The following is a 57671-nucleotide window of genomic DNA, read 5'->3' on the forward strand; positions in this document are numbered from 1 at the left end:
TGCCAAACAGATAAATATCTTATTTTCAACAGCTTGATTCCAGTCTAAAGTGTCCGAAAACGAACACTCTGCCCGATTTTGTGAGTATCGGGAACTATTCGTCACGCAAAGCATCGGCAGGCAATATATGTGAAGCGCGCTTCACCGGTATATAGGTACCTACCAAGGCGATAACAAGCAATATGATATAAGTTATCAGTGTAACGATGCAAAAATGGGCCACAGGTTGGTTTTGCCATAAACTCATATTACATCCTGCCATTCCGCCTCCCGAAGAGAAAGTGGCAAACCCTGTTTCGTGCACCAGATGGACAACCGCCGGAAGAGCCGCCACAAAAGCAACCGTTACCAATAAAAAAGCTTCCGTCAGGAACTGATTACGGACTGAATTTTCTGATGCTCCCATGCTACGCATGATACCTATCTCCTGACGGCGTGCATTGCAGCGAATCCAGAAAGTACCTACCATCCCCAAGAAAATACAGAGTAGCGCAAATCCGGCTAACGAATATTTCAGGCGAAGCTGATTGATGACACCGCTTCGTTGTGCATACAGATAACTGACCTCCTCGAAAGACTGAAGCCCGGCACAATAAAAGTTACCCGCTTTAAGTTGGAGCATCACTTCTTTATTGAAACGTTGCTCAAATACATCGGCATCTACTCCCTCTTTCAGCGAAAAAGTGATGCTATATCTCCAATGCATATAAGTGTTACCTTCTATCTCACTATACGCCCATACCAACAAAGGGTAAGGCTGCTCATACTTGCGGTGCTTATAATCTTTAAACACACCGGCAATCTCAAAACTATTCTTATTCCTAAAATATATCTTCTGCCCCACCGCATCCGTTTTTCCATAAAGAGCCCGTGCCAAAGACTCCGATACAAACACTTTATGACGCGTTGCCACATCTGCCGGTATATGTATCTCCTCTCCCGTAAAAGCATCTTTCATGCCGTAAGTGCGAAACATATTACTGCCGTCCTGCATATACATTTCATAATACTGCGTATGCACGTATTTATCATTTTCAATGTTTGCCGTGTCACTAAATATCTGTGCTCCGTTCCACGAACCACAATTGGGGAAACTGGCAGTGGAAGCGACAGAGAAATCTTTCACCTCAGGAAGCTCACGCACCACACGGATAATGCGACTATAAGCCTCTTTGTTGAGAGAATCTGTAGCCATTTCCTGCTGATAGTTCGTATTGGAAGCATCATAAGCATCTATCTTTACTACATATTTTTCATGCGCATCATACCCCGGATCAATAAGCCCGGTAGCGGTCAGCACATAAATAGGGTCGACCACCGTCCAAAGGAAAAAGCTGACAATAACCAGTTCTATAAATATCCAGCCATTCATTCTTCGCTGGTTCCACAACTGACATATAATTTTCTTTATCATAATCGTATCTCCATTTTAGCGTTTTGAATTAAGTGACTGAATGATAGTGCGGCGCAAAGACCATACGGCAGGTACAAATGCCGAAATAAGGTTAAGCAGCACACAAAGCCCGAAAGCAAAGCCAAACACTGCCGGATTGAACAACATCTCGAAGGTGAGGAACGGAGTCTTTGTCGGATCATCGACATAATTATCAAACAAGGTAAGTATCCAGTCACTTGCGCTCAGTACAATCAAGTAGGATATGAAGATACCGACCAACCCGCCCAGGCAAGTCAACAGCAGATTTTCCCACAACACCTGTCCCAACAATATTTTATTGGTGGCTCCATACGCCCGGCGTACACCCAACTCACACAAACGATGATCCATACGCGATGAAATCATGCCGCTCAAATTCATGGCGGGAATGAAAAGCAGGGCCAACAATATATATACTATTCCCATCACCTCCCCTTTTATATCGGGTGCACCACAAGAATTCTTTCGGAACGTGCTTTTCCAAAAATCATCAGGCTGCTCCATCAAATCATTTTCATATTCGGAAGTCTGAAGATTGTATTTGCGAAAAACATCCTGTACTTCGGCACGCAAAGCTTCTTTATCAGCCGATGTCGGAGCAAGCATATAAATATGGGCATTACCTATCAGTTTCTCACCCTCAGACGTTCGGGACACCCATGATTGTAAAAACAAAGGTATCCATAAGTCACCTGCCGTATCAGGAGTGGCATTCGACACATCTTGCACAACTCCACACACACGAAACTCCTTACCATTGAGGGTGAAATATTTCCCTACTACATCTGTCGAAGCAAAAATGCGTTTAGCAAGGCTTTCCGACAAAACAGCTACAGGCAAACTGGCATCTACATCAGCCTGAGTAAAAGGTTTCCCGGTCAAAAAGCGAAAAGAGAACACAGACCAGAACCCGGAATCAGCATAGTATGGATTTACCGTCATTACCTCTTTCTTATCAGGCAAAGCTATCGTATTATTACCCATAAAATCCTGTGTACCGGCACCGATAGCTTCCAAATGAGGTAAATCTTTCAGCATCTTATCCACCAGATAGTAGGAAGCACCGCTATTACAATTCCAACTTTCCTTATTTGTCCTAGGATAACATTTCATTGCCTTAATTATCAATATCCTATCACGGTTGTACTCCGGATAAATCGGAGCAAACTTCACATAAAAGATAATGAATATAGTCATGGTCAAGGCAATGGAAAGCCCTGTACCCACCACATAGATAGAAGTAAAAAGCTTGTTTTGCTTTATCAGTGTCCATGCTTGTCTTAAATATTGTTTTATCATTTCTTAGATAGATTAAAATGTTTATTTTATTCATCGCGAAGCGCATCTACCGGTCTGATGCGACTGATATTACGTGCGGTATAAACAACAGCCATAATCATGGTAGTGGCAATGGCAAGGGCTGTGCCAGCTACATAAATGGAGGTGAACAATTTGTTTTGTTTCACCATTTCCCACGCCTGTTTTACATAAAGTATAATCATATCGAGAACGAATATAGATTGAAGGTTGATTAAAACCAAGAACCCGGCAAAGGACCCGGGTTCTCCGTCAATCCCCCTATGAAATACTTATTATTAAAGAGAGAGTTTTATTTCTTCGTTTATGTTGTAACTGTCCCTACTTGACTTTCAACTTGTTCTTGTTCTTATAGTTGCTCATATCGCTGACCACCACTTTATCACCGGGTTGCAGTCCGCTCACCACCTCCACATATTCAAAGTTGCTGTCGCCAAGCTGTACCTTACGCTTTATAATCTCATTATCACTGTCCTGCACGAACAATTCATATTCGCCACGGCCTACATAATAAGAAGCATTTGCTATTCTCATCACATCCTCTTTCACAGCATTCATCACATATACATCCGTTTTCAGTCCTGAACGGAGACGCTTGTTATTGTCTTCCACCAACTGAACGGTAAACGAAATTACACCATTCTTTGACAGCGGTGTGACACTGCTCACGGTACCTTCGAGTTTTTCATTACCGATTTTAACAATGGCTCGTCCTCCTGCCGCTACACGGTCGCCATACGTATCGGCTATTTCACCTTCCACCTTAAAATGGCTCAAATCTGAGATGACAGCCACCTGTGTACCTTGCGGGACCTGTGCACCGACCTGATTATTAATATAAGTAAGAATGGCTTTGCGCGGCGAACGAATTTGGGCGTCATCCAATGTCCGCTTCATTTCGGCCAGGCTCTTTGTAAAGATATTAAATTCCAATTCCTTCACTTTGAGGTCGGCTGCCTTGACTTCTTTTTCATTCGCATACTGCTGGCGGAGCTGTTCCAGCTCCAACTTTCCCGTATTAAAGTTCAATTCAGCCTGACGCACTTTATCCGTAGTTCCTGACCCCAGACTATCCAAATATCTTTCATTACGAAGTTCCACTTCCATACGGTTCAATTTCATGGCAGAAATCTTCACCTGCATTGCCAAATCACTCAGATAAGTATTGTTGTTCACCTTCAACTGCTCCAACTGATAACGCTTCATCTGCTCCTCATCCAGCAATTTCTTATATTCCGTCTCCGTACTCTGAAGATCCAGCTTAAGAATCGGTGTTCCCACATCCACACTGTCCCCCCCCTTCCGGTAGATTTCTACAATACGGGTATTGATAGGCGAATTGATAATTTCCTCAAAAGCCGGAACCACCTTACCGGAAGCACTCACACTTACTTCTATTATCCCGCTATCCACTTCCGAGAATACCAGATCCTTCCGGTTCACACTGCTCCGCATAAAAGAAATCAGCAAAGCTATGCATACAACGCCAGCAATGCCTATCGCACCATATTTAACCAACATTTTCTTACGCTCTTTATCACGTACCTCTTTTGGAATTTCTCTGTCCATAATTCTATTGTTGTTTTATTATTTTTTTCCGTATCAAATATGAAGCAACATTCATGCCAAAGGAACAATAGTTTGATTATCAACACCAAACAAAAAAGAAAGGGTGTCCGATATCGAACACCCTGTACGTTTTTAAACTTCTGCAAACGGACATCCTCCCGGTTCCGTTTCATCGCAGACGCAATATTTCCCCCACCTTCGGCGCTGCATCCTCAGGCTTCATTTTATTCATTTTATATAGATTCTTCAGACGGATTCCATATTTCTGTGCGATGGAATACATGGAGTCTCCACGGCGTACCACATGGACAATATGCTCTTTGTCGGCACGACGGTGTTTCTTATCCAAATAGATAATATCTCCCGGTTTCAATACATATCCTTTATACAAGTCATTATACTTTCTAAGTTTACGCTGGCTGATACCAAACTCTTTCGACAGGCTTTTAAAAGTATCCCCGCTACGCACCACAATATATAGCAAATCATTTGCCAAATAAGGCTGGTGTGGGTTTGGAAATTCTTTCATCCACTTGATACCGTCACGAGTATCGAATTTATGCAAATCATACAATTCGATAATGTCAATCAAACGATAGGCATAGCGGGGATCTGTTGCATATCCGGCTTTTTTCAGTCCATGCGCCCAACCTTTATAATCCGTTATCTTCAACTTAAACAAAGAAGCATAACGCGAACGCCCTTTCAAAAATTTGGAATGGTCTTCGTATGACTCACGCGGATGCTTGTAAGCACGGAAACATTCATTACGGGCATCATCATCATAACGCACCGTACGTCCCGTCCAATCTCCCCCGCACTTAATACCAAAATGATTGTTCGACTTACGGGATAAAGTACTTTTTCCGGCCCCCGATTCCAACAGCCCCTGTGCCAGTGTGATACTGGCAGGGATGCGATAACGTTTCATTTCCTCAATAGCTATATCCTTATACTTATGAATGTATTCTTCGTATTGGCGGTTACGCGTCTGAGCCTGTGCCGTAAAGAAACAGCATCCGCACAGCACCATAAGAATAATATATCCAAACGTCGTTTTCATCTTTTAGAATTGTTCCAATATTTGTATTCGTTTTTCGATAGGAGGATGTGTCGCAAACAGTCCGCTCAGCCCACTCAATGCACTCTCCGCCTGCTTTCCCGGATGCTGAATAAAGAGCTGGGCCACATCTTCACGCTTCACCGCTTCTATATCAGGATCGGCCGATATCTTACGCAAAGCACTTGCCAAAGCCAAAGGATTCTTCGTCATCTCCGCCGAACCTGCATCTGCCAAATACTCGCGTTTGCGCGAAATGGCAAAGCGCATCAATATGGCAAAGAAATATCCGACAGCCGCAACCAGCATAGTCAACAGAATAATCAAGGCCGCCCCTCCTTTGTCATCACGTTTACGTGTAAAAGAAGAATAATAAGCGGAGCGCAATGCTATCTGTGCCAACATCGAGAAAATTCCCACAAACACGATGGAAATGATAAGCAAACGTACATCATGATTACGGATATGGGACAATTCATGGGCGATAACAGCTTCCAGTTCTTCATCATTCAGTTTCTCAATGATGCCTTTAGACAATGTTACGGTGTAGCTTTTCTTATTTATACCACTGGCATAGGCATTCAGTGAATCATCATTTATAATGTTGATTTTAGGCATCAGCATCCCCTGACTCATACAAAGATTTTCCACCAGATTATAAACACGTTTATTTTCTTTCCGCTCCAAAGGACGAGCGCCCGTAGCAGCATTGATGATGGAAGTATTGGCAAAGTAGGCTATCAGAAACCAAATGAATACGCCTCCCAATACATAAGGAGCCATTTCTATAAATAAAGCCATTGACCGGTCGGTGACACTCACCTGATAATAATGGGGGGCATCACCTTGTGTCAAATAAACCAGCAAATAACAAAACACAAACAAAAGCCCCACTACCAGGCAGGGAAACAAACAGAGCAGAAGCAGCGAACGAAGGTTATTCCTGCTCTGCTGTGTGTGTATGCCAACATATTGCATCGTCCTTAAAATTTAATTTTAGGAGCTTCCTCCAAAGTAGCGCGTTGCTCTCCCAAGTCAAACATCACTTCTTTACGGAAACCGAACATACCTGCCAAAATATTGGAAGGGAATGTCTCTACTGCATTATTATATTCTTTTGTAGCAGAATTAAAATAACGGCGCACGGAAGAAAGCTTATTTTCCAAATCGGCTATTTCTTCCTGCAACTGAAGAAAGTTTTGGTTTGCTTTCAGGTCCGGATAGGCTTCCAATGTTATTTTCAATCCACTCAAAGCAGAAGACAAGGCATTCTCTGCTACAATTTTCTCATCAATGGTTTTGGCACCGATAGCCCCGTTGCGAGCATTGATAACCCGTTCCAACGTATCTTTTTCGTGAGCCGCATATCCTTTTACAGTTTCCACCAACTGAGGGACCAAGTCATGGCGCTGCTTTAGCTGAACATCGATGTCTGCAAACGCATTCTCGCGGTTATTACGCATTTTAACCAATGAATTATACATGGAAACCAACCAGGCCACCAAGATAACGACTAGTACAATCACGATAATTGCTGTCATAATTTTCTCATTTTAAATTGTTACTCGCAAACATACTGATTTTATCCGGCAGTATGTATTCTTTTTCAAATAATTCACGTTTTTACTCAAATTCCAAGGAACCAAAGAAATCGGGTCTGTGGAAATCCGGTTTTTCTATATTAATGGGGTTCCACGACAAGAAATGTGGAGTTTGCAATTCATCACCGCATTTGTAAAAGTTAGCCTTCACCGTATGTCCGTCCAATGAAGTAATCCGGTGCTTAAAGAATACGGCATAAGGAATGACCAAAGCCACTTCCCACGTACATTCCCCTATCCGTTCTTCAAAAGGTGTACGGCCCAAGCTCGACCAACGGGACACTTTTTCCATCACTTCACGCGGTGCATGTTCCCGATTATTCCGCCCTGCTCCTGCCCCAACCAGAAATGTACCGATACAGCTACACTCCATATTGTAATACACACCATCGTCTGCAGGAATAGAAAAAAACTCCATGCATGAATCAGTCCAGACCGCTCCGTTATCTTCGCCATATTTGGCACGAACACTGCCTTCGGTCACTTTATAATGTATTAAAATGGAATCAGCCGTATGCGCAATGCGAAAAGCAGCTTCAGGGTGATAAGGATATTCTTTCCAATTTACAGTATCTATCTTTTGAAATGATACGCCTTCATTGTCCAGCACTTGGGGCACAGCTTGTGCATCATTAACAGATGTAGTTATTTTCTTGACTTTCATGGTTTTCTTTTTAGATTATTGAATTCATTTTGGTTTTGTTCTCGCAAACATACAAAAAAGAGTCGACACTCGGAAAGAATCTTTCTTTTTTTCAAGAATGATGAAAGGATTATTCATTCTCTTTACGGCGGATAAAAAACTTTTTTGTATCTGTCCGGTTGGACAGCATACAGCAGAGCCCATACGTCCGCACAGGCTTATGCGTACGCATGTCTTTTATGAAAAATGCTAATACAAAAAAATATATTGGCGGACAGGTATCTAATCCGTTGTTAAATAATCTCCGTCGAAGGACAAAGGCAACAAAGCACTTACCCCTTTCATGATATAAATGTCTGATTTGCTGTAAAGTAAGATGCGCATTGGGTATCCAAACCGCTTTTCAGTTTCCAGTAACACTTGCCGGCAGGCACCGCAAGGAGGAATAGGAGTGTCAAGGAAGTCATGTTCGGTACGTGCGGCAATGGCAAGCACTTTTACCGCTTGGTCGGGGTATTGGGAATTGGCATAAAATAGAGTAGTGCGTTCGGCACATAGTCCGGAAGGATAGGCCGCATTTTCCTGATTGGTTCCCGTTACCACAACGCCGTTTTCCAGCAGGGCGGCGGCTCCTACCGAAAAATGCGAATAAGGTGCATAACTCCTTTGTGTTGCTTCGCACGCTGCATCCACCAATTTACGGTCTTCTTCCGTTAATTCGTCATAATTACGTGCTTCGATATTGATTTCCAGTTTGATTTCTTTCATGGTGTTTAAGCCTTGGTTTATATGCAAATGTAATCTTTTGTTTTTGATTTCCAATTTCTTTCTTTTCATTAATTTCCAATTTCTTGCAAATGCTGTTCATTGCACTTCTTCTTTTCGTAAAATAATCACCGTATATGATTAAAAGTCATTAAAAAAGCTGTATATTTGTGCTTCGTGATAGAAAACGAAGAACGGAAAATGATAAATCAAGCAGTAATTGACAGAATAAATAAAGGCGATGTAAAGGCTTTCGAGCGTCTTTATAATGACTATTTCGTTTATTTATGTGCTTGTGCTAATTCTTATATCTTCAATTCTCAGGAGGCTCAGGATATAGTGAATGAAGTCTTTATGAAATTGTGGTATAAACGTGGTGATTTATTATTTCCTATTCATTCTTATTTAGTGCGCAGTGTGCAAAACGGATGTTTGAATTATTTGCGTTCACTCCATAGCCGTGAGCGCGTGGTGGATGAATATCGTGAAACGTTACTTGAATATCAGGAAGAATATTGCATGAGTGAATGTAGTCCTTTAAAAGAAATGGAACAGGCCGACTTGGAGCGTCAGGTACAAGCTGTAATTACTTCCCTTCCCGATAAGTGCAAAACTATTTTTGAACAATATCTTTATTCTGAACTTACTCCGCAGGAGATTGCTGAAAAGAATGGAATCTCTGTCAACACTGTGCGCGTACATATTAAAAATGCGATGGACAAGCTGAAGGAGAAGTTGGGTTCACGGGTCGGAATTCTCTTATTTTTTCTTTTTTAAATAGATAATAAAAAAAAGTCCGTATTTTATTAAATGCTTTTAAGGTGGCGCGTGTATTATTAATAGTTAGTAATACAAAACCAACAGAATGAGCAATTCAATACATGAGTTTGATGGCTTGATGCTGGATTATCTGAAAGGGGATATAACGCCTGAAGATATGCAGAAGATGACCGAATTATTACATACAGATGCTTCCTGCCGGGAGAAGTATCGTGAAATGTCACGTGCTTATGCCATTGCTTCTGTGCCTTGGTTTGAACGGAGGAAGGAGCAGAACCTTGAATCTTTGCGTGAAAAGTTAGGTCTTCGTTCCTCTCCACAGCGTACTTTATTTAGAAGGATGAGAGTTGGTAGCTTTGCTGCAATGGTCACATTACTGATTGGCTTTAGCATTAGTTTCATTTATTTGAATAATCATTCGGCAGAAGTGGTTGCCCCGCCTGTTTCCTACTGCCAAATAGAAATACCTCAGGGTGCGCAATCTAAACTGATATTGCCGGACAGCACATTGGTTTACCTCAACGGAGGTACAATCATAAAGTATGATGCATCATTTCAGAATAAGACTGAACGTGAGGTTTATCTGAATGGGGAAGCGTACTTTGAAGTGGCAAAAGATGCGGAAAAGCCCTTTATCGTTCATGCGGCGGATTTGAATATCAAGGTACTTGGCACCAAATTTAATGTATCGTCTTACCTGGACGAGCCCAACATAAAAGTCAGTCTTTTGGAAGGAAGGGTCAAGGTGTCCGTGGCTTCGGATGAGACTGATAAGTTTTACCTCTTGCCCAATGAACAAGCTGTGTATGACAAGGCAAAAAATATCTTGTCTGTAAGGGGTGTAGATGCCGGTTCTCAAGTGATGTGGAAAACAGGACGTCTTGTCTTTGTAAACGAAACCTTATATCATATCTTGAAAACTGTCGGAAAAAAATATGATGTTCAGATTCTAATCCAATCCCAAAAGATGAATACGGAATATTTTTCCGGTAGTATAGATGCAGACCTGACTTTGGATGAGGTTCTTTCTTATCTGGATGTAGATAATAAATTTGTCTGGAGAAGGAAGGGGAAAACCGTGGTTATTGCTGATAGATAGTATGTAAAACCGTACCTATAGGTACACCTTAAATATTGTTGTTAACTAATAATTCTAAGTATGAAAAAAACTTTTTGCAAGACTCGCAGGGGGCATTGGGTCCCTCTGGCATGGGCAGCTTCATTCCTTTTATGGGGAAATGTCGCTTTTGCTGCATTGCCTATTCAAGAGGCAAGATTTTCCATGCAACATCGTTCTGTATCCTTGAATCAAGTATTCAATGAAATTGAAAGACAAACGGGTTATTCTTTTTTGATTCGTAACAATGATGTCAATACGAATCAGAAGGTTTCCATCGATGTGAAGAACAAAAGTGTCAAGGAAGTCCTGGAGATTTTATTTGCCGGTAAGAATATACGTTATGAAGTAGAAGGAGAACGTATTTCTGTTTATAAACCACAACAGGCTAAACAGACTACTGTTTCCGGAATTGTTGTAGATGCCGCTCAGGAACCGATTATCGGAGCTTCTGTTGTGGTGGTAAACACAACCAATGGTTGTATTACAGACCTTGACGGAAAATTCTCTTTGGAGGTGTCGCAATTACCGGTGAAAGTACAAATCACTTATATCGGTTATAAACCGCAAGTGGTGACAATCAGTGATTCCAAAACGGCTCAGATTGTTCTTCATGAAGACACGGAGACATTGGATGAAGTGGTGGTTGTCGGTTATGGCTCTCAGAAAAAAGCTAATCTGACCGGTGCTGTCGCTTCTGTAAAGATGGACGAAGTGATGGGAAGCCGTCCGTTGACACAAGCTGCCGATGCGTTACAAGGTACCGTTCCCGGTCTGCTTGTTTCTAGCAGCGGAAATGCCCCCGGTCAAGGCAAATCTTTCCAAATTCGTGGTGCTTATTCAGTAGGTGTGAAAAATAGCGATGGTTCGTATGGTAATACCATCACCCCTTTGGTTTTGATTGATAATGTAGAAGGCGACCTGGATATGGTTAATCCTGAGGATATTGAAACCATTACCGTATTGAAGGATGCCGCTTCGGGAGCCATATATGGTGCACGTGCAGCCGGTGGTGTAATTTTGGTAACAACCAAACGTCCGAAAGGGGAAACCACTTTCCAACTTAATTATAATAATAACTTTGCGTTTGCTTCAGCTATGAATCTGCCCGAACAGGCACCCCTGATGGAGTATTTGCAAGCGTATCAGGATGCTGCCGGTGACCAGTTCTGGACAATGGGCTCGCCGAGTGTAAGCAAATGGATGGGCTATCTGGAACAATATCGCAACAATCCTTCTTCCATTCCTACGGTAGGTGATGGTATTTTTAAAGATGCAGATGGTGCCGTATATTATATGAATGAAAAGGATTTGACAAAGAATATGCTTGAAACCAGTTTCCAGCAGAGTCATAATATATCGATGACCGGTGGTACGGAGAAACTTCGTTTTCGTCTTTCTGCAGGTTATATTGACAATAACGGTGTGTTGATTACGGACAAAGACCAGTATAGACGAATGAATGTAAGCGGATTTATCTCAGCCAATATCACGAAATGGTTTACTCAGGAAGCTACTCTTAGTTATGCCCATAGCAAAAAAACATTGCCAAGCTCAGCCTTGGGTGCTATCTATTCTACCCGTCTGGCTTCTTTCTATCCTGAAGGAAATATGCCGGCCGGAATTTCGGATGAGGCAGAAGGCTTGCCTTTCTTTACTCCTGCCAACCAGATACGTTGGTCCAACCCCTCAAAGACATTGAATGACAACCCTCGTATCTTCTTAAAGTCCATATTGAAACCGCTTAAAGGACTTGAAGTGGCATTTGAATATACCTTTGATAAGAAAATATATGATTATAATTGGTACACGGGAAGTGTAGCTTATACCACTGTTCAGGGAGGTAAAGACACTACTCCGACAAACGACTATTTACAAAAGACAAAAAGATATACCGATTATAATTCAATAAACTTATATGCCACTTATGATTTTAATTTAGGTGACCATAAGTTTAAGGTGATGGGTGGTTTTAACCAGGAGTCAAGTTATCGAGAGACGATGGAAGCTTATTCATACGGACAAGCGGTAATTGAAGTTCCTTCGTTGGGTTCGGGTACTTCTACGCTGAAGGCTACTGATAGCTACAATGAGTATTCGGTACGTGGCGGCTTCTTCCGTGTGAACTACAATTATCTGGACCGATATTTATTGGAAGTGAACGGACGTTATGACGGTTCTTCCAAATTCCCCAAAGATTCTCGTTATGGCTTCTTCCCATCAGTTTCTGTGGGTTGGAATATTGCTCAGGAAAAGTTTATGGAACCTACACAAAACTGGTTGGGCTCATTGAAGTTGCGTGCTTCTTATGGTATGATTGGTAATCAGAATGTGCCGGCTTATTCCTTCATTCCTACCATGACAGTGAATAATAAATACAATGGATGGTTGTCTGGTGGTAATTATGTGACAGCTATAACTTCTCTTCCTTCTTTGGTAAGTAGTAATTTTACTTGGGAAAAGGTGGGTACTTTTGATATAGGTCTTGATTTTTCTATGTTCAGTAATCGTTTCACCGGTACATTCGACTGGTATCAACGTAATACAAACGGAATGTTGGCTCCGGGTATGCAGTTGCCGGCTGTAGTGGGTGCGAGCGCTCCTTATCAGAATACAGCAGATATGCGTACACGTGGTTGGGAATTGAGCATGAATTGGCGTGACCAAATCGGAAAGGTGGGTTACCGTGTAGGTTTCAACCTGTCAGACAGTCAATCAAAAATTGTGAAGTATAATTCTAATGAATCCGGCATATTAACCAGTACTTTGAGCAATGGCTCTACTTTCTGGAACTATTATGAAGGAAAAGATTTAGGAGAAATTTGGGGATATGAATACGATGGTTTCTATACAGTAGATGATTTTACCGATACATCCTCATGGAAGTTGAAAGATGGTGTACCTAGTATTGATGGTTATAATCCTCGTCCGGGCGACGTGAAGTTTAAGAATCTGATGGATGACGACCGTGGAACCAATATGATTTCTAGTGGTGATAATACGGTTAGTAATCCGGGTGACCGCAAAGTGATTGGTAATAATACGCCGCGTTATCTTTATGGTATTACACTGGGAGCAAATTTTAAAGGATTTGATTTGAATGTATTTATGCAGGGTACAGGCAAACGTGACACATGGATTGCTAATAACCTGAAGTTCCCCTTGTATTCAGACTTCAAGTTTATCGCTTTGTACAAAGACTTGAGTAATTATTGGAAACCGGTAGATGCTGCGAACGGAGATTATACGGCTGCTAATCCTAATGCCGAGTTCCCGCGCATTTATGGTAACTATGGTAATCAAGGCTCTAACTACCGTCAATCAGATAAATATTTGTCAGATGCTTCCTATTTCCGTATCAAGAATGTTACATTGTCCTATACTTTCCCGAAAGCATGGATAGCAAAAGCATCTTTGTCACAGTTGAAGGCCTTTGTCAGCATTGAAAATCTGGCTACATTCTCATCATTGCCGAAAGGTATTGACCCGGAAACATTGTCATGGAACTATCCGGCATTCCGTACCGTATCTTTCGGGCTTAATGTTACATTATAAACCTAAAATTAGTACGAGTATATGAAGAAACTATTTATAAGTTTGGCTATCATCGCAGGAATCAGCCTCTCCGGTTGTAATGATAGCTTTCTGGAAAAATCTCCTGTTACGGACTTGACAGAAGAAAACGCATTTAATTCCTACGATAACTTCAAGGCTTTTATGTGGCCTTGCTATGAAATGTTTACGAATAATACCATCCGTACTTCTTTGAACGGATGGGCACAAAACGGTCCCTATAGAGGTGATATGGATGCCGGTTATTTTGAACAGAAATACGAAAGCGGGTATAATGATTTCGCTTACCAGACTGTTGCCAGCGTAGCATCGGGCAATGGTTGGAATTTCAGTTCATTTATTCGACGGATTAATATCATGCTTTCCCATATCGATGATTCCAGTATGACTGAAGCACAGAAAAACCATTGGCGTGCGGTAGGTTACTTCTTTCATTCCTTCTGGTATATGGAGTTGATAGACCGCTTTGGTGCTGTGCCTTGGGTAGACCAGGTGCTGCAAGAAAATTCGCCTGAAGCTTACGGCCCGCGTATTGACAGAAAAACGGTGGCAGACAATGTGTTGGAACGTTTGAAATGGGCTGAAGAAAATATAGGCAATTTTACCTCGGAAGATGGAAAGAACACCATAAACAAGGATTGTATATTGGCGGCTATTTCACGTTTTGGCTTGCGCGAAGGTACATGGAGGAAATATCATGAACTGGGAGATTATGAGAAGTACCTGCAAGAATGCGTCCGCGCTTCGGAGCTGTTGATGAGCGCTTATCCTACTCTTTATACCGGAACAGACGGACAGCCGGCGGCAGGATATGGTGAAATGTGGACTACGGAGGACTTAAGTACCGTTCCCGGCATTATTTTATATAAAGAATATGTGACTGATATAAATCCGATAGGTACTTCTTATATCGAACATACGTCTTCACATTATGTAGAGATGAATCAAAAAACGGTAGATTTATATCTGATGAAGAACGGTAAACCTATCTTAAATGCAGAATCCGAGTATCATGGAGATAAAGATATGTATGCCACTTTCCGTGACCGCGACCCACGTATGTATCACACCATCATGCCTCCTTATAAAGTGAAAGCTGGTGAAGGTACTTACCGTACTTGGTCGTATACCGACAATGAGGCCGACCGTGAGTATATTGATATCATGGGAGCAAATACCAGTTGCAGCAATCCGGGTATTGGCATGAAGCGTTTGCCGGGACAGAACTGGAGTGCATCCTTGGTTCCCGAAATTCCCAGACTGGGTACGGGAGCTTTTGTTACTTGCCGTTCCGGTTATTATGTTTGGAAGAACTGGGATAACTGGGAAACCAACTTTAATAATGGTAGTTTGAATACGGCAGACAAACCTATTTTCAAGATTGAAGAAGTGTTGTTGAATGAGGCTGAGGCCAAATTTGAACTCGGAAATTTTGATCAGGGCGTAGCCGACAAGACAATAAACAAATTGCGCGAACGTGCAGAGGTTGCCAAAATGGTAGTTGCCGAAATTGATGCAAACTTTGACCCCAATCGTGGTAAGTACTATCCTAAGAATAATGATACCGGTATCTTGGTTGATCCTGTATTGTGGGAAATTCGTCGCGAGCGTATCATTGAGCTGATGGGTGAAGGATTCGGATTCTACGATATTCGCCGTTGGCGTATGGCTCCCTGGTTCTTGAACAGACCGGCAACCGGAATCTGGATAAGTAAAAAGGTTGCGATGGATAACAGTATGACATTGTATAATCCTGAAACGGGTTATTCTGATGGTACATCAGGTACAATGTCCGAAGGCTATCTTTATCTTTTCAATGACCCTCTGAAAGAAGGAAAAGGCTGGTTGGAAAAATACTACTTATATCAGGTGCCGACTACCGAAATATTATTGAATCCTGCTCTGGAACAGAATCCGGGCTGGTAATTTGAATAGTATATAAAAAACAAGCAGATGGGAGGCCGGCTCAACTAAGCAATTAGTAAGAGGTGGCCTCTTTTCTTTAAAAACAGAAGTAAAAATGGGAAACCGGAAAATGTGGTTTAGTGCCACTCTCTTATGTACAGTAGGAATGCAGCAACTCCTTGCGGCAGAAAGTGTAAAGGGAACCCAACCTAATATCGTGTTCATTCTTGCAGATGATTTGGGCTGGACTGATTTGGGAGTGATGGGAAGTGACTATTATGAAACTCCGAATATAGACCGCTTGGCCGCGGAAGGATTGCTTTTCGATAACGCCTATGCTGCTGCGGCAAACTCTGCACCTAGCCGGGCCTGTATGATGACAGGCATGTACACACCCCGTCACGGTGTATATACCGTTAGTCCTCCCGACCGAGGCGACCGTAGGCTGAGAAAATTGGTCCCAATCGCCAATACAGATGATGTACGTGCCGATTTTGTGACAATGGCCGAAGCACTCCGGCAACAGGGATACCGATGTGGTCATATCGGTAAGTGGCATTTGGGAGATGATGCAGACGGGACAGGGCCTCTTTCTCAAGGATTTATTTGGAATGTAGGAGGAAACCGTGCCGGATCACCTTATTCTTATTTTTATCCTTATTGTCTGCCCGATAAAAAAAAGTGCCATTTGGGATTGGAGGAAGGAACACCGGGAGAATACCTTACCGACCGTTTGACGGATGAGGCTGTTTCTTTTATAAAATCCCACAAAGAAGGTCCGTTCTTTCTTCACCTCTCTCACCATGCGGTCCATACGGCTTTGCAGGCTCCTGCAGCGGTTGTTGATAAATACAAGAACAAACCTGTAGGAAAGTACCATACTAATCCTGTATATGCTGCGATGATTGAAAAACTGGATGATGGAGTAGGAAAAATATGTCGTGCCATTCAAGAGATGGGAATAGAAGAGAATACCATTATTATATTCTATTCCGACAATGGCGGTTCCGAACCGGTGACTGATAATTATCCGCTTCATGGCGGAAAGGGGATGCCATACGAGGGGGGCTCGCGTGTTCCTTTGATTATCAGATGGCCCGGAAAGATACCGGCCGGCACACGCACTTCTGTTCCGGTCATCGGAGTAGATTTTTATCCTACTTTTGTCCACCTTGCCAAGGGAGAGACATCGGGAAATCTGGATGGAAAAGATATCTTTGAAGTTGTGGAAAATGAGGAGACGGAGCGGGATTTATTTTGGCATTTTCCGGCATATCTGGAATCGTATCTCAATGGCGGTAAGGACTTCAGAGCCCGACCTTATTCGAGTATTCGTTCGGGTGATTGGAAATTGATTTATAATTACGAGGACAAGTCAATGGAATTGTATAACCTGAAAGAAGATTTAGGAGAGACAAGGAATATGGCAGAACTCAATCCTCAAAAAAAAGAAGAACTTTATAACAAGCTTATGAAGTGGATTGATGATACAAATGCGCCTGTTCCTACCCAACCCAATCCGTATTATCAGGGCATAAAGTAATCTTTGATGATAGGGCATATTCCCTTTGCCTTTTCTGAAGAATGCCTGCCATAGCTACTATTTGTTTTAAGTAGATTATGGCAGGACTTTTTTATTATATACGGATGAAAAAAATGACTATCGTCTTTTTGAAATGCCAAGCATTTCTTTGGCTTTGTTTTCACTGGATAGAAAGTCAAGTGAGTTGATAATCTCATCATAATTCTCTCTGTCTACAATGCGGGTTGCCAATATTTTCAGCACTTTCAATTTGTCATCGTCAAAGGTATAGATAGACATAAGTCTCACACACTGTCGGCAGCTGAACCAGCGGCGCTCGGCAGCCAATGACAATATATCCAATTGGTCGTCTTTGAAAGGTTTCTGCTTTACCTTATTGTATAATTGTTGGAAATCATTGTCACCCATTATTTGGGGATAACCAGGGCGGTATCCATCGTGATGCGGCGGACGAGGCGGAGCAATTGTCGATTCCACTTGAGCGGGAGGACATACTGCCACCGCAGGAGGAGTGGGGACACTCTCAAAAGAATCCAAATTGCTAACCAGGCTGTTCTTGAAATCAATCAGGATGGTGGTTCCATAGTGTCCTAGTCCTTCTCCCTTCCTGTATTCCCATTGCTCTCCTTGTTCGTCGAACCGACGATAATCGGGGCGTCCCAGCAGTTTAGTCACTTCTTCCTGTGTCATACCTTTGTGAATGGATAGTAATATGTTATTGTCCATTAAGCTCCCGCAACTTCCGAGAACAAGGCTTAACAAGAAAATAGCTAGTGTTTCTTTTACTCTTTTCATATACTGTTGTTTTTATGTGTAGGCAAAGATAGAAAGGGAAATTCGATATAATTGGATTCTTTTCCCTATTTGACGATAGGGATTTCCCTACAATTGTTATTGTTTGGAAGAAATATGCATCGGATACTTAATTAATGCAAAATCCGTCGTTACACATTTAACTTCGTCACATTTAAAGGTTCTAACCGATAAACATTGCAAGAAACAGATGATAAATGAAGATAAAATCCGAGAAGCTTGCGCTTCTGATAAGGAACGTGGATTCAAATTGCTGATGGAGCATTTCCAACAGCCTATATATTGGCACATCCGACGGTTGGTGGTAGCCCACGAAGATGCGGAGGATATCCTTCAAGAAGTATTTATCCGTGTCTTTCGTCACCTTGACCGGTTTAGGGAAGAGAGCTCGCTGGGCACATGGATGTATCGGATTGCAACCAATGAATGCCTCCGTTTCTTGAACAACCGGAAAGAGCAGGCTGTTTCGGCCGAGGAAGTGCAAGAGGAATTGATGAATAAATTGATGGCATCCGATTATGTGGATTACGATAATGCAATGGCAGTGAAATTTCAACAAGCCATTCTTTCGTTACCTGAAAAGCAACGTATCGTGTTCAACCTGCGTTATTATGATGAACTGGATTATGAGGAAATTAGCCGGATAACTGATACGCGGGCAGAAACGTTGAAGGTGAACTATCATTATGCCAAAGAGAAAATAAAAGAATATATGACTAATAATTAAGGACAGGATGGAGAAAGAATTTGATTTTAAAAACATTGGAAAGCAGATGCCTTATCGCACACCGGATGGTTTCTTTGACCGGATGCAGACACAGGTGTCGACACGTATAAAAGTGGAGAGCCGTAAAAAACAACCTCGGATGAAGTTGGTGATTGCGGCTACACTGGCGGCGGCAGCGATGGTGTTAGGATTGGTTTTCTTCCCGGCTGCGAATCCGGAAGCGGGACAAGTATCTTCCAACCCTTTACTTGTTGCGACCGATATTGATTGCTCATATTCGGATGCAATGGATAATTTTATCGCCGAAATGCCGGATGATGAGTTGGAGGAATGGGTGGAATTATCAGAGTATGATATATTTATGAATTAATTATTTATTTAAAAAGTAACAGATTATGAAGACAAAAAAGTTTTTTATGGTGTTGGTAGCCCTCTTTATGGGTAGTCAAGTGGCAATTTTTGCACAGGGTAAGAAAGAAGGAAAGACGGAGAGAAAGCAGTTCAGCCAAGAACAGTTGCAGGAAATGCAATGTAATCACATTATAAATGCACTGGCATTGGATGATGCGGAGACCGCTAAGTTTAAACCTGTATACACCAAATATATGGAGGAAATGCGTGCTACCCGCAATATGAATCCGCGTACTTCCCGTTCTGAACTTACGGATGCAGAAGTAGACCAGGCAATAAAGGCTCGTTTTGCCCAAAGCCGTAAGATGCTGGACATTCGTGAGAAGTATTACAATGAATTCCGTAAATTCCTATCACCGAAACAAATACAGAAAATGTATAATATGGAAAAAAGAACCGGTGATAAAATGAAAAAGGAAATGGGTAAAAGGCAAGGAATGAAGAAGAATAATAATAATCGTGGCGCTAAGAAATAACTCCTGTTCTTCATGAATAAATGACACGGATTTTACGGACAATAAAGAGCGAATCTTTTGAATCCGTAAAATCCGTGTCTGAACAATAATAGACGGTCGATTTTAGCTTATTTCCTGTAAACTTTCAAGTTGGATATTTTACTCTTGAACGCTCCTGCCTGTTCTAATGGGAATACCAGTGTGCGAACATAGTTCATTTTTGTTTTTCCTTCTTTATCGAAAAAGCGTTGCTGGGTGTTCAATTCTTCTACTAATTTTCCATTGATGAACAGACGTGTAGCCTTGTTATCTCCTTCTATACCGATATTTAAACGTTGGCCCGGTTGGATATTGTAACTGAATGTGTTTAAGTATCCGTCACGTGCAAAACCTAACATTCCACGTATGGGGTCGGACAGATAGAATACGGCATCCGGCGAACGGAACAGTTCGGTTCCCAAAGTTTCTGCTGCGCCTTCCACATCAAATGTCACACGATAGTCATAACCGATTTCACGATGTGGCGTGCGGCTTTTAGGAGCGACATTAGCTTGTTCGTATACCAGTCCCGGAGCACAGCCGATGCGTCCCATTTGGTTTACTCCCGGTGCTTCGCTCAATGCCTCGCGCATGCGGTCGAATTCATTATACGGAAGTGAAGTTGCTGTTCCTGTCCACATTTTTACGGCTAAAGTTTGCAAAGCAGGGAAAGTGCGGTGATGAATATCTTTGGTAGAGATACCATTTCCTACATGGTCATTCCATACTGCAAACATACCTCCCAGAATGGCAGGGTCTTTTTCGTCGAAAACGGCTTTACCTACATGGGCAGGAGTCCAGGAGTTATATAGTTCTTCCGTGTTCAGATAATCATAATAATAACCGGCGGCAGGTACGATATAAAGAAATCCGTCGGGAATGGAAATCAGTTTGTATCCTTGCTTGACCATTTCTTTGGGATCTGCATATCCGTTATACCAGGCGCTCATGATTACATTTTCTGCTTTCACGGGAGTTTCTCCTTGGGCATGTGTCAATGCTCCCCATACACAAGCTTGTTTTCCGAAGCCTTCTACATAACGAATATAATGGTCTGTAAACTCACGGAATTTTTCTACTACTTTCTTGTCTTTATTTGAGTATTCATCTGTGCCGATATGTACGCGTGGGCCACGGAAGACTGGTTCTTCTCCTTCCAAATACTCTTTAAAGAGTCCGTCCATGAATTTATATGTTTCGGGATTGAACAAATCCAGATGATCCATTCCATACTCTTTACTTCCTATCTCGGGTTTATAATGGCTGAATGCCAATGTGTGGGCAGGTGCATCTATTTCCGGGATAATTTCGACGAAACAATCTTCTGCCAACTTCTGCAAATCGATAAATTCTTTTTTGGTATAGAATCCGTCACGTGCCGTAAGTCCGGGATAAGTATCCGATTCCAGGCGGAAAGCTGCATACGTCTTGTCCCAGTCCTGTTCAAAATACTGTTTAAACCCATTATCATTCAGATGGATTTGCAGCGTGTTCATTTTGTAGTATGCCATGATTTTCACATAATCGCGCAAATAAGACAAAGGAATGAATTTTCGTCCGCAATCAATCATAAATCCACGCATGGCATAGTCGGGATAATCACGGATTTCACCTTTGGGAAGAGCCAGATTTTCTTTGTTTTGTTCGGCTATCTGCAGCAGCGTACGTGTTCCCCAATATACACCGATTGCTTTGGGGGCAGTCAGCTCAATTCGGTCGGTAACGCGGATGGTGTATCCTTCCTCCCCTAATGATTTGTCTTTTTTAAGTGAAAGAATGAGGTCGCCTTTCTTTCCTTTCCCTTCCACTATCTGCGGAGTATGATTAAATAAAGTATTGCAGTCATCTGCCAGCATACGGGCGATGCGCTGCAATTCAGCGTTTCCTTTGGGATAGACAATACGAGTTTGTTCTGTAGGAATAAATTTGCCTTCGTTTCCTTTCCATTCTTTCAGCTCAGGGATGACAAAAGGTTTGGGATTAATGGCAGCTTGTGCTATGTTTATACAACATACGCAACAAAGAATCATCATTAAATAGATTCGGTTAACTGATTTCATAAACTATTTTTTTAGATATTGTGTAAAATGTAAGTTTTGTTTTTCTTTTGCAGGACAAAGATAGAAATAAAAAATGAGAATGGAAACGGATTGGGCCAAGAAGGTTACATACGGCGGCACAAGCCTGCGCGTACGTATGCATTGACCTACACGTACGTATGCATCGGCCTGCGCGTATATACGTGTAGCCCTACGAGGACGTACGTGCAGAAGCGTGCTTTCTGTCGGCTGTCAGTTTTGGATATATAGTAAAGGAACGTACTACACTTAATCTGTAACCTTTTTGTTATAGTACTCCCCCAAATACCCCTTCGTCTATCTCACTCAACCGTTTCTGATTAACCCGACTCCTTCGCAAGGTCTTTTTCTTTTGTATATAGGGGACATCTCCACAAAGACACCACAAGCAGGAATACGACCTTACAAAGGCTTGACTTTAGCTACTCCCTTTGCCATCCAGAAATTAGTAAGAGAAAGCTGATTCGCCTTGCGCTTTTGTTCTTCCTCTACTACATAACCTTTTTTTTCAAAGAAAGGGCGGGCAGTTAAACTCACTTCGGATGTAATCCGCATAATCCCGGATGTAATTGCATACCGTTCTATTTCTTCCAAAAGCATCGTAGCAATACCTTTACCTTGAAAATCCTTGTGGACAAACATAGAATGTAAATAGCCTTGGGACGTAATAGATGAAAAACCAACGATTTGTGACTGTTGATTAACAGCTACAATAAAATAGTGGGTCTTTATCATATCTTCTATTTTAGAAAGATTATCTCCGCACGATGCCCAATCTTCAACTTCCGCTTGTGAGTAATCACGCCTGTTTATCACAAGAACTGTATTTTGAAATAACTCTCTCAGTTCAACCGCATCTGGCTGTTGAGCTTGCCTGATTGTAAATTCTGTCTTCATAGTATTACCTCCTACCTTTCTTCTTTTGTAGTTATCATAGAATATCCATATCTTACACTTGTTATTTCATCTCATTTTTTCTCTTTTTCCACAACTGATAACTATTAATCGTGTTTTGCCACACGACATAGCTACCGGGACCGACAGAGGATAAAGGATTAAGATAAGTCACTGCCATCCAGATGGCAAGCACTGTGTTTTTCTGTCCCAATGCCTGCCCTGCGCTGATTCGGTCATGATAGGCGCTGCCAATCCTTTTACCGAAATAAAATTGCAGACAGCAAGTGACAAGTCCCGCCAAAGCAATCATTATCTCGATGGAAACATCGGCGGTACTGGTAACTAGCGAGCGCACAGTTTGCCCCGTTACAATGGTCAGCGCAACCGCCCACAAATAAAAAGCAACCCCATGATACTTCAATAACAGTCGATGCAAAGACGGGATATAATAACGAAGCAACAATGCCACAAAGAAAGGAGCAAGTAATAAGGGGAACACTTTGCTCAGAATCTTAAGAAAGGCAATCACGAAGGTAATGTCGGCATGAGGCTCTACAAGCGGAAACACAAGCGGCACCGCTATTGCCGCCAATATATTCGAAAGTAATGTATAAGTAGTAAGCGTAGAAGCACTTCCTCCCAATTTTCCTGTAATGACAGCCGCCGCTGTAGCTGTAGGACAAATCAGACACACCATTGCCCCCTCAAAAATATCTCTGTAAGCCTCCGCCATCGGACAAAGAATCAGCAACAAAGCAATAATGCCGCTCGACACTGCCTGAATAGACAACAACCACGCATGCCATGCCTTGGGTATGAGCTCCTTAGGCTCAATTTTACAGAAAGTGAGCAACAACTGTGCGAAGATAAGAAAAGGAGTCAAGACCACAATCAGCCCATTCACAAAAGGTTTTACCGGCTCCAAAATAGTGACGTTAGCTAATAGGAAATATCCGATAGCTCCGGCAAGCATTGCCAACGGCAACGTCCAATTTTTCAGAAACTTAAGCATATTATAGATTATTTGGGGATGCAAAGTAATAGAAAATCAACCAAATACTCGTCTGTTTTTCGGGTTTTATGGCATCTTTCTACTAAAAAACACAAAACTTGAGGGTAAAAGCCGAGTTTTCATTAAAAATCGCTACATTTGCACCTTAATTAATATGAGAACCGATAGACTTAAAATAATAATTCTGTTGTGTAGCCTTGCGCTAGTCTTGCCTTTTCTTTGTCTGACAGCCAAAGGAAAGGACTTCACTGTTGTCATTGACCCCGGTCACGGCGGCCATGACCCCGGTGCTATCGGCAGACGCGGAAAGGAAAAGAATATCAATCTGAATGTGGCGCTGAAAGTAGGACGCCTGATACAGAACAACTGTAAAGATGTAAAAGTCATATTCACACGTCGCACCGATGTGTTTATTCCTTTGGACTGCCGCGCACAAATAGCCAATAACGCCAAAGCAGACTTATTTATTTCCATTCATACCAATTCGGTAGCCCGCGGGCGTACCGTCAGAGGTGCGGAAACTTATACCCTCGGTCTACATCGAACGGAAGAAAATCTGGAAGTCGCTAAAAAGGAAAACTCTGTTATTTTAATAGAGGATGATTATCAGCAACGCTATGCCGGTTTTAATCCGAACTCTTCGGAAAGTTACATCATCTTTGAATTCCTGCAGGACAAGAACATGGAGAAGAGTGTAAAACTGGCCACTCTGATACAAAAACAATTCAAGACTTCGGCACGCCGCATAGACAAAGGCGTACACCAGGCGGGATTTCTTGTACTTCGTGAGACATCCATGCCCAGCGTTTTGGTAGAGCTTGGCTACATCTCTACTCCCGATGAAGAACAATATCTTCTGTCTGAAGCGGGTAGCGAAGCTTTGGCAAACAGCATTTACAAAGCTTTCTTAAACTATAAGCGCGAACACGACGCACCCATCAGCCGTAGCAAAGTGCAGCAACAGGAACTGCCTGAACCGGAAGAGAAACCGGAGGAAGCTATAGCAGAAACACCGACTGATGAACCAGACAGTGCATCCGAACCGGCAGTCATCCATAAACCGGTATTCAAGATACAGATATTGGTATCCGACAAGGTATTGCCCAAAGGCAGCAGACAGTTAAAAGGACTTTCTCCGGTAAGCTATTATAAAGAAAAAGGACTCTATAAATACACCTATGGCGAAAACACCGACTATAATAAGGTATTACGCATGAAGCGCGAAGTTACTGCCAAATTTAAAGACGCATTCATCATTGCCTTCAAAAACGGGAAAAAGATGAATATCAACGAAGCCATCAAAGAATTTAAGAAAAACAGATAAATAATATAAAAGAGATAACAGAAATGACGAAAGAGGTAAAAATAGGATTAATAGGCATTGCTGCTTTAGCCATGCTCATCTATGGTATCAATTACCTGAAAGGAATCAATATGTTCCAATCAGCAAACTATTATTATGTAGAATATACCAACATCAACGGTTTGGCCGGCTCCAGTCCCGTATTCGCCAATGGTTTTAAAGTAGGTACTGTGAGAAGTATCAACTACAATTATAAGAAACCGGGACACGTGACGGTAGAAGTGGAGGTAGATAAGGAAATGCGCATCCCCAAAGGAAGTAGAGGAGAATTGGTTACCGAAATGCTGGGAACAGTAAAAATGAACCTCCTCTTGGACGATAAAAACAACGAGTTCTTCCAGCCGGGGGATACTTTACCCGGAATAACCAACAATGGCCTGATGGGAGTAGCCGAAGAAAAGTTGGTCCCCCAAGTAGAACAGCTTCTTCCCAAGATGGATTCCATTCTTCAATCATTGAACAAACTTCTGGCAGACCCGGCACTGACAGCAACCATACACAATGCCGAGAAGCTGACAACCAACCTGGATGTCACTACACGCCAGCTAAACTCATTAATGAATAATGAGTTGCCGCAGATTACCGGCCGATTAGTTACCATTACCGACAACTTCTCTGTCATCAGTGAAAACTTAAAAGGCATTGACTATGCAAGCACTTTCAGCAAAGTGGACTCTACATTATATAATGTACAACTACTGACCGAAAAGCTCAACCGTAAAGATAATACCATCGGCTTACTGTTCAACGACCCGACGTTCTACCATAACTTGAATACAACGACAGCCAATGCAGCTTCCCTGCTTGAAGACCTGAAGGCACATCCCAAACGGTACGTACACTTCTCGCTGTTCGGCAAGAAAGATAAGTAACGCCTCTGCTTAAAATAGAAATATTCTAAATAGAGCCCTATTTCCTTTTTTTCACTGTTGATTAGTAAAAGGCTGTCAACAGGGAAGAAAGGTTTAAAGAAACGGAGTTAATCACCAGGATAGCTCCACAATAAAATCTCAATAGGAAGCTAATAATCAAGAGTTTACAAATGTGCAACTTTTGTTCTAGACAGACTTTAAAGCGATTTTTATAAGTCATTGAAACTAAAGAGATTACTTTTTAAACATAAAAAGCAAGAAAAAAGCGATTTGTTTTTCTAGAATTTCATTTCGAAATTTGCATTGTAGAAGTTTCGCTTTTTATAATAAATGTCTTATATGATTGAAAACGATCACGTCGTTTTATGGAACCGATGTCTCAATATCATCAGAGATAATGTTCCTGACACGACCTATAAAACTTGGTTTGAGCCTATCGTACCTCTGAAGTACGAAGACCACGCCTTGACCATTGGAGTCCCGAGCCCCTTCTTCTATGAGTTTCTGGAAGAAAAGTTCGTGGATTTATTGCGTGCAGCCCTTTATAAAGAAATAGGGGAAGGTACGCAGTTGATGTATTGCATATTGACAGACAAGACCAATCATATAACTGTGAATATAGAGGGAACGAAGCGTTCTTCGGCGTTACCCGCACAAACAGTTATAAAAGATGGCAATAAGGCTCCCAACCCGATGCAGGCTCCGGCTCCGCAGGATTTGGATCCGCATTTGAACCCAAACTACAATTTCGAAAACTTTATTAAAGGAAACAGCAACGAGTTTTCGCGCACTGTAGGAGAAACCGTAGCAAAGAATCCTGCCCGAACATTCAATCCGTTGTTTTTGTACGGACCGTCAGGGGTGGGAAAGACTCACTTAATCAATGCCATAGGTACACGCATCAAGGAACTTTATCCGGAAAAACGAGTATTATATGTATCGGCACATTTGTTCCAGGTACAATATACTGATTCTGTGCGTACAAACCATTTCAATGATTTCATCACTTTCTATCAGACAATAGATGTACTGATTATCGATGATATTCAGGAATTTGCCGGTGTAACTAAAACCCAGAACACCTTCTTCCACATCTTTAACCACCTGCACCAGAACGGCAAGCAACTTATTCTGACTTCCGACCGTGCACCGGTGATGCTGCAAGGTATGGAAGAACGCCTTCTGACCCGTTTTAAATGGGGATTGGTAGCTGAACTGGAAAAACCTGATGTGGAATTGAGGAAGAACATTCTCCGCAACAAGATTCGCCGTGACGGATTGAATATTCCTGAGTCTGTGGTAAACTACATTGCCGAGAATGTCAACGAAAGCGTACGCGAACTGGAAGGTATCATCAACTCTCTGTTGGCACAGTCCATCATCTTTAAGCGTGATGTAGACATCGATTTGGCAGAACGCATTGTCCGCAAAGCAGTCCGTTGCGAAAGCAAACCGATTACCATTGAAGACATTATTGCCAAAGTATGCAGCCATTATGAAATAGAAGAATCAGCCATCCACACCAAAACACGTAAAAGAGAAGTCGTGCAGGTACGTCAGGTGGCCATGTTCCTTGCCAAAAAGCATACGGATGCCTCCTCTTCCAAAATCGGTCAGCTCATCGGGAATAAAGACCATGCTACCGTGCTGCATGCTTGCAAAATCGTGAAAGATCAGGTAGAAGTGGATAAATCATTCAAAGCTGATATAGAAGAAATTGAAGCTTTGCTAAGAAGAAAATAAAACGTTTCATTCTCCGGAGAATACTTTTTAGGCACGAATAACACACAATTGACGGAAAAGATGAAAAATCCGTGTTTAATCTGTGTCATTCGTGCCTAAACTACAACTATTCGGCCGGATTATTTTTCAAACCCCTGTTTCTTCAATGTTTCCTTCAGAACACCCGACATATATTCATTATCAGACTTCTTATAGCGCACATCAGTAAACACCTGGGCCAATGTCTCTTTATGATTCTCCTTTATAAATTGATGATTCTCAGGCAATGATTCCTTATAAGCATAAATACGGTCAATATCTTCGACCGAGTAATCATGGTAAACTTCATCATGCAATATCCCCTGAATAGGAAGGCGGTCCACCTGTGAAGGACATTCGTCAGGATAGCCCACTGTTATGGTAGCCACCGGCATCACCAATTCCGGCAATTGGAGTATCTCAACAATCTGATCCGGGTTATAGATTGTAGTACCCAAATAACAAATACCCAATCCGTGCGCTTCTGCCAATGTACAGAAATTTTGTGTTACCAACAATGCATCCGTTGCCGCATTCAGAAAAGAAATAGGATTATCATATCCCGGCTCCGCCTTACGTGCCCGGCACCACTTGCTAAAGCGGTTAAAGTCGGCACAAAAGGTAAGAACCACCGGTGCACCTGTTACCATAGGCTGATTAAAATGAGCCGGTGCCAACTTTTCCTTCATTCGTTTATCACGAGTGACTACAACACTATACAGTTGCATATTCCCCATGGTAGAAGCACGAAAAGCCTCTTCAAGCAAATCATTTAACAAAGATGCGGGGATTTCATCCTGTTTGTATTTACGGATAGACCGTCTGTTCTTTATTGAATCCATATTCTTTTTCTTGCAAAGATAAGAAAAGAAAAGCGTATTCAATCACCTTTTTCGCAAAATAATCCACTTCAAACATTTGGAGTTTTCAATTATTTCATTACCTCATTGTTTAATTGAATTTTCCAAATAGAAAACTTCGCCGACCAATGATTTTACAATCAGTACTGAAAATCAAACAATTAACAAGCGAGTTTGGATAACTTTCAAATTGTTGAAAACTTATTCGATATTTATTTTGTTTATTCAGAAAACATCTATAGCTTTGCCGAAGCTTTTGTTATAATGAGTTAGGACTTCTACATCTTTAAACTTATTGATAAATATAGTAAATCTGAATATAAAAGTGGAAAAACAAACTTATTCCTACGATGAAGCCTTTGAAGCATCTTTACAATACTTTAAAGGTGATGAACTTGCTGCAAGGGTTTGGGTAAACAAATACGCAGTAAAGGACTCTTTCGGCAATATTTACGAAAAGTCACCGGAAGACATGCATTGGCGTATTGCCAATGAAGTGGCCCGCATTGAAAGCAAATATAAAAACGGGCTGGACGCACAACAACTTTACGAGTTATTGGACCATTTTAAGTACATCGTTCCACAAGGAAGCCCGATGACAGGTATCGGCAATGATTATCAAGTAGCATCATTGTCCAATTGTTTTGTTATCGGAATGGAAGGTGCGGCTGATTCTTACGGCGCCATTATCCGTATTGATGAAGAACAGGTTCAGCTGATGAAACGCCGTGGAGGAGTAGGTCATGATTTGTCCCACATCCGTCCGAAAGGTTCACCGGTCAAGAACTCAGCATTGACTTCTACAGGATTGGTTCCTTTTATGGAGCGTTATTCAAACTCCACCCGCGAAGTGGCCCAGGACGGTCGTCGCGGTGCATTGATGCTAAGTGTATCTATCAAGCATCCCGATTCAGAAGCATTTATTGACGCCAAGATGACAGAAGGCAAAGTTACAGGAGCCAATGTTTCTGTAAAATTGGACGATGCTTTCATGCAGGCAGCCATTGACGGTACTCCGTATACACAACAATATCCTATCGATGCTGCCACTCCTTCGACAACCAAAGAAATAGACGCTTCGGCATTATGGAAAAAGATTGTACACAATGCGTGGAAATCGGCAGAACCGGGCGTGCTGTTCTGGGATACCATCATACGTGAATCCGTCCCCGACTGTTATGCAGACTTAGGCTACCGCACGGTGTCTACCAATCCTTGCGGCGAGATTCCATTATGTCCTTATGACTCATGCCGCCTGCTGGCTATCAATCTATATTCTTATGTAGTCAATCCATTCACCAAGGATGCCTATTTCGATTTTGAACTGTTCAAAAAGCACGTTGCTTTGGCACAGCGTATCATGGACGACATTATCGATTTGGAGCTGGAGAAAATCGAAAGAATTATGACCAAGATAGAATCTGACCCTGAAAATGAAGAAGTGAAAGGGGCAGAAAGACATCTGTGGGAGAAAATATACAAAAAAAGCGGTCAGGGACGCCGCACCGGTGTAGGTATTACTGCCGAAGGAGATATGCTGGCCGCTATGGGATTACGCTATGGAACAGAAGAGGCAACCGAATTTTCGGAAAAAGTACATAAGACCGTTGCCTTGGAAGCATATCGTTCTTCTGTAGAAATGGCAAAAGAACGCGGTGCCTTCGCCATCTATGACAGCGAAAGAGAGAAAAACAATCCCTTCATCAACCGCTTGAAAGAAGCCGATCCGAAATTGTATGAAGACATGCTCAAATACGGACGCCGTAACATTGCCTGTCTGACCATTGCACCGACAGGCACCACCAGCTTGATGACTCAGACTACTTCGGGCATTGAACCTGTGTTTATGCCTGTTTACAAGCGTAGAAGAAAAGTCAACCCGAATGACCCGCAAGTGCATGTTGATTTTGTGGATGAAACAGGTGACGCCTTCGAAGAATATGTGGTATTCCACCATAAGTTCGTAACATGGATGGAAATAAACGGCTACGACCCTGCCAAACGTTATACACAGGAAGAGATAGACCAATTAGTTGAGAAATCACCATATTATAAGGCCACATCAAATGATGTAGACTGGCTGATGAAAGTCAAGATGCAAGGCCGCATCCAGAAATGGGTAGACCATTCCATCAGTGTCACTATCAACTTGCCAAACGATGTGGACGAAGACCTCGTAAACCGTCTTTACGTAGAAGCATGGCGCTCGGGTTGCAAAGGCTGTACCGTATATCGTGACGGTTCACGTTCCGGCGTATTGATTTCCAACAAGAAGAAGGATAAGAAAGAAGAGATGCCACCTTGCAAGCCGCCTACGGTAGTCGAGGTCCGTCCGAAAGTATTGGAAGCCGATGTAATCCGTTTCCAGAACAATAAAGAAAAATGGGTAGCCTTTGTCGGTCTGCTGGACGGTCATCCATACGAGATATTCACCGGTCTGCAAGACGATGAAGAAGGTATCTTATTGCCGAAATCCGTCACTAGCGGACGAATCATTAAAAATGTAGACGAAGACGGCAACAAACACTACGACTTCCAGTTTGAAAACAAGCGCGGATACAAGACGACTATCGAAGGCTTGTCCGAGAAATTTAACAAAGAATACTGGAACTATGCCAAACTGATTTCAGGTGTGCTCCGCTGGCGTATGCCTATCGACCGTGTCATTAAGTTGGTGGACTCACTGCAATTGGACAGCGAAAGTATCAATACATGGAAGAACGGTGTAGAACGTGCCTTGAAAAAGTACGTTACCGACGGAACCAAAGCCGACGGTCAGAAGTGTCCGAATTGCGGACATGAGACTCTCGTTTACCAGGAGGGATGCCTTATCTGTAAGACATGTGGAGCGTCAAGATGCGGATAATGGTTTATTATATAATGTAATCACAAAAAGAGAAGAAAAGAGGAACTGCCATTCGATACAGGCAGTTCCTCTTTCTTTTAGCACTTCTTCTTTGAAATCATGGGGTATTCAAACTCTGCATAGGTTTTGAACTTCCCTAAGTCGTTTCATTAGCCGGACGAAGCATCTTCGTCCTTTCGATTATGCCTGTCTATCAGTCGAATTGCTACAGTCTTCGGCAATGAACTGTATAGTCCGTTGCTGTAGACCGTACAGTCCACCGTAACGGTCTGTACAGTCTGCTGTAGTAGACTGTAATAATCTTCCGTTTAAAAGGACTTGGCTGACCCTAAGAAACGGCTTACTCTTCCTTTGGTTAGCGATATGATATGCTACTCCCCAAGATTTCAAGCTGAGCCTTTTTATCCGGTCTTTCCACAAAAATCTCTTATCAGTTCTTTCCCACAAGAAAAAAGTACCTTATATTTGTCCATTCATTAAACCGGAAGTATGAAAGCAACATCGATGTATATATGCCTGGAAGGTATCAAATTCTTTGCCCGCCACGGAGTAGACCCGCAAGAAACGGTTGTGGGAGCCAATTTTACTATTGACTTAAAATTAAAAACAAACTTTATCCATGCTGCCCAAACAGACAGACTGGAGGGAACCGTGAGCTATGCCGACGTGCATACCGCAGTAAAGGAAGTGATGAAAACCCCTTCCCGATTATTAGAACACGTGTGTGAACGCATAGCGGAGCGGCTGTTCCATGACTTTTCCGCTATCGAGGAAATAGATATCCGTCTATTCAAAGAAAATCCGCCTATGGGGGCGGATTGTCAAAAAGTAGGAGTCGCCGTGCACTACGACCGATAAGATACACCTTACGAGGTGTGTCAAAATTGAATTAAACCAAAGAAGAACTTTTAGTCTGAGACTTGAGCATCCTAAAAAGCAAGAGAAAGAGCCGTATCATTACTCGAAACAGAGTTCGATACGGCTCTTTTAAATTGGGTAGTTACAATCTATAACTTTTCGGAAGGGTCATTTTTGTTTTGACATTCATCCTCCATTATTTGTTCCTTCTGCCTTTTCGCTTCTTGACCTGCTCCACTGCCTCAGACACCACCGGTTTATTGGCAAAACGCTGAGTATATCCGGTATAATCCGGATGGGTACGCTCATATTCCCGGTCAAGAAACAGAGGGCTGGTTATGATATGGTCAGCCGTAGAACGATTACAGCAGAAAACAATATTCTCCACGCCCGCCAAACGGGTCAATGCCTTTACATCCGTATCATGCGGCTGGAGAGTCATCGGGTCGGTAAAGAAAAAAAGATAATCTATTTCCCCTTCCACAATGCGTGACCCAATCTGCTGGTCACCACCCAGCGGTCCTGATTTCAAGATAGTGATATCCCATTCCACATCCGGATGTTTCTCCTTCAATGCTTCCCGAATAAGTGTCCCTGTAGTTCCCGTGCAATAAAACTTATGACCCATCAACCGTTCCGAGTTCCAAAGAACCCATTCTATCAGGTCTTTCTTCATGGCATCATGTGCCACCAAACCAATCTTTCTAACCAACTTGTCCATAGTCGCATTTTTTAATATACAATATTTTGTTTACCCCTCGTCTGCCGAGATGAAAACAAAGTTAATTACTCTATATATTAAAACAAATGAAATCCGTTTTTTCTCACGAAAGAAACGGATTTCATTGATATAAGTCAAAGTTTTTATGTCAACTGCATTACATTCAGGCAGTCAGTCCTTTCACAAAATTACGCAGTTGTGAGAACCTTTTCTTGCCCAACGCATGATATTTCCATAAAATGCTATACCCCACTCTTTCGGGAATAGGCCCGTCGACAGCCTTCATCATATTCTCTACGCGGGCAGAAGCAAAACCATAACGGGTGCTCTCAAAATCTTTCCTTGCCTGAAGAACAGCCTTAGCATTCTCTTTATCCTTCTTAAGATAAAAAACCACCACCGCAATCCTATCCAGCAAACTACGCACGCGAAGCACGTGATTTAATTCCTTTTCGGGCAAATTCTTGTAAAGCATCAATAAATTATTGCGAAAGTTCAGATATGTTTTCCGGGGACTTTCTTTTTTCAACGTAGCTGCACCTACATGATACACCACACTTTGCGGAATACACACCAATCCCCTTCCACGGCTGCGAAAACGCCAGCAAAGGTCGATTTCCTCCATGTGGGCAAAAAAGCTCCCATCCAATCCCCCTGCCTCGCGATAATCTTTCAAACGGACAAAAAAGGCAGCCCCACTCACCCAGAACACAGGCATTACCGTATCATACTGGCCATCATCCTTCTCTACCGTTTCAAAAATCCGTCCGCGACAAAAAGGGTAACCATAACGGTCGATATACCCTCCTGCAGCACCGGCATACTCAAAAAACTCTTTATTGCGCCGGCTCAGAAGTTTGGGCTGGCAAGCAGCCACTTCGGGATGAGCCTCCATAAAATGCAGCAAAGGCTCCAACCAATGGGGCGTCACTTCTACATCACTGTTCAAAAGAACCGCATATTCCGCATCCACCTGCTGCAAGGCACGGTTATACCCTTCGGCAAAGCCATAGTTTTCTTCCAGTTCAATCAGGCGCACAGAAGGAAATTCTTTCCTCACCACATCACACGACGCATCCGACGAAGCATTATCAGCTACACACACCTCCACTCCTTCCGCTTCAGAATATTCCACCACCGAAGGAAGAAATTGGCGAAGCATGGCTTCCCCATTCCAATTCAATATGACCACTGATATCTTTTTCATATAATTGTACCTTTCAAGGCAGTGCCGTCTTCATTAAAATCACCTAACTTCACCCGCACCAGTCGATTGTCAAGCGCATCATCGTGTTCCAATTCCACACGGATATAATTATCCGTAAAGCCATGCATCGGCATTCCCGCCTTCGACTTTTCAGCCAGCACGACAGCCTCTTTGCCTATATGCTTGGCATAAAAGGCCTTTGTCTTTTCATCCGAAAGTGCCAATAGACGCTGGCTGCGCTTATGTTTCTCTTCGGGAGAAACCACGTGCTCTATTTTCAACGCCTGAGTGCCAGGACGTTCAGAATAACTGAACACATGAAGTTGGGTCACCTCCAGCCCCTCGATAAAACGGTATGCGTCTTCAAAATACTCCTCCGTCTCACCCCGAGTCCCTACAATCACATCCACACCGATAAACGCATCCGGCATGATATCCTTGATTTTATGAATTTTGGAAGCAAACAATGCCGTATCATAACGACGCCGCATCAACTTCAGCACATCATCACTGCCACTCTGCAAAGGGATATGGAAATGAGGCATAAAGGCACGCGAACGAGAGACATACTCGATAATCTCATCCGTCAGCAAATTAGGTTCGATGGAAGAGATACGATAGCGTTCAATCCCCTCTACTTTATCCAGCTCCTTCACCAAATCAAAGAATGTTTCACCGGTCGTCTTTCCAAAGTCCCCGATATTTACCCCGGTAATCACAATTTCCTTTCCCCCTTCGGCTGCAGCCTGACGAGCTTGCGCCACTATTTCTTCCACCCGTCCATTACGGCTGCGCCCACGTGCAAACGGAATCGTACAATAAGAACAGAAGTAGTCGCAACCGTCCTGTACCTTCAAAAAATAACGGGTGCGGTCTCCCCGCGAACACGAAGGAGAGAAACTGCGAATATCCTTGGTAGCCGTTGTAATGGCTTCTCCCTTCTCGTGCTTTTCCAGATTTCCAAGATAACTCATCAATTCCCCTTTCTGCTCTGCACCGAGAACAACGTCTACCCCCTCAATCTTCGCCACCTGTTCCGGTTTCAGCTGGGCATAACATCCGGTCACAACGACAAAAGCACCCGGATGCTGCTTAGTCAGCCGGTGAATAGCCTGACGGCACTTTTTGTCGGCAACTTCGGTAACCGAACACGTATTTATGACACAAATATCAGCTTTTTCTCCTTTACGCGCAGTACGGATACCGGCTTCTTTCAGAGTTTTGCCAATCGTTGAGGTTTCTGAGAAATTCAATTTGCAGCCCAATGTATAATAAACGGCTGTTTTATTTTGGAATATCGTCGTATCAATCATACCTAATTTATCTGTTTAGGCGACAAAGTTACGCATAATTCTCCTTAATTCTTTTAGAATACCAATAATTATGCTTATTTTTGCACATTACATCAAAAAATGTGCAATGATAAAAGAGAACTTTATCAAGCTATACGAGAATAGCTTTAAGGAAAACTGGGATTTACCATGTTACACAGATTATGGTGAGGACAACACCTTTACGTATGGACAAGTGGCGGAAGAAATAGCCAAATTACACTTGCTATTTCAACATTGCAGCCTCCGGCGCGGTGACAAAATCTCAATCATAGGCAAGAATACTTCTCGCTGGTGCATAGCATATATGGCAACCATCACCTATGGAGCCATCGTTGTGCCCATTCTTCAAGATTTCAAGCCGAATGACGTTCATCATATTGTCAATCATTCCGAATCCACTTTCCTGTTTGTCAGTGATAATATATGGGAAAACCTGGAAGAAGAAGCATTGGGCAACCTGCGTGCAGTCTTTTCATTGACCGACTACCGTTGTCTGCACCAACGTGACGGAGAAACGATTCAGAAATTCATGCGCAATATGGGTACGGCTATGAGAAAAGCCTATCCCAAAGGATTCCAGAAGGAAAACATCATCTATACCGAACTGTCCAATGACAAAGTGATGTTGCTTAACTATACATCGGGCACCACCGGCTTCAGCAAAGGAGTGATGCTGACAGGCAACAACCTGGCAGGCAATGTCACCTTTGGCATCCGGACAGAGCTGTTGAAAAAAGGAGAAAAAGTACTTTCTTTCTTACCATTGGCCCATGCTTATGGTTGCGCCTTCGATTTTCTGACCGCCACAGCCGTAGGAACCCACGTCACGCTGTTAGGCAAAACCCCCTCTCCGAAAATCCTGATGAAAGCATTCGAAGAAGTGAAGCCCAACCTGATTATTACAGTCCCCCTGGTGATAGAAAAGATATACAAGAATGTCATCCAGCCGCTTATCAACAAGCGCAGCATGAAATGGGCGCTGAATATTCCTTTGCTGGACAATCAGATATATGCACAAATCCGCAAAAAGCTGATTGATGCGTTAGGCGGCCGGTTCAAGGAAGTTATCATTGGCGGTGCAGCCATGAATCCTGAAGTAACAGACTTCTTCTACAAAATAAAATTCCCCTTTACCATCGGATATGGCATGACAGAATGCGGGCCGCTCATCAGCTATGCCCCATGGAGTGCTTTCATCCCCGGTTCTGCAGGAAAAATCCTCGACATCATGGAAGCGCGCATCGAGTCGGATGACCCCTACAATACGACAGGCGAAATTCAGGTACGCGGAGAAAACGTGATGAAAGGATATTATAAAAACGAAGAAGCAACCCGCGAAGTATTTACCGAAGACGGCTGGTTGAAGACCGGTGACTTGGGAACCATTGACGCAAACGGCTTCATATATATCCGCGGCCGCAGCAAAACGATGCTGTTAAGTTCCAACGGACAGAATATCTTTCCCGAGGAAATTGAAGCGAAATTAAATAACATGCCCTTCGTTTTGGAAAGTCTGATTATAGAGCGCAATAAGAAACTTGTGGCTTTGGTTTATCCGGATTACGACAGCCTTGATTCTCTGGGACTGAACACCCCTGACAATCTAAAAACAGTAATGGACGAGAATCTGAAAAATCTGAATAAACTGGTAGGTAACTACGAACAGGTCAGTACCATCCAGCTTTATCCTACCGAATTTGAAAAGACTCCCAAAAAGAGTATAAAACGCTTTCTCTACAACAGCATTGCAGAGGAATAGAATCATGTTTTAAAACATACTATAAATCAGTAATTTAGGTTGCATAACATAAAAACATAGAAAAAAAGTTGGCCTCAGGAGTACAACGTATTGAAAAAGTGTATACCTTTGCAACGTTTTAATAAAGCAACTATTTAGTATTACAGATTTAAAAAGCAAAGAAAATGAAAAAATTAGTATTTTTGTTCGTAGCATTTGCAGCTGTTTCTTTCGCATCTTGCGGAAACAAGGCTGCTAACAATGAAGCTGAAAACGCAGACTCTACTGCAGTTGAAACAGTTGAAACTGCTGTTGTTGAAGTAGTTGACACTGTAGCTGCTGCTGATAGCGTAGCTGCTGACTCTGCAGTTGTAGCTGAATAATATTCAGAACGAACATTAGAGAGAATTGAAAGTCTGCCATGCGAAAGCATAACAGACTTTTTTTATGTCCACTACCTGCATCCGTCACCTATACGTCTGATCTATCAATTCAATCATGTCTTTTATCGCTTTTTTGGGAGCAGTAAAAGGATTTTTATCAAAGATCTTTGGCATAGACAGAATTAGTTGCTTTATTTCAGCTTCCTGTAGTCTCAGTTTCCATATCTCATAAATGTTCTTATAGTTCTTTTGGGGATTGTAAACGGTGGGATGAGACATAAACCGGGCAATATACTCTTGCTTATTCTTATAATAATCTTCATTAATCCCATGTATTTTTCTACAACCTTTATAGGCCTGCAAAAGCTTTAAGATAAAGCCTTTGTCGGATATTTGTTGCATGAGTGCCGAGTTTTTCAAGACTTCCAGTGCATCTTCCGAATACTCAATGCCCCGTAAAACAAAAGGTGCAGTGATATTGTCTTCCAAGATAGAGGCCTCGATGGTTTGAAGCGAATCCTGCTTTTGTATCAACAGCCGAAAGAAGTTGATTTCATCCAAATAGACATCCTCCGCCCAATTGATACTTTTCAGATTCTCACTCAGCTCTATTTTTATCATCTGCATGCTTTCCTTTATCTGCTTCTCTTGCGAGGCAGTGTTTATAAAGTCAGTACCGGCAAAAGTGATAACAATACCTAGCACTACGGCAATAAAATTGCGAAAGAAGTCACCGCATTTATACTCTGTACTTATGTACTTCATCTTGTCTGTCAGGTTTGTTTTCATAGTTTACTTATATAAAAATACGTGCTAAAGGTAGCGAAATTTATGCATCCAGCAAGCTAAACTCTTCAAAATCTCCTCCCAAGGACAAATTAGTTTAAACAGAAGAAGCCCGGCTCTTTCGAACCGGGCTTCTTCAACATATACTTAAAGTATTTACAGATTATTCAGCAACTACTTCGAACGGAATTTCTACAGAAACTTCCTTGTGAAGTTTAACGATAGCTTTGTAAGAACCAACTTCTTTCACAGCCTCTTTCACAACGATAATCTTTCTGTCGACCTTGTGGCCTAATTTTTCCAATTCTTCAGCAATCTGGATGTTGCTAACCGAACCAAAGATAGTACCAGTAGCACTAACTTTAGTAGCAATAGTCAAAGTTACATCCTTCAACTGTTCTGCCATAGCTTCAGCATCCTTCTTAATCTTTTCCAATTTGTGAGCGCGTTGTTTCAACTCTTCTGCCAACATTTTCTTAGCAGCAGGTGAAGCAATCACAGCTTTACCGGTCGGAATAAGATAGTTACGGCCGTAACCTGACTTTACAGTTACAATATCATTCTTGTAGCCTAAGTTTACTACGTCTTCTTTCAAAATTATTTCCATACTTATTCCTCCTTATTATTTCATCATGTCAGTTACAAATGGAAGTAACGCCAAGTGACGTGCTCTCTTAACAGCCTGCGCAATACGACGTTGGAACTTCAAAGAAGTACCGGTAATACGGCGAGGAAGGATTTTACCCTGTTCGTTCAAGAATTTCTTCAAGAATTCAGGATCTTTGTAATCGATATACTTAATACCACTTTTTTTGAAACGGCAGTATTTTTTCTTTTTAACGTCTACTGAGGGCGGAGTTAAATATCTGATTTCTGATTGTTGCTGTGCCATGATTAATCCTCCTTTTTAGTTGATTTAACATTTCTTCTCTTAGCAGCGTATTCAGCAGCGTATTTATCCATTCTGAAAGTCAGGAAACGAATAACACGTTCGTCACGACGGTAGTTTACTTCTAACTTTTCAATTACCTGCGGTTCTGCTTTGAACTCAATCAGCTGATAGAAACCAGTTGATTTTTTCTGGATGGGGTAAGCCAATTTTTTCAAGCCCCAGTTTTCTTCATTGATAATCTCTGCACCTTCTGCAGTCAGAATACCTTTGAATTTCTCTACCGCTTCCTTCATCTGAACATCAGATAAAACGGGAGTCAAAATGAAAACGGTTTCGTATTGATTCATACTACGTTAATTAAATTATTAAATTAAAATTTTAAATTGCGAGTGCAAAGGTAGACATTTTATCTTAATCCACAAAGAGTTGCAAGTATTTTCTTCAAAAAATATAGTTTCGTTTTACAATCAACCTTGCCTTTTAGTATTTTTTCGTCCTTAAATTCTGCGTTATTTCCATAAGAATCGTATCTTTGCAAAGTTGTTTAAACAATAATTATATGATAGAACAATTTAGTTTTGACATCCAACTGATATTCGCTATTCTGAACGGAAAAGTGTCGGCAGCCATCAATAGGAAACTGAGCCGCAACTTCCGTCAAAACGGAGTAGACATTACTCCCGAACAATGGACTGTGCTTCTGTTTTTGTGGGAACGGGACGGAGTAACCCAGCAAGAACTGTGTAATGCCACTTTCAAAGACAAGCCCAGCATGACTCGTCTTATCGACAATATGGAACGTCAGCATCTGGTGGTCCGTATATCGGACAAGAAAGACCGCCGCACAAACCTGATTCATTTAACCAAGACAGGACGTGAACTGGAGGAAAAAGCACGGTTCATTGCCAATAAAACATTGAAAGAAGCTTTGCAGGGACTAACGTTGGAAGAACTGAAAGTGAGCCAAGATGTACTAAGGAAGATATTTACGAACACCAAAGATTAAAGAATTTCTTCATTTTCATCTTTTTTTCCTAAAATAATTTCCTTCATAAGAGAATTATGCTTTAATTTGTGCACAAGAAAAATAATCTATTAATAAAATACACACATGAAAAGCTTACTTAAGAATTTAGGTCTGATACTTATGATCATTGGTGCCGCTATTTTGGTTGGTATCTTCTGTGCAGGAAGTTCTGCTATTAATGATAATGCAGTTTTAGGTTGTTCAGCTGCCCTTATCGTTATTGGACTAATTGTTTATATCGTCTTGAACAAACGCATAGTCGATTAAAGTATACAAGAAAAAAAATTGAATGAGGTTGTGTCATAATGCTGGCACAACCTTTTTTTATTTTAAACTTTTCAAGCGCCCGCAATTATATGAACACCGACAACGGTTGGTATAAAAAAAATATTAGGAAGACAATCGCTATTGCCTCCCTAATATAGCCCTTGCGCTTTTCACAAAGAACAAGGGTGAATTATTCTAACATATAATTGACCGGCTATATTTGTTTTCCGACCGGCCGCGGAAATGGCATATATAGTATAAGTCTAGTTACCACCACCTGTGTGCTGACGATTGGACGTAACAACCGCAACCGTCACATTACCGTAACGTGTTCCGGAAGCCGACTTGCCGAATGCACTCGCCGATACGCTCCATTTTGTCTGCACACCACTAATCTCCAGCATCGTACCGATAGGCAATGTAACATTGATGGGATAAGAGCCGTTGACAGTAGCCACCGTTGCTCCAAAACGTTGCGCCAGCTTCTCTACCAAGAGAGCAGTCAGTTTACTTGTACCTTTGGTAGTGATTTCAGTACCTGCCTTATAAGTATAGGCAGCCTCACCCACAGACATATCCTTTGAACCATACAGGTTATCCCATTTGCCTTGTGTAAACGAAACCGCTTCCGTGCTCTTCTGCTCAGAGAATTCCACACCGAGGAACAGACCGTAAGAGGCGAACTCAGTTGCGACAACAATCACACGGCCGTCTTCGATACGGCTGTCTACCTTCACCCATTCACCGTTCTTGTACTGTTTGGCCTCCACCTTGCTTGCCAATTCGGAATCCAGTTCAAAGCCCAGATCTATCGCTTTTTTCAAGGAAACGCCCTCCAAGTTACAAGAAAGACTGGCCCCCACCAGCATCGTTTCATCCGTAGCGCGTGCGGCACGTGCCACCACATCTTCCTTCTTATAAAGCGGAGAGATAACGACCTTCACTTCCTCCTCGGTATCTGCTTCCACAGCACCGGCAGCGATTTTAGCCTTCACTTCCACCTTCGCTTCGTCATTGCCTTTCAAGTGCTCTGTCTCCACTTTTCCTTCACTTGCCTCCTCAGCAGATACGGTCACTTCCTTCTTCACGTCAGAGATAAGTACCGCATTCCACACCAGATTCTGGCTCTTTTTCTCATCAACAACGGTCAGTGTGCCTTCGTACGGCAACTTGCCTTCAGCTTCCGCTTTCACCTAGTAAGTACCTGCCTTGACATCCTTAAACAGATAAACACCGTTGGCATCAGTCGTGGCAGAATTGTCTGCACCCAATAAAACCTTCGCACCTGAGACTCCCTCACCGTTCAGACTTGTGATAACTCCGGTCAACGTATTGGAAGCAACCTCAACTACAGGAGGAGTCACATTTTCATAATCAGGATCGTCATCACTACAACCGGCTGCACCCATGGTCAAACCGGCAATCAGGAGCATATAAACTCCTCTTTTTACAAAATTGTACATAGTAAATTTATTAAATTAAAAAATGATATTGATTTTCTTCTTTACAACAGATTGATGCAGAAGCACACCCCGCCCGAAAAGTACTTGCCGTCCTGCAGCGAAGACTGTATCAGCAAGTGCCGCCACAACTTCCAGTCAAAGCCCACGTTCACCTCATCGCCCGTATATTCCGCTATCAGCCGGAAATTCCTCTGAAACGAAGGGCTGAACGTGATGCCGCCCACCGGTCCGTTCCATTTCGAGTTCAGACTCCATCTCCAGTGGCGGTAAGCCATGTGCACTCCCACCACATTTCCTTTCAGCCGGAAATGCTTGGACAGGGCTATGTAATAATTGGAAAAATAACTGTTCACCACACGTGACACCTTCTCCTCATGCTGTGTCTTCAGCCAGTTTACACGGAGATCAAGGTCATTGACCCCTATCGCCACACTCGGCCACCACCTGCCCGGCTTTTCACGGAGCGGCTGTAACTTGAGCGAGAAATAGCGATCCTTGCGGTGCAACCCCGAATGCTCCTTATCTTCCACACCGTCAATAATCCTCGTCGATTTCAAAAGCGTACAGGTATACGCGATTTCCATCCACCGGAACGGCGTGACACTCAGATAATAATCCATCGTATGATATTTATCCTCTCCATACGTCAGCACGTTCGGGGTAAACTCCCGGTTCAGGAAATGCCCCCCTACGCGTGCCTCCCCCTCTTCTCCCATATCCGCCGAAGGGACATGTATCAGACCGCTCATGCCCGTATACTGCTGTGCCACGGCCGGCACCGAAAACAGCAATGCCATAAAGCACCCCATTATATATCTCATTTTCATTCAGTGCCTCCTTTCTGCCAAACAGTAAAATCAGGAGTCATGCCATTCGCACCCCAGTCCGACCGACTGCGGTCAAACCATCCTTCGCGTTCATTCTCTTCAGGATCAGTCGTGTACATTTTACCCGCGTAGGCATCCGCCTCCTGATTATACGTCAGGCGGAAATTAGAGGCAGGACGGAAACGCACCCTTCTATTGCTCCGTTTATAGGGAGGAATCATCATCACCACCTTAAAACCAAAATTCTCTTTTCCCTCATCGGTATATTGGGCAAATACCCCCACTGTGCAATGTCGGAAATGCCTCATCGCCTCCCCCTGCACACCGCAGTCCTCGTACAGAAAACGACCGCCTCGCACCCGGAGTTCCGTATTCACCCCCTTCAGATAGGCGCGCACCCCAGCAAGAGCCGTCAAACGCTCCATCGGGCTGCACTCCCATCCTGCCGCCATGGAGCAAAACCCCGTCCATCCCGCCTGCGCGTCCAAGGCAAGCCAGTCCGTAGCCGCATACATCCACTTCGCATCCAGTCCGTAGCGTTCCATCGCAAACAGTCCTCCGCTCACTTTCAGAAAATGCTTCCGGTGCCAGTCCCATTCCTTGCTAAGCACAGCCATGTTCAGGCGGACTTTCTTATAACGGTCGCCATAATCATTATAAACAGGCACGATGGCCTGTCCCGCCAACTGCCAGCGGTTTCCCATATACCACTTCACTCCGGGAGTCAGGTTCACCAGCACCTCATATATCTTATTGTGAAAAATATCACGGTAATGCAGTTCGGCTCCCATAAACACATCCACCCGCGTGTTCTCTGCCGATTGCGCCCTTCCGGTACAAACAAACAGCGCTGACAGACATAACGGCAAAATCCACCGGTGCATGGTTCTACTTATCCAAGACTTCATACACCGAATGTTTACTCTTGAACTCGGGAACCATTTCCTTCATACGTCTTACAATACCCATATCATCCTCTTTCACGCTGGAAGCCACCAGCTCATCCACCTGCCGACACACATCGGCATAATCATACTCACGCACCTGCGCAATCTTGATTTTAGGATGGAAAGTAGGCTTGGTCGTCTCTTCCTCATTCAGTACTTCCTCATACAGTTTCTCACCGTCGCGCAATCCTGTAAACTTAATCTCCACATTCTTGGCTCCGCTTAACTGAATCATACGTCGGGCAAGATCCACAATCTTCACCGGCTTACCCATATCGAACACGAAAATCTCACCGCCATTGCCCATCGTTCCCGCCTCAAGCACCAGTTTACAAGCTTCGGGAATCAACATAAAGAAACGGATAATATCGGGATGCGTCACCGTTACCGGTCCGCCCTGCTTGATTTGTTCCTTAAACAGCGGAATAACCGAACCGTTCGAGCCCAGCACATTACCGAAACGCGTAGTGACAAACTGGGTGATACCCTCCACCTTGCCATTCTTCACCGCCTTGTCCAGACTCTGCACATAAATTTCACAGATACGCTTGGAGCAGCCCATCACGTTGGTGGGATTCACGGCCTTGTCCGTAGACACCATCACAAACTTCTTCGCCCGATACTTCACGGCCAGATCCGCAATGATACGCGTACCCTCCACATTATTACGCACACTCTCTCCCGGATTATTCTCCATCATAGGCACATGCTTATACGCCGCTGCATGAAACACATAATCGGGACGATATATATCAAAAATCTCCTCCATACGTTCCTTCATGCAAATATCACTCACGATGGTTTCCGCCTTGATGTCAGGCCATTTGCGCGCCATCATCAGACGCACATCATGCAAAGGCGTTTCCGCCTGGTCTATCAGAATAAGTTTTTGCGGAGTAAATTGGGCAATCTGGCGCACTATCTCGCTTCCGATGCTGCCGGCAGCTCCCGTTATCAGAATACTTTTGCCGGTAAGCAATTCCTCCACCGCTTTCAAGTCGATCTCTATCTTGTCGCGAGGCAGCAAATCTTCAATATCCACCTCCTTAAGCTGACGATGGTCAAGATCACTCTTACCGTCCCACTCCTGCGCGGCAGGAATCATATAGATTCGTATACCTGCCTTTATCAGTCTCTCCACCATTTCGGGATTATTCCGAATCGCCTCATTCTTCAAGGGAGAAACCAGCAAAGTATGCACTCCGAAGTCCTCCATCTTCTCCACCAAATGTTCATCGTTGGAATAAACCCGCTTCCCCATCAGGAAGCGGCCCTGCATATCCTGCCTGTCCGAAACGAAACCGCTCACGACATATCGGGAGTCAACCTGATTGTGGATACTCTTCGCCAGTCCCACTCCGCCGGCTTTCACCCCGTAGATAAACACACGTTTTCCGCGTCGTCTGTTAAAAGTAGAGTCATACAGATATTTCACAAAAACCCGCACGCTCCACATAATCATGACAGCCAGCAATGCGGCAATTCCGATATCCCTCATACCGACTGCCATCACCCAACAATCCTCATTCAGCAGATACCTGACGCCTATAATCATCAGCAAACCCGTAATCATGGCAAATCCTATCCGCTGCAAATCGATAAACGAAGAATAACGAACCACTCCCGAATACGTGTGAAACATCCGAAAGCTCACAACATAGAACAACAAATAAAAGCAGAAAGCCCCTGTCAGTTGTACAAAGTTCTGCAAAAAAGAAAGTGTTCCGTTATTCAAAGCATAAACCAACACATCCGCGCCCAGCACTATCAGGCAATCCAAAACGAATATACACCAATACGGCAGCGCATCTTTCGAAAAATACCAGTTTGATAATTTCCAAATCATATCCAAATACCGATAATAATCCATTATCCTTTTATACAATCCTTTATTGTCTGCACAATGTATGCCACATCCTCGTCACTTACACAAGGGCCCGCAGGAAGACACAGTCCGGTCCTGAAGATTTCCTCTTCCACCCCGTTGGTATAAACAGGCGCATCCGCATACACCGGCTGCTTGTGCATCGGCTTCCACACAGGTCGTACTTCTATCTTTCCGGCAAGCATGAAAACACGCATTGCTTCCACATTCTCATTAGGCTGGCAATCCGTGGTGGCACTGTCCACCGCCTTAATCACCCCGGCAGCTCCTCCCACCGCAGTCTTGACCACTTCCTTATACGCATTCTCCTGACCGACAACCTTTACATCAGGATCGATGGTAGCCGTACACAGCCAGAAGTTGGCATCATAACGCGCATCCTCAGGCTGCTTATGCATACGTATGCCCTTCACATCCTTCAACAGTTCTTCATACAAAGCCTGCACATGCTTATGATGAGCAATGTGCGCCTCCGCCACGGTCATCTGTCCGCGACCGATACCGGCACAAATATTACTCATACGATAATTGTAGCCGATTGCCGTATGCTGATAATAAGGATAAGCATCGCGTGCCTGAGTAGCATACCACATAATGGTATTTTTATCTTCGGCATTCCGGCAAATCAAAGCACCGCCGCCCGAAGTGGTAATCATCTTATTGCCGTTGAATGACAACACGCCAAACTTGCCGAAAGTGCCCAGCACCCTGCCGTCGAACTTGGAACCGAACCCTTCCGCCGCATCCTCCACCACAGGAATGTCATAGCGGTTTGCAATCTCCATAATTCTCTCACAATCGTATGGCATACCGTAGAGCGCCACCGGAACAATCGCCTTGGGCTTCTTTCCCGTTTTCTCCATACGGTCTTTGATAGCTTCCTCCAGCAACACCGGGTCCATATTCCACGTATCTTTTTCAGAGCCGACAAACACAGGCTTTGCACCCAGATAAGTAACCGGATGCGACGAAGCACAAAAGGTAAAGCTTTGTACCAAAACTTCATCACCCGCCTGAACGCCACAGCCAATCAATGCAAGATGCACCGCTGCCGTTCCCGCCGAAAGTGCGACAACTTCATTCTTTCCTCCGACAAAGTTCTTGAGGTCTTCCTCAAAAGCATTTACATTGGGACCCAAAGGCACTACCCAGTTGGTATCGAATGCTTCCTTCACATATTTCTGCTCTATTCCATCTTCACTCATGTGAGCAAGACAGAGGTAAATTGTTTTTTCAGGAATGTAACTCATAATTTTTATTTAATCTATTTATATAATAGTTTACCATACTTTTTCCAATAATAGCAGAATTACTAATGAACACTCCTATTATATCGTGAGGGAAAAAGAATAGACATTACAGTATAGAGAAATCATCATTAACCAAGTCCGATTTCTTTCGTATCACCACATCATCATACATCAACATCAGTACATCTTCATCATACTGTCCTATCTGCGAGTTATTTTCTATCCCATTCATATTGTTCCAGATCAGAGGGAAGAAATCGACACCCGCCCCATATGCATGCAGATAGGCACCACCGAAACGCGGATTCACTTCTGATAAATAATACTGACCGTCTTTTATGAAAAAGTCCATATCAAGCGGACCACAGAATTTGAACACCGATGCTATTTTCTCAATAAAAGCAAACAATTTTGGGTCTTTATAGGAAATTGTCTTACTTGCTCCACCAATGCGGGTTTCAATCTTACGTTTAGAAAAAGCTGCGACAGCTTTATGACTGATAGCATCTACATACACATCTGCATCACAATCTCCCCCGGTCATCAGTTCCTGAATGATATAATCATGTTCACCGGAAAACCAATCAGCCTCAGCTTGCTCCATTGTATTCACTTTATGAGCCCCTACACTGCCACTGCCACACACGGGTTTCATAAACACAGGAAAAGAGATTTTACCCTCATCCACCCCCTTCTTAAACTCATCAAAATCATGATAAGTCAGTGGAGTAGGAATACCTTTCTCTGTAAGATATTTAAACATTTCATACTTATCAAAACAGCAACGGGCAGTAATCTCGTCAGCAGGACAAAGAGGCAGTACACCCTCCTTCAGAAATCTCTCACGGTTTGCAGAGAGAATCTCAATCTCGGGATCAATGAGCGTGGTTATAGCCTTTACATTGGCTTTTTTACAGATGTCGATTACCGTGTCAACATACTCGGGAGCATTAATGCGCGGAACAACATATTCATTTGTCGCAAAATAAAGTGCGGGGGCTGTTGCATTATTATCGGTTGCATTGATATCACATTTTGAGCCGATTGATTCTTGTGCATTACGAAGCAAGCGACCACGTCGCCCTGCACTACAAAACAAAATACTAGGTTTCATTGAATTTATATATTTGATTTTTGCATATATTCTTTTGCTGTCCATTTATCACGAATCAGCTTCATACCATCGGAAGAAAGCGAATACACCCTTGGGAAATAGTTGATAAACATCGGTGTCAGCGTTAAGGTATAGGCACCCACATTCTTATATTCAATCATATCGCCTACACACAGCTCCGGTTGGTTTTCCAATCGGAACAATTGGTCGTACTCCAAGCAGGTCGCACCCGCCACTATTTGTAACGGCACAACTTCCGCTTCCTCTTTTTCCCTGTGTATTTCTGTCATATACCGTTCTTTTCGAAAAAAAGGATCTACATCATTGCGACTGCCATCTGTCGTAAGTAGAATACAATCGGGCAAATGCTTTGTGTCAATTACCCTCGAATAATAGCTGAAAGCAGCAGCAGTCAGCGCATTACCCGGCTCTACGATAATAGTCAGTTTCTCCAATCCTTGCTTCTGTAGAGATTCATAGATAGCTTCTGCGTACTCATCGAAGGTGGGAGCATTGTGAAAAATACCATAATAGCCACCGCCTACATCAAGATAATCAAGCTCCAATTGATACTTCTTGATTACACTTGCAGCATAGGCAACAATGTTTTGATAAAATCGGACACTTCTGCTATGACTGGTTCGATGAATATGCAATCCTGCCAATCTTACCTGAGGAATACTTCTTATTGCTTCAAGAGCATTAGAAAACTCTTCCGTTACATCATTAAAACCAAAACGACTAAAATCATTCTCACCTTCAGCATCTTCAGGGGAAATATCCGAAATATTCACACTGAGCCGGATACCAACCTTATAATGTCCATCAGCCGGCAGTTCCTTCAGCCAAGCTATTTCTCGATGAGTTTCAACATTAACCACCGCACCGTTCGTTACAGCTTCAAGAAACCGGGATTTCGATTTCATCGGTCCATTAAAGATAATCTCTTTCATCCCATAGCCGCACGCCAAAGCAAGTTCCAATTCATCATCCGAAACGACCTCAGCAAAGCAACCGAAATCCTTTGCCTTTGCTACAGCATACGGCAGAGAATTTGTCTTTACTGAATAACTAATAATATGATGAAGAAAATGATGGCTCAATGCTGCGTCAAACTCATGAACTCCCTGCTTAAATTCTTGTTCATTTAGGACGAAACAAGGGGATTGTATTCTTAGCAAATTTAAACCTTCAGACATTAGTATATTGTTTTAACGATATTTTTTAGGAGCATATTTAGTCATAGCTGTAGGGTCATAATTAAGATAACGTCCTTGATTCATAGTATCTATTATCGTCATTTCCTCGGTTGTCAGTTCAAAATCAAAGACAGATATATTCTCTTTCATGTGTTGAGAATACCATGTTTTGGGAATCACAATGATATTCTGCTGTATCAGCCATCTAAGGACAACTTGAACAATAGACTTATTGTACTTCTGCGCAATAGGTTTAATCAGTTCACTTTCTGTTATTTCCTTACGAGGTTCGTTAGATCTAAAGTGGCTGAAGGTAGACATTGCCTCAACAGCTACACCATTATCTTGACAGTATTTTATCAGTTCCTTTTGGGTATTTAAGGGGCTGATTTCAAACTGATTTACAGCAGGAACAACATCAGAAACTTCATGCAGAGCCTTAAGATGACAAGGCAAAAATGAACTAACACCAATTGCCCTTATTCTTCCCTGCTTGTAGAAGTCCGTCAGAACCTCATACATTTCCATGAAGTTATGGTATGGATGATGAATTAGGAACAAATCTATATAATCCATTCGCAGATTATCAAAAGACTCCTGAACAGCCTTCTTTATTGACTTAAAATTACGCCAATTCTTCAGTCTATCAATACCATAATGATAACCCCAAAAATAGAGAGAGTCCAAATTAATCTTTGTCGTAATAAAAACATCTTCTCTTTTGACATTATAATCGCGCAACCAATCGGCAATAACAGATTCATTACCATATTTCCAAGCAGTATCAAACTGTCTGTATCCCAATTGATATGCCTCATTTAATACTCGAGGAAGAATTTTATTATCTATGCGATAGGTACCAAAACCAACTTGTGGCATTTGCACGCCATTATTTAATTCTATATATTTCATTGTTAGATAAGATTAAAGCCAATTACCTAAGAAGTCTGTAAATCTAAGATTGCTGTAGTATTTTTGAGCGTAAGCTAACACTTCGTCTGCTCTACCATTAAAGATAGAACGTCCGGATGATAGCTGTTCTGAAACAAGTCCAGGCCATCCTAAATTTACCTCAATAAAAACCGGAGTATTCGTTTCAGACAGTGCAAAATCCCATGCGGCATGACCTATCATTGGTAAATACCGCCGATGTGCCCTTATTGCGTAATCAACAATCATGGACGTTTCCGGAATAACAATGTCGCAATAGGAAACTCCAAAAGGAGATTTATCATAATTATTTAAAGATGCATCTATTGCCCGACCTATAAAAGTTCCATCGTTATTGACACCACAGCAAACTCCGCCCAAACCAAAATTATCTACAATCGAATTATTACGACCGTGACGAAACATAATGTTCTCTACAGTAATCTTACCATTAAGATTCAGCGTATTAATTCTAAATGTATTCAAGGAAGTCTTATTAAATTGAGCTGTCAGTTTACTCTGCTCCAATACTTCTTGACAGATATAAGAATGCCCATAATCTTTCAAGATCTTGGAAATATCCTCCATGGAGCAACTATAAGGAGAAATTATTTTTATGCCATCTCCGCCACAGCTTCCACTCGTTGGTTTGATAATTAGTTTGTCGACTGATTTAATAATATTCAGAGCTTCTTTCTCGGATAATATATTTTGTTCACTATCATATGAAACTCCTCTTATTCTATTTATCAACACTTTAGGTTGCCTTAATTCTGTAAAGAATATTGGATATATATTCTTTACATGCAAGCTTTGAGAGTAACATAAAGGGTTCAATACTCGCAATATAAACCTTGTATAAAGATCATCCGGCACTAAATCCGCACTAAAGAAACCTGCCTTTTTATAGAATTTCCAATAACTCCAATTTATAGGGTAACCTTTCCAAAATGTACTAACAGCTTCTTTCTCGGATGCAGTCAATTCTGGCAATTCCATACCTTTTGACTTACTATACAACTCAGCTCGAGTTGCAGCCTCTCCCATACGTTTCGAGAGAATCTGATGAAAAGCGTCCTTTGACTTATATATAAAGCTATGTATCATATCTATAAATACTTTTTAAGATTACCATACCAACCAATTTCCCCGAAATACTCCATACTCACATATCCCGGATTATGATTACCTTCAATTAACTCCACTCCATCCTTTGTAATCGCAATATCCCAACCAACGAAACGACATAATGGAAGTTGTTTCGACGCTTCTGTTATACAGAAGACTACCTTATCCCAATAAGGAATATTAAATCCCGGCATTATTTTATCTGACAATGGATGATATATACACTGTAGTTTATTATCATGGAAGCCCAAGGATGAAATAATACCAGTCTCAATATCTATCGGATATTCGACACCACCCGCATTATAATTATCTACAACAGAGTCTCCAATACCTACTCTTAATACAGCTTTAAAAAGATGTACATTACCTTCCTTATCCAATAAAGAATTAACGCGAATCGTATTTACCGACACATTCGAGAAAAATAAAGCAGGATGCTGTACTAAGCACTCTTCAATCAATAAATCTTGTTTTGAAAATTCTTCATAGACCTGATTACATTCTTCCTCTGTATGCTTTAAATCTAAGGCATATATTCCCTTACCTTCGCATTTGTCTAAGGGCTTTACAATCAATCTATCACAGTGATTATACAAATTTTCAAACTGGTTACGACTCATTTCGGTTGAATGAAGCCATTTACGACTGATCCATTTTGAGAATTTCCGATTAAATTCAGTTTTATTATTCAGCAATTTCACCTCTTCGGGCTTATTGCATATACGGATGAATTCACATAAACGACGATAAGTCATTATCCGCTTACGAACATTTCTCCTATACATATAGAATCTCCCATCTACATAATGATCTATTAAACAGCCATGACTCACAAATGCACTTATATAATCAAACCATATTGAGAAATATCCCTCCCTATTAGCTTTTGCTAACTCTTTTATTCTTCTATTACACTTGGACAAATAATTGAATACTTGTTTTGCTCTCATTGTTAGTATTATTTAGTTATCACCATTAAATTCCGGAATTGTCACCTGCTGGTTTTCATCGTTAACATTCTGACCATCAGAATTGATATCCTCTTTCAAAAGCACTTTCTTAATAGTAGTAAAGATTACCACCAAATCTGTTTTCAGACTTATATGATCCACATACCACACATCCAACTCAAACTTCTTTGTCCATGACAAATTATTACGTCCGTGGCACTGCGCCCAACCAGAAATGCCGGGACGAACATCGTGACGACGCATCTGCTCTTTACTGTAAAGAGGGAGATATTTTACCAACAACGGACGTGGACCAATCAATGCCATGTCGCCTTTCAGCACATTGAACAGCTGTGGAAGCTCATCGATAGAAGTATTACGTACAAACCGACCAAATTTCGTGATACGCTGCACATCCGGAAGAAGTCTGCCCGATGCATCCTTGCGCTCGTTCATCGTCTTGAATTTTATAATCTTAAATATCTTTCCATGCAAACCGGGACGTTCCTGTAAGAAAAATGCTCCGGCTCCCTCATTGAAAACATAAAGAAGAATGGTGATTACCAACAAGACAGGACTAATGGCCAAAAGAACCATCAATGCTATCGAAAAATCTATAATACGTTTAAAAAAATGCGCATACATCTCATCTATTTTTTACAGTTCTTGGGATAATCGGTCTTTACACCCCACAATTGAGCCATAGGCTCCTCTTCCATTTCTTTCTTAAAGTCGCGAAGTTGGTCAATATAGCTGAACTCTGGCTTATAATCAAGTTCGCTGAACGTTTTGCTCACATCGAAAGCATTCTCCAAAGGGTCGGATTTCTCAGGGCAATAAATCATCTGGGAAGGTTTGTCTTTGGGAGAAAATACCTCGATGATACCCTTTATCTGTTCCTCAAGCGATACCTGCCATCCATTACCCACATTGTACATACCGCCTTCAAGCGGAGATGACACACACTTTTCTACCACCCGTACAAAGTCTTTGATATAAACCATCTCTTTGGCCTTTTTGCAGTTTCCCCACACTTCAATCGGAAGACTTTTTGAAGCCCTGTCCATAAGCATACGATAGGGCATTAGATGAAACTGGAAATCACGATAGTGGTAAGCGTTGGGATGATACTGATAGATGGTGAAAAAACGCAATATGAAACGGCTGAATCCATACTCGGCATGATAATGCTCGATGAGATCCACCGCTGCATTTTTAGCAATGGTATATACACTATGGTCACCGGTAAGCGGAAAATGACGAGGAGCATCCACCGGTATCACAGAACCATTATTATGATATTTGCACATATCCGAAGGTGTTTGCGGAAAAATGATTTTCTTGCAACCACACGAACGCATATATTCGAGTACATTGAGCGTTCCAATGGTGATTGATTTCACTAATCCGGCTGCATCGAAAGAGTAACGAGAAGGCAATTCTCCCGCGAAATGAGCCACACAATCAATGTGTTCTGAAGGCAATTGCTTAAACTCTTCCGGATTCATTATATCCACCGAATAATATTTCATACCTTTTGAAGCGAAAAAGCCATTATCATTCTTACGATGCCCCACAGCAATTACGTCATATCCTACAGCTTTCAGGTGGAGCGCAACATAAGCACCCAAGTTACCAGTCGCTCCAAAAACTATTACTGTTTTCATTCTTTAATATGTTATTTATTATTTTTATACCACACAAGGTGACTAAAACCAATATCGAACAAATGACAGCCGGCACACAGCACAATGACAAAATCAAGCCAACGCTTTAAATACTTACGATACATGGTCTTTCTTATTTTTATCTACCGTTTTCAACTCCCATTCATTTTCCATGACCACATTCCACCATTCACGCTTCACCGCTTCCATCTGAATTTCCACACCGCAATCACGGCAGTTGAGAATCAGAAAATGAATAATAACAGCATAAAAACTCAAATCATCTGTTTGCCTTTAAGAGTTTTGTAGTAACAAGAGGGACTCATGCGAACCTCCTTACAAACCTCTGAATTACGTAATCCGGCAGCTTTAACAAGCACCTTGATGCTCGCCGCCAACTTCTCTGTGTCGAACTGTCTGTTCTTCATCTTGCTTTCTTTTATTAATTGTTAATTATATACAACAAACGTGTCTTTACTTCTCCCTAGCGGGAAGTAATACCAACTTATTCTTTCCTAACTTCGCAAGAATTAACTTAAAACAATATCTCTTATGGCTATAAAAGCACTGAAACAAAACGTATCCATCTGTGAAATACAGAAAATGATTCACCAATGGAAAAACAGGGGAATAAACGATCCTACTGTAACCAAACTACTGGACCTCCATTTGGGAATGCCGGCTTATATGAACGAAAGCGGTATCTATCCACTCTGCAATTTCTACTACATTAGAATCGCACTCAAATTCTCATATACTACTGCACTGATAACGGCAGTGACAGACTGCCACACATTCGGACTTATTTGGGATGAAGGGCACACAAAAATCATCGCATTCTACTCTCCTTTATGGTATCATAAGAGTGACAAAGAAACAAAAAATGTGCAGCAGGATTCTGCGCAGAAAACACCGCAGGATTCTGCGCAGGATTCTGCTTTTTTTAATAGTAATATATTATAATAATATATATTCTCCGAAGGATTCCCATAAGGGATTATCTTGCGAAGATATCGTCCAAAAGCAGCCAAATATTCCTTCTGAAAATCCTGCCGGAACGCCTCACGGCGATGAAGCTCCAAAAGCTTCTTCATCTGCCAAAGAGTTCTTTCACAAGCTCAACGCCACTCCCGAAGAGAAGCAGGCAGTACTGGTGCCGATTATCGACCGTATCGTTGCCGGTTACCGCTACACCCGACCGCGCGCACTGGATGCGTTGGTCGTTCTGGTGAACGAATTCCTGATTCCTCACTTCGATGCCCAGTCCAATTTTGCCAAAACACCGCACAACGGACGCATCATCTGGCTGCAAAACCTTATCAAGACCCGCCACGGGGAGAACCTGATACAGCAAGCCACACAAAAACTGGGCGAAACACTGCTGAAGGAACTGGAAGAACAACGCAAAAAACTCCGTGAATTCCGTCCCGTCTCGCCATTCGAATGGAAGGATGCCGACAAAGACATCCGATACTATGACGACCCCATAGACGGAAAAGTGGAAATACCGGCGGATGCACCGCCACGGTCCTCCGATGAAGCCATCTGGAACGTCCTCTCACAAAAATGGGTGGACACCGACGGTCAACACTCCGGGTCCTGAAGCAGTTCCCTGTCAACCATGATTTTTTATTTTTTACATTCTAATTTTAAAATTGATATGAAGCCTTATTATTCTCTTTCAGACTTCCCCGACCGCAAAAGCGCGGGAAAGAATTTTGTTGCCGTATGCCCCAAATGCGGAACACCCCATCTGTCCATCTCCAAAGCAAAAGGTGTGTACCACTGCTTCTACGCAGGATGTAACTTCAACGGCATACTGACCGACTTCTGCAAGGCAGACCGCCCCATGTTCCCGCAATATGCCGCGGGAGCTGCCGGATATGCCCCGACCCGCAGCGGCAACAGATACAAGACTGCCCGAAACGATGCTCAAAGCACGTTGGGCGAAGTGCCCATGCTGCCCTCGGACTACAAGCCCCTGACCGCCGAAGTGGTGCAGAAAATCAAACCCCTCACCGACTCGCCCGACTGTACCGACCCCGACCAGCTCGCCGCGCGCCGCTACCTCCTGGACCAGGGCATCTCCCTCGCCACCGCCATCACAGCCCGGATAGGCTGCCTGCGCCATTACTGCATCACCAAGGACAGCGAGAACAAGAGCGAACAGGCATCCAACGTATTTCCCTGCATCGCCTACGTGAACTATGTGGACGGACACCCCGTCAACGCCAAGTACCGCTCGTGCAGTCCATCGCCCTCGGCCAGGCAGGAAGAGGGAAAACCCACCGTCTACAGCAAGTTCTGGGGACAGGACTCACCCACCACGCCTTGCGCCCCTTACAACATCGACTGCCTCAATCCGCTGCTCGTGGAGGAAGAAACCATTCCGCGGGTCATCGTGGTGGAAGGCGAAAAAGACACGCTGGTGCTGGCAGAAGCCGGCTACCGATATGTCATCAGCGTACCGTCGGGAGCCGCAAGCGACTTGGGCAAATCCTTCGAAGCGTTTCTCCCATGGCTGGAACAGGTGGACCACATCGTGGTCTGCGGTGACACCGACCTGCCCGGCCGCATACTCACCAAGCGGCTGTCGGACTACTTCAACGCCCGCTGCCTCTTCGTCACCCTGCCCGGCGGATGCAAGGACATAGGCGACGTGATGCTGCAATACGGCATCGAAGTGGTGCGCAGTGTCATCGACGGAGCAAGCGTACGCCACACCACCGATATCATCACCGTGGCGGAGCGAAGGGATGAAGTCATCCGTGTGCTCCACGGCGAATACGACCACGGTTACAGCGTGGGCTACGGCCCGCTGACCGACCGCATCTTCCATCCCACCGACATCGGCGGGCTCATCATCGTAACCGGCATGCCCAACAGCGGCAAGACCGATTTTCTGAACGACCTGACCTGCCGCATCATGCAGCAGACCGACCGGTTTGTATGCTATCTTTCCTTTGAGGTTCCCGACAAGAACAAGCACATCGCCCGGCTGGTGAGCCTGATGCTGGGCAAAGCCAACACCACCGCCTATACCGACGGACAACTGACGCCCTATCTTGACTTTCTGGATACCCACATGATTCATCTGGATATGCACGAAGTACCGCCCACGCCCGAAAACATCCTGAACCGTGCCGACCGGGTGCGCCGCACACATCCGTTGAAATATCTGGTGGTAGACCCCTATCTTTTCATCGAAACACAAAGCGGCAACGGCGAAACCGAAACGCAGAGCATCAAGGCAATGCTCACCAAGTTTCAGACATGGGGACGTGTAAATCACATCTGGGTGGTCATCGTGGCGCATCCGCGCGGACTGAAGACCGTGAACGGCCGGAACGAACTGGAAGCCATCAATATGTACACCATATCGGGCAGTGCGAACTGGGCAAATCTGGCAGATTTCATCCTCACCGTCTCGCGTATATCGGAGCCCGACCGCGCCTTTACGCGCATAGACATGCTGAAGGTACGCGACCAGGAACTTTGCCGCACAGGAACCGTGTATTACACCCGCCGTCCCTGCGGACGCTATGAAGAGCACGAAAGCGAAGAGGAATGCCGCGCGGAATAAAGGCCGTCCACACGAACGTATGCATCGCCTCATGCGAACGTATGTGTGGG

The 57671-nt window shown here is 42.9% G+C and carries 56 protein-coding genes; 20 read left to right on the forward strand and 36 right to left on the reverse strand.

Annotation, left to right across the window (positions count from 1 at the left end; genetic code table 11):
- Positions 1-94: 94 nt before the first annotated feature.
- From QYT14_RS02335 to QYT14_RS02375, 9 genes are all read right to left on the reverse strand, one after another.
- Positions 95-1414: an FtsX-like permease family protein gene (locus tag QYT14_RS02335; protein WP_288324270.1), complete on the reverse strand. Its 1320-nt coding sequence runs from the start codon at positions 1412-1414 to the stop codon at positions 95-97.
- A gap of 15 nt (positions 1415-1429) precedes the next feature.
- The gene (locus tag QYT14_RS02340; RefSeq protein ID WP_288324269.1) at positions 1430-2734 is read right to left on the reverse strand and encodes an ABC transporter permease; all 1305 of its coding nucleotides are present in this window, start codon (positions 2732-2734) and stop codon (positions 1430-1432) included.
- Between the two features lie 26 nt (positions 2735-2760).
- A complete protein-coding gene (locus QYT14_RS02345; protein WP_288324268.1) occupies positions 2761-2937 on the reverse strand; it encodes a hypothetical protein in 177 nt (58 codons plus the stop codon).
- 136 nt (positions 2938-3073) lie between these two features.
- Entirely contained in the window at positions 3074-4321 is a 1248-nt protein-coding gene (locus QYT14_RS02350) for an HlyD family efflux transporter periplasmic adaptor subunit (protein ID WP_237038874.1), read from the reverse strand.
- 169 nt (positions 4322-4490) lie between these two features.
- Positions 4491-5384, reverse strand: coding sequence for a glucosaminidase domain-containing protein (locus tag QYT14_RS02355; RefSeq protein ID WP_288324267.1), 894 nt, complete (start codon positions 5382-5384; stop codon positions 4491-4493).
- Positions 5385-5387: 3 nt separating this feature from the next.
- Complete coding sequence (locus tag QYT14_RS02360) at positions 5388-6359, reverse strand: M48 family metallopeptidase (protein WP_288324266.1); 972 nt, start codon at positions 6357-6359, stop codon at positions 5388-5390.
- Positions 6360-6364: 5 nt separating this feature from the next.
- Entirely contained in the window at positions 6365-6922 is a 558-nt protein-coding gene (locus tag QYT14_RS02365; RefSeq protein WP_288324265.1) for a LemA family protein, read from the reverse strand.
- Positions 6923-7004: 82 nt separating this feature from the next.
- The gene (locus QYT14_RS02370; protein ID WP_237038870.1) at positions 7005-7646 is read right to left on the reverse strand and encodes a carbohydrate-binding family 9-like protein; all 642 of its coding nucleotides are present in this window, start codon (positions 7644-7646) and stop codon (positions 7005-7007) included.
- A 261-nt stretch (positions 7647-7907) separates the two neighbouring features.
- Positions 7908-8393 carry a cytidine deaminase gene (locus QYT14_RS02375; RefSeq protein WP_288324264.1) on the reverse strand — a complete coding sequence of 162 codons (486 nt, stop codon included), beginning with the start codon at positions 8391-8393 and terminating at the stop codon, positions 7908-7910.
- A 198-nt stretch (positions 8394-8591) separates the two neighbouring features.
- Here QYT14_RS02375 and QYT14_RS02380 point away from each other — a divergent pair, with 198 nt between their 5' ends.
- From QYT14_RS02380 to QYT14_RS02400, 5 genes are all read left to right on the forward strand, one after another.
- Positions 8592-9167, forward strand: coding sequence for an RNA polymerase sigma-70 factor (locus tag QYT14_RS02380; RefSeq protein ID WP_237038868.1), 576 nt, complete (start codon positions 8592-8594; stop codon positions 9165-9167).
- 88 nt (positions 9168-9255) lie between these two features.
- Positions 9256-10269, forward strand: a complete 1014-nt coding sequence (locus QYT14_RS02385) for a FecR family protein (protein WP_288324263.1) — start codon at positions 9256-9258, stop codon at positions 10267-10269.
- Between the two features lie 60 nt (positions 10270-10329).
- Positions 10330-13842, forward strand: a complete 3513-nt coding sequence (locus QYT14_RS02390) for a TonB-dependent receptor (protein ID WP_288324262.1) — start codon at positions 10330-10332, stop codon at positions 13840-13842.
- A gap of 21 nt (positions 13843-13863) precedes the next feature.
- On the forward strand, positions 13864-15786 hold the full coding sequence (locus QYT14_RS02395; RefSeq protein WP_288324261.1) for a RagB/SusD family nutrient uptake outer membrane protein: 1923 nt from the start codon (positions 13864-13866) through the stop codon (positions 15784-15786).
- 94 nt (positions 15787-15880) lie between these two features.
- Positions 15881-17308: a sulfatase gene (locus tag QYT14_RS02400; protein ID WP_288324260.1), complete on the forward strand. Its 1428-nt coding sequence runs from the start codon at positions 15881-15883 to the stop codon at positions 17306-17308.
- 117 nt (positions 17309-17425) lie between these two features.
- On the opposite strand, the gene QYT14_RS02405 is transcribed toward QYT14_RS02400, so the two are convergent.
- On the reverse strand, positions 17426-18103 hold the full coding sequence (locus QYT14_RS02405; RefSeq protein ID WP_288324259.1) for a DUF4476 domain-containing protein: 678 nt from the start codon (positions 18101-18103) through the stop codon (positions 17426-17428).
- 208 nt (positions 18104-18311) lie between these two features.
- Here QYT14_RS02405 and QYT14_RS02410 point away from each other — a divergent pair, with 208 nt between their 5' ends.
- The 3 genes from QYT14_RS02410 to QYT14_RS02420 are packed head-to-tail and all read left to right on the forward strand — an operon-like array spanning position 18312 to position 19735.
- A complete protein-coding gene (locus tag QYT14_RS02410; protein WP_288324258.1) occupies positions 18312-18848 on the forward strand; it encodes an RNA polymerase sigma factor in 537 nt (178 codons plus the stop codon).
- Between the two features lie 7 nt (positions 18849-18855).
- Positions 18856-19218, forward strand: coding sequence for a hypothetical protein (locus tag QYT14_RS02415; RefSeq protein ID WP_288324257.1), 363 nt, complete (start codon positions 18856-18858; stop codon positions 19216-19218).
- Between the two features lie 25 nt (positions 19219-19243).
- Positions 19244-19735, forward strand: coding sequence for a hypothetical protein (locus QYT14_RS02420; RefSeq protein ID WP_288324256.1), 492 nt, complete (start codon positions 19244-19246; stop codon positions 19733-19735).
- 107 nt (positions 19736-19842) lie between these two features.
- Here the strand turns inward: QYT14_RS02420 and QYT14_RS02425 are convergent, their stop codons facing one another.
- The 3 genes from QYT14_RS02425 to QYT14_RS02435 all read right to left on the reverse strand — a co-directional run bounded on the left by QYT14_RS02425 (position 19843) and on the right by QYT14_RS02435 (position 23740).
- Complete coding sequence (locus QYT14_RS02425; protein WP_288324255.1) at positions 19843-21813, reverse strand: family 20 glycosylhydrolase; 1971 nt, start codon at positions 21811-21813, stop codon at positions 19843-19845.
- 420 nt (positions 21814-22233) lie between these two features.
- Positions 22234-22728 (reverse strand): GNAT family N-acetyltransferase, encoded by a 495-nt coding sequence (locus QYT14_RS02430; RefSeq protein WP_237038859.1) that lies wholly within the window; start codon positions 22726-22728, stop codon positions 22234-22236.
- A gap of 61 nt (positions 22729-22789) precedes the next feature.
- The gene (locus QYT14_RS02435; RefSeq protein ID WP_237038858.1) at positions 22790-23740 is read right to left on the reverse strand and encodes a transporter; all 951 of its coding nucleotides are present in this window, start codon (positions 23738-23740) and stop codon (positions 22790-22792) included.
- 154 nt (positions 23741-23894) lie between these two features.
- On the opposite strand from QYT14_RS02435, the gene QYT14_RS02440 reads away from it, so the two are divergent.
- The 3 genes from QYT14_RS02440 to dnaA all read left to right on the forward strand — a co-directional run bounded on the left by QYT14_RS02440 (position 23895) and on the right by dnaA (position 27718).
- A complete protein-coding gene (locus tag QYT14_RS02440; protein WP_288324254.1) occupies positions 23895-25064 on the forward strand; it encodes an N-acetylmuramoyl-L-alanine amidase in 1170 nt (389 codons plus the stop codon).
- A 23-nt stretch (positions 25065-25087) separates the two neighbouring features.
- Complete coding sequence (locus tag QYT14_RS02445) at positions 25088-25975, forward strand: MlaD family protein (RefSeq protein ID WP_237038856.1); 888 nt, start codon at positions 25088-25090, stop codon at positions 25973-25975.
- A 339-nt stretch (positions 25976-26314) separates the two neighbouring features.
- Positions 26315-27718 carry a chromosomal replication initiator protein DnaA gene (gene dnaA / locus QYT14_RS02450; RefSeq protein WP_288324253.1) on the forward strand — a complete coding sequence of 468 codons (1404 nt, stop codon included), beginning with the start codon at positions 26315-26317 and terminating at the stop codon, positions 27716-27718.
- Positions 27719-27837: 119 nt separating this feature from the next.
- On the opposite strand, the gene QYT14_RS02455 is transcribed toward dnaA, so the two are convergent.
- A complete protein-coding gene (locus QYT14_RS02455; RefSeq protein WP_288324252.1) occupies positions 27838-28578 on the reverse strand; it encodes an NADPH-dependent oxidoreductase in 741 nt (246 codons plus the stop codon).
- Between the two features lie 343 nt (positions 28579-28921).
- Between QYT14_RS02455 and QYT14_RS02460 the strand changes: the two genes are divergently transcribed.
- Both QYT14_RS02460 and folB read left to right on the forward strand, forming a co-directional pair.
- The gene (locus QYT14_RS02460; RefSeq protein WP_288324336.1) at positions 28922-31462 is read left to right on the forward strand and encodes an adenosylcobalamin-dependent ribonucleoside-diphosphate reductase; all 2541 of its coding nucleotides are present in this window, start codon (positions 28922-28924) and stop codon (positions 31460-31462) included.
- A gap of 489 nt (positions 31463-31951) precedes the next feature.
- A complete protein-coding gene (gene folB, locus QYT14_RS02465; RefSeq protein ID WP_237038853.1) occupies positions 31952-32320 on the forward strand; it encodes a dihydroneopterin aldolase in 369 nt (122 codons plus the stop codon).
- 196 nt (positions 32321-32516) lie between these two features.
- On the opposite strand, the gene QYT14_RS02470 is transcribed toward folB, so the two are convergent.
- The 3 genes from QYT14_RS02470 to mtaB form a co-directional block, all read right to left on the reverse strand.
- Positions 32517-33041, reverse strand: coding sequence for a methylglyoxal synthase (locus tag QYT14_RS02470; protein ID WP_288324251.1), 525 nt, complete (start codon positions 33039-33041; stop codon positions 32517-32519).
- Between the two features lie 163 nt (positions 33042-33204).
- Positions 33205-34248 carry a glycosyltransferase family 2 protein gene (locus QYT14_RS02475; RefSeq protein WP_288324250.1) on the reverse strand — a complete coding sequence of 348 codons (1044 nt, stop codon included), beginning with the start codon at positions 34246-34248 and terminating at the stop codon, positions 33205-33207.
- Positions 34245-35561 (reverse strand): tRNA (N(6)-L-threonylcarbamoyladenosine(37)-C(2))-methylthiotransferase MtaB, encoded by a 1317-nt coding sequence (mtaB, locus tag QYT14_RS02480; protein ID WP_288324249.1) that lies wholly within the window; start codon positions 35559-35561, stop codon positions 34245-34247. The genes QYT14_RS02475 and mtaB overlap by 4 nt, the downstream gene beginning before the upstream one ends.
- 106 nt (positions 35562-35667) lie before the next feature.
- Between mtaB and QYT14_RS02485 the strand changes: the two genes are divergently transcribed.
- Together QYT14_RS02485 and QYT14_RS02490 are read left to right on the forward strand one after the other, a co-directional pair.
- Complete coding sequence (locus QYT14_RS02485) at positions 35668-37341, forward strand: long-chain fatty acid--CoA ligase (protein WP_237038849.1); 1674 nt, start codon at positions 35668-35670, stop codon at positions 37339-37341.
- A 164-nt stretch (positions 37342-37505) separates the two neighbouring features.
- On the forward strand, positions 37506-37703 hold the full coding sequence (locus tag QYT14_RS02490; RefSeq protein WP_237038848.1) for a hypothetical protein: 198 nt from the start codon (positions 37506-37508) through the stop codon (positions 37701-37703).
- Between the two features lie 84 nt (positions 37704-37787).
- On the opposite strand, the gene QYT14_RS02495 is transcribed toward QYT14_RS02490, so the two are convergent.
- From QYT14_RS02495 to rpsF, 4 genes are all read right to left on the reverse strand, one after another.
- The gene (locus QYT14_RS02495; protein WP_288324248.1) at positions 37788-38492 is read right to left on the reverse strand and encodes a hypothetical protein; all 705 of its coding nucleotides are present in this window, start codon (positions 38490-38492) and stop codon (positions 37788-37790) included.
- 160 nt (positions 38493-38652) lie between these two features.
- Positions 38653-39096, reverse strand: a complete 444-nt coding sequence (rplI, locus tag QYT14_RS02500) for a 50S ribosomal protein L9 (RefSeq protein WP_237038846.1) — start codon at positions 39094-39096, stop codon at positions 38653-38655.
- Between the two features lie 15 nt (positions 39097-39111).
- Entirely contained in the window at positions 39112-39381 is a 270-nt protein-coding gene (gene rpsR, locus QYT14_RS02505; RefSeq protein ID WP_005841178.1) for a 30S ribosomal protein S18, read from the reverse strand.
- Between the two features lie 2 nt (positions 39382-39383).
- The gene (gene rpsF / locus QYT14_RS02510) at positions 39384-39728 is read right to left on the reverse strand and encodes a 30S ribosomal protein S6 (protein ID WP_237038845.1); all 345 of its coding nucleotides are present in this window, start codon (positions 39726-39728) and stop codon (positions 39384-39386) included.
- Between the two features lie 212 nt (positions 39729-39940).
- Here rpsF and QYT14_RS02515 point away from each other — a divergent pair, with 212 nt between their 5' ends.
- Positions 39941-40387, forward strand: a complete 447-nt coding sequence (locus tag QYT14_RS02515) for a MarR family transcriptional regulator (protein WP_237038844.1) — start codon at positions 39941-39943, stop codon at positions 40385-40387.
- A gap of 105 nt (positions 40388-40492) precedes the next feature.
- A complete protein-coding gene (locus QYT14_RS02520; protein ID WP_288324247.1) occupies positions 40493-40675 on the forward strand; it encodes a hypothetical protein in 183 nt (60 codons plus the stop codon).
- A 263-nt stretch (positions 40676-40938) separates the two neighbouring features.
- On the opposite strand, the gene QYT14_RS02525 is transcribed toward QYT14_RS02520, so the two are convergent.
- The 15 genes from QYT14_RS02525 to QYT14_RS02595 all read right to left on the reverse strand — a co-directional run bounded on the left by QYT14_RS02525 (position 40939) and on the right by QYT14_RS02595 (position 54466).
- Positions 40939-41868, reverse strand: a complete 930-nt coding sequence (locus QYT14_RS02525) for a carboxypeptidase regulatory-like domain-containing protein (RefSeq protein WP_288324246.1) — start codon at positions 41866-41868, stop codon at positions 40939-40941.
- On the reverse strand, positions 41869-42138 hold the full coding sequence (locus QYT14_RS02530; RefSeq protein WP_288324245.1) for a carboxypeptidase-like regulatory domain-containing protein: 270 nt from the start codon (positions 42136-42138) through the stop codon (positions 41869-41871).
- 41 nt (positions 42139-42179) lie between these two features.
- On the reverse strand, positions 42180-42965 hold the full coding sequence (locus QYT14_RS02535) for a YjbH domain-containing protein (RefSeq protein ID WP_288324244.1): 786 nt from the start codon (positions 42963-42965) through the stop codon (positions 42180-42182).
- Positions 42962-43756, reverse strand: coding sequence for a YjbH domain-containing protein (locus QYT14_RS02540; protein ID WP_288324335.1), 795 nt, complete (start codon positions 43754-43756; stop codon positions 42962-42964). The genes QYT14_RS02535 and QYT14_RS02540 overlap by 4 nt, the downstream gene beginning before the upstream one ends.
- Before the next feature lie 97 nt (positions 43757-43853).
- Positions 43854-45782: a nucleoside-diphosphate sugar epimerase/dehydratase gene (locus QYT14_RS02545; protein WP_288324243.1), complete on the reverse strand. Its 1929-nt coding sequence runs from the start codon at positions 45780-45782 to the stop codon at positions 43854-43856.
- A complete protein-coding gene (locus QYT14_RS02550; protein ID WP_117910978.1) occupies positions 45782-47047 on the reverse strand; it encodes an aminotransferase class V-fold PLP-dependent enzyme in 1266 nt (421 codons plus the stop codon). Before QYT14_RS02550 ends, QYT14_RS02545 begins: the two co-directional genes overlap by 1 nt.
- Positions 47048-47153: 106 nt before the next feature.
- The gene (locus QYT14_RS02555; protein ID WP_270535150.1) at positions 47154-48161 is read right to left on the reverse strand and encodes an ATP-grasp domain-containing protein; all 1008 of its coding nucleotides are present in this window, start codon (positions 48159-48161) and stop codon (positions 47154-47156) included.
- Positions 48162-48166: 5 nt separating this feature from the next.
- Positions 48167-49360, reverse strand: a complete 1194-nt coding sequence (locus tag QYT14_RS02560) for a diaminopimelate decarboxylase (RefSeq protein WP_288324242.1) — start codon at positions 49358-49360, stop codon at positions 48167-48169.
- Between the two features lie 12 nt (positions 49361-49372).
- A complete protein-coding gene (locus tag QYT14_RS02565) occupies positions 49373-50272 on the reverse strand; it encodes an aldo/keto reductase (RefSeq protein ID WP_005940548.1) in 900 nt (299 codons plus the stop codon).
- A gap of 12 nt (positions 50273-50284) precedes the next feature.
- Positions 50285-51397, reverse strand: a complete 1113-nt coding sequence (locus QYT14_RS02570) for a sugar-transfer associated ATP-grasp domain-containing protein (RefSeq protein ID WP_289307256.1) — start codon at positions 51395-51397, stop codon at positions 50285-50287.
- A 2-nt stretch (positions 51398-51399) separates the two neighbouring features.
- A complete protein-coding gene (locus QYT14_RS02575; protein WP_288324241.1) occupies positions 51400-52371 on the reverse strand; it encodes a sugar-transfer associated ATP-grasp domain-containing protein in 972 nt (323 codons plus the stop codon).
- Positions 52372-52383: 12 nt separating this feature from the next.
- The gene (locus QYT14_RS02580; RefSeq protein WP_288324240.1) at positions 52384-53016 is read right to left on the reverse strand and encodes a sugar transferase; all 633 of its coding nucleotides are present in this window, start codon (positions 53014-53016) and stop codon (positions 52384-52386) included.
- 5 nt (positions 53017-53021) lie between these two features.
- Positions 53022-54038 (reverse strand): NAD(P)-dependent oxidoreductase, encoded by a 1017-nt coding sequence (locus QYT14_RS02585; protein ID WP_005940557.1) that lies wholly within the window; start codon positions 54036-54038, stop codon positions 53022-53024.
- Positions 54039-54152: 114 nt separating this feature from the next.
- On the reverse strand, positions 54153-54317 hold the full coding sequence (locus QYT14_RS02590; protein ID WP_237040419.1) for a hypothetical protein: 165 nt from the start codon (positions 54315-54317) through the stop codon (positions 54153-54155).
- Complete coding sequence (locus QYT14_RS02595) at positions 54314-54466, reverse strand: hypothetical protein (RefSeq protein WP_288324239.1); 153 nt, start codon at positions 54464-54466, stop codon at positions 54314-54316. The genes QYT14_RS02590 and QYT14_RS02595 overlap by 4 nt, the downstream gene beginning before the upstream one ends.
- Before the next feature lie 124 nt (positions 54467-54590).
- Between QYT14_RS02595 and QYT14_RS02600 the strand changes: the two genes are divergently transcribed.
- The 3 genes from QYT14_RS02600 to QYT14_RS02610 are packed head-to-tail and all read left to right on the forward strand — an operon-like array spanning position 54591 to position 57621.
- Complete coding sequence (locus QYT14_RS02600) at positions 54591-55001, forward strand: hypothetical protein (RefSeq protein WP_288324238.1); 411 nt, start codon at positions 54591-54593, stop codon at positions 54999-55001.
- On the forward strand, positions 54922-55641 hold the full coding sequence (locus QYT14_RS02605; protein WP_288324237.1) for a hypothetical protein: 720 nt from the start codon (positions 54922-54924) through the stop codon (positions 55639-55641). Before QYT14_RS02600 ends, QYT14_RS02605 begins: the two co-directional genes overlap by 80 nt.
- A 57-nt stretch (positions 55642-55698) precedes the next feature.
- Positions 55699-57621: a toprim domain-containing protein gene (locus tag QYT14_RS02610; RefSeq protein WP_288324236.1), complete on the forward strand. Its 1923-nt coding sequence runs from the start codon at positions 55699-55701 to the stop codon at positions 57619-57621.
- Positions 57622-57671 lie beyond the last annotated feature (50 nt).

Origin of the sequence: uncultured Phocaeicola sp., from assembly GCF_948499155.1 — a bacterium.
In the GTDB taxonomy this organism is placed as follows: domain Bacteria; phylum Bacteroidota; class Bacteroidia; order Bacteroidales; family Bacteroidaceae; genus Phocaeicola; species Phocaeicola faecalis.

Excerpts from the sequence above, each read along its gene's own strand:
- QYT14_RS02475 (WP_288324250.1), bottom strand. The coding sequence starts at position 34,248 with ATGAAAAAGATATCAGTGGTCATATTGAATTGGAATGGGGAAGCCATG.
- QYT14_RS02420 (WP_288324256.1), top strand. The coding sequence starts at position 19,244 with ATGAAGACAAAAAAGTTTTTTATGGTGTTGGTAGCCCTCTTTATGGGT.
- QYT14_RS02430 (WP_237038859.1), bottom strand. The coding sequence starts at position 22,728 with ATGAAGACAGAATTTACAATCAGGCAAGCTCAACAGCCAGATGCGGTT.
- QYT14_RS02370 (WP_237038870.1), bottom strand. The coding sequence starts at position 7,646 with ATGAAAGTCAAGAAAATAACTACATCTGTTAATGATGCACAAGCTGTG.
- QYT14_RS02390 (WP_288324262.1), top strand. The coding sequence starts at position 10,330 with ATGAAAAAAACTTTTTGCAAGACTCGCAGGGGGCATTGGGTCCCTCTG.
- QYT14_RS02565 (WP_005940548.1), bottom strand. The coding sequence starts at position 50,272 with ATGAAATATATAGAATTAAATAATGGCGTGCAAATGCCACAAGTTGGT.
- QYT14_RS02335 (WP_288324270.1), bottom strand. The coding sequence starts at position 1,414 with ATGATAAAGAAAATTATATGTCAGTTGTGGAACCAGCGAAGAATGAAT.
- QYT14_RS02440 (WP_288324254.1), top strand. The coding sequence starts at position 23,895 with ATGAGAACCGATAGACTTAAAATAATAATTCTGTTGTGTAGCCTTGCG.
- QYT14_RS02395 (WP_288324261.1), top strand. The coding sequence starts at position 13,864 with ATGAAGAAACTATTTATAAGTTTGGCTATCATCGCAGGAATCAGCCTC.
- QYT14_RS02350 (WP_237038874.1), bottom strand. The coding sequence starts at position 4,321 with ATGGACAGAGAAATTCCAAAAGAGGTACGTGATAAAGAGCGTAAGAAA.
- rplI (WP_237038846.1), bottom strand. The coding sequence starts at position 39,096 with ATGGAAATAATTTTGAAAGAAGACGTAGTAAACTTAGGCTACAAGAAT.
- QYT14_RS02445 (WP_237038856.1), top strand. The coding sequence starts at position 25,088 with ATGACGAAAGAGGTAAAAATAGGATTAATAGGCATTGCTGCTTTAGCC.
- dnaA (WP_288324253.1), top strand. The coding sequence starts at position 26,315 with ATGATTGAAAACGATCACGTCGTTTTATGGAACCGATGTCTCAATATC.
- QYT14_RS02545 (WP_288324243.1), bottom strand. The coding sequence starts at position 45,782 with ATGGATTATTATCGGTATTTGGATATGATTTGGAAATTATCAAACTGG.
- QYT14_RS02340 (WP_288324269.1), bottom strand. The coding sequence starts at position 2,734 with ATGATAAAACAATATTTAAGACAAGCATGGACACTGATAAAGCAAAAC.
- QYT14_RS02575 (WP_288324241.1), bottom strand. The coding sequence starts at position 52,371 with ATGAGAGCAAAACAAGTATTCAATTATTTGTCCAAGTGTAATAGAAGA.
- QYT14_RS02495 (WP_288324248.1), bottom strand. The coding sequence starts at position 38,492 with ATGAAAACAAACCTGACAGACAAGATGAAGTACATAAGTACAGAGTAT.
- QYT14_RS02585 (WP_005940557.1), bottom strand. The coding sequence starts at position 54,038 with ATGAAAACAGTAATAGTTTTTGGAGCGACTGGTAACTTGGGTGCTTAT.
- QYT14_RS02355 (WP_288324267.1), bottom strand. The coding sequence starts at position 5,384 with ATGAAAACGACGTTTGGATATATTATTCTTATGGTGCTGTGCGGATGC.
- QYT14_RS02380 (WP_237038868.1), top strand. The coding sequence starts at position 8,592 with ATGATAAATCAAGCAGTAATTGACAGAATAAATAAAGGCGATGTAAAG.
- QYT14_RS02360 (WP_288324266.1), bottom strand. The coding sequence starts at position 6,359 with ATGCAATATGTTGGCATACACACACAGCAGAGCAGGAATAACCTTCGT.
- mtaB (WP_288324249.1), bottom strand. The coding sequence starts at position 35,561 with ATGATTGATACGACGATATTCCAAAATAAAACAGCCGTTTATTATACA.
- rpsR (WP_005841178.1), bottom strand. The coding sequence starts at position 39,381 with ATGGCACAGCAACAATCAGAAATCAGATATTTAACTCCGCCCTCAGTA.
- QYT14_RS02595 (WP_288324239.1), bottom strand. The coding sequence starts at position 54,466 with ATGAAGAACAGACAGTTCGACACAGAGAAGTTGGCGGCGAGCATCAAG.
- QYT14_RS02515 (WP_237038844.1), top strand. The coding sequence starts at position 39,941 with ATGATAGAACAATTTAGTTTTGACATCCAACTGATATTCGCTATTCTG.
- QYT14_RS02345 (WP_288324268.1), bottom strand. The coding sequence starts at position 2,937 with ATGATTATACTTTATGTAAAACAGGCGTGGGAAATGGTGAAACAAAAC.
- QYT14_RS02540 (WP_288324335.1), bottom strand. The coding sequence starts at position 43,756 with ATGGGAGCCGAACTGCATTACCGTGATATTTTTCACAATAAGATATAT.
- QYT14_RS02410 (WP_288324258.1), top strand. The coding sequence starts at position 18,312 with ATGATAAATGAAGATAAAATCCGAGAAGCTTGCGCTTCTGATAAGGAA.
- QYT14_RS02520 (WP_288324247.1), top strand. The coding sequence starts at position 40,493 with ATGAAAAGCTTACTTAAGAATTTAGGTCTGATACTTATGATCATTGGT.
- QYT14_RS02365 (WP_288324265.1), bottom strand. The coding sequence starts at position 6,922 with ATGACAGCAATTATCGTGATTGTACTAGTCGTTATCTTGGTGGCCTGG.
- folB (WP_237038853.1), top strand. The coding sequence starts at position 31,952 with ATGAAAGCAACATCGATGTATATATGCCTGGAAGGTATCAAATTCTTT.
- QYT14_RS02570 (WP_289307256.1), bottom strand. The coding sequence starts at position 51,397 with ATGATACATAGCTTTATATATAAGTCAAAGGACGCTTTTCATCAGATT.
- QYT14_RS02385 (WP_288324263.1), top strand. The coding sequence starts at position 9,256 with ATGAGCAATTCAATACATGAGTTTGATGGCTTGATGCTGGATTATCTG.
- QYT14_RS02610 (WP_288324236.1), top strand. The coding sequence starts at position 55,699 with ATGAAGCCTTATTATTCTCTTTCAGACTTCCCCGACCGCAAAAGCGCG.
- QYT14_RS02550 (WP_117910978.1), bottom strand. The coding sequence starts at position 47,047 with ATGAGTTACATTCCTGAAAAAACAATTTACCTCTGTCTTGCTCACATG.
- QYT14_RS02470 (WP_288324251.1), bottom strand. The coding sequence starts at position 33,041 with ATGGACAAGTTGGTTAGAAAGATTGGTTTGGTGGCACATGATGCCATG.
- QYT14_RS02415 (WP_288324257.1), top strand. The coding sequence starts at position 18,856 with ATGGAGAAAGAATTTGATTTTAAAAACATTGGAAAGCAGATGCCTTAT.
- QYT14_RS02600 (WP_288324238.1), top strand. The coding sequence starts at position 54,591 with ATGGCTATAAAAGCACTGAAACAAAACGTATCCATCTGTGAAATACAG.
- QYT14_RS02560 (WP_288324242.1), bottom strand. The coding sequence starts at position 49,360 with ATGTCTGAAGGTTTAAATTTGCTAAGAATACAATCCCCTTGTTTCGTC.
- QYT14_RS02490 (WP_237038848.1), top strand. The coding sequence starts at position 37,506 with ATGAAAAAATTAGTATTTTTGTTCGTAGCATTTGCAGCTGTTTCTTTC.
- QYT14_RS02400 (WP_288324260.1), top strand. The coding sequence starts at position 15,881 with ATGGGAAACCGGAAAATGTGGTTTAGTGCCACTCTCTTATGTACAGTA.
- QYT14_RS02605 (WP_288324237.1), top strand. The coding sequence starts at position 54,922 with ATGTGCAGCAGGATTCTGCGCAGAAAACACCGCAGGATTCTGCGCAGG.
- QYT14_RS02555 (WP_270535150.1), bottom strand. The coding sequence starts at position 48,161 with ATGAAACCTAGTATTTTGTTTTGTAGTGCAGGGCGACGTGGTCGCTTG.
- QYT14_RS02455 (WP_288324252.1), bottom strand. The coding sequence starts at position 28,578 with ATGGATTCAATAAAGAACAGACGGTCTATCCGTAAATACAAACAGGAT.
- QYT14_RS02375 (WP_288324264.1), bottom strand. The coding sequence starts at position 8,393 with ATGAAAGAAATCAAACTGGAAATCAATATCGAAGCACGTAATTATGAC.
- QYT14_RS02435 (WP_237038858.1), bottom strand. The coding sequence starts at position 23,740 with ATGCTTAAGTTTCTGAAAAATTGGACGTTGCCGTTGGCAATGCTTGCC.
- QYT14_RS02425 (WP_288324255.1), bottom strand. The coding sequence starts at position 21,813 with ATGAAATCAGTTAACCGAATCTATTTAATGATGATTCTTTGTTGCGTA.
- QYT14_RS02580 (WP_288324240.1), bottom strand. The coding sequence starts at position 53,016 with ATGTATGCGCATTTTTTTAAACGTATTATAGATTTTTCGATAGCATTG.
- QYT14_RS02535 (WP_288324244.1), bottom strand. The coding sequence starts at position 42,965 with ATGAAAATGAGATATATAATGGGGTGCTTTATGGCATTGCTGTTTTCG.
- rpsF (WP_237038845.1), bottom strand. The coding sequence starts at position 39,728 with ATGAATCAATACGAAACCGTTTTCATTTTGACTCCCGTTTTATCTGAT.
- QYT14_RS02485 (WP_237038849.1), top strand. The coding sequence starts at position 35,668 with ATGATAAAAGAGAACTTTATCAAGCTATACGAGAATAGCTTTAAGGAA.
- QYT14_RS02530 (WP_288324245.1), bottom strand. The coding sequence starts at position 42,138 with ATGTACAATTTTGTAAAAAGAGGAGTTTATATGCTCCTGATTGCCGGT.
- QYT14_RS02405 (WP_288324259.1), bottom strand. The coding sequence starts at position 18,103 with ATGAAAAGAGTAAAAGAAACACTAGCTATTTTCTTGTTAAGCCTTGTT.